The following is a 57,671-nucleotide window of genomic DNA, read 5'->3' on the forward strand; positions in this document are numbered from 1 at the left end:
GCTCAAACATGACATAATCTATATATGGAATTGAATCGAGTTATGAACTCGATTCTTATCAATATATAGTGAGGTGATGCGGAGTGAACATGCTCCAGCTTTATGAAGATGTCTGTGTTCTCCCAGATCAAGATCTCGTACAAGAGAACGCCAACGTCGACGGGAAATCACCACTTGGCAAACTGGCACGATTATCCTCGGAAGTATCGAAACAGCTGTCGACAATGTACTTGTTGTCAGAGCGGACACGTCAGGCCGTCGCAGACAACTTTTTGTACATCCATGACGCCGACTATTACGTGACGGGATCGACGACGTGTTGTCAAATCCCGCTCGGCGAGTTGCTGACGAACGGATTTCATACCGGACACGGAACGATTCGACCACCCCAGGACATCCGTTCGGCGATGGCACTCGCTTCGATCATTCTTCAAGCGAATCAGAATATGCAACACGGGGGTCAAGCGTTCCCGATGTTCGATGTCGATTTAGCGCCATACGTCGAAAAGACGTATGAACGTCAACTCGAGCGGCTCAAGAAGCTTCCGGTCGAATGGTCGACCGAGCAACTTCTCGAAGTCGCTGAGACCGAGACAATCACAGCGACGTATCAAGCGTGTGAGGCGTTCATTCATAACGCTAATTCGATGCATTCGCGAGGAGGCGGCCAAGTGCCATTCGTCTCCATCAACTACGGGACCGACACGAGCCGTTGGGGTCGAATTTTCATCCGCGAGTTATTGCATGCGACCGAACGAGGGCTCGGTAACGGGGAGACGCCGATTTTCCCGATTCAAATCTTTAAAGTAAAAGAGGGTGTCAACTTTCATGAAACCGACCCGAACGTCGACTTGTTCCGACTCGCCTGTCGCGTGACGGGCAAGCGTCTATTCCCGAACTTCTCCTTCGTCGATGCCCCGTTCAACTTGCAATATTATGATGGGAGTCATGACTCAGAAGTGGCTTATATGGGGTGTCGGACACGAGTGATGGGGAATCGTCACGGCGCCGAGACGTCGATCGGACGAGGCAATTTATCGTTCTCGACCTTGAACTTGGTCAAGATGGCGCTCGTCGCTTCGGACATCCATACATTTTATGAGACGCTCGACGCCTACGTCGACGTCGCCATCGATCAATTGCTCGAACGGTACGACTATCAAGCGAAGCGTCATGCCGACGAATTCCGCTTCCTTTACGCTCAACACGTCTGGAGGGGCAGCGAGAGACTCCAACCGGAAGAAGAGCTACGGGATGTACTGAAGCAAGGGACGTTGTCCGTCGGTTTCATCGGTCTCGCCGAAGCGCTACGCGTGCTCACAGGCGGCACGCATGCCGATTCACGGGAAGCGGAACGTCTCGGACTCGATATCGTCACTCATTTACGTGATCAGATGAGACAGGCGGCAGAGCAGCACGATTTAAATTTTTCGCTCTTGGCCACGCCGGCCGAAGGATTGTCTGGGAAGTTCGTATTGAAGGACCAGCAGGCGTTCGGGATGATCGAGGGTGTCACCGACCGCGCCTTTTATACGAACTCGTTTCATGTGCCGGTATACCAGTCAGTGTCGATTCGTGACAAGATTCGGTTGGAGGCACCGTACCATGCGCTCTGTGACGCGGGTCATATCACTTATGTCGAAGTCGACGGGTCGCTCGCCCATAACCCGGAAGCGGTCGAAGCGATCGTCCGGCTCATGCGAACCGAAAACGTCGGCTACGGATCGATTAATCATCCCGTCGACCGGTGCGGTAACTGCGGACTCGAGGGAACGATCGATGCCGCGTGCCCGACGTGTGGCGAGGAAGAGCAGATTGAACGGATTCGTCGCATCACCGGCTATCTGGTCGGCACGATGGACCGATGGAATTCGGCGAAACGAGATGAAGAACGAGCGAGGGTGAAGCATCATGCGCGTCCTATCCGTACTTGACGAATCGGTTGTCGACGGTCCAGGCATTCGCACGGTCATCTTTACGGCGGGATGCCCTCATCGCTGTCTTGGATGTCACAATCCGGAATCATGGAACCCGCGAGGTGGGGAAGACGTACCAGTCGAGGACCTGCTCACTCGAATCGAACAATCCGGTTGGGACGGTGTCACCGTCTCGGGCGGAGAGCCGTTCCTGCAACCGGAAGCACTAGCCCGGCTCGTCGACGGGTGCAAGGCACTTCAGAAAAATGTGTGGGTGTATACAGGCTATACGTTCGAACAGTTACAAGCGATGGACGATGAACATGTTACCAGTGTGCTCGATCGTGCCGATGTCCTCGTCGACGGTCGTTTCGAACAGCCGCTCATGGACCGGTCGCTCCGATTTCGGGGGTCGAGCAATCAGCGAATTATTTTCTTGAACAAAGTGTAATCGGGACCGTCGCGTCCCGATTTTTTGTATACTAGCAAAAAAGGGGGAATTTTGATGAAATGGTGTAGTTTTCAAGTTGAAGGAGAGCAAAGGGTCGGTGTCGTGGCAGGGGAGTTTGTTTATGACGTCAGTGACCAATTACATACGACTTCGTTGTTAGAGGTCATCGCGCGGGAGTTTGAACCGGATGTTGATTTGGACGTCGCACCTCGGATCCCATTGACCGACGTCACGCTCGTCGCGCCATACCGACCACTCAAAAACGTGATCTGTATCGGCAAGAACTATGAAGAGCATGTGAAAGAGATGGATACGGCGGGAGCCGGCAAACTCGTCATCTTCACGAAAGCTCCGACTTCGGTCGTTGGACCAGGGGCTGTCGTCGAACGTCATTCTGAACTGACCGACCAACTCGATTACGAAGGCGAGCTCGCCGTCATTATTGGGAAATCAGGACGGGACATCGACGACGTCGACGCCCATATTTTCGGCTATACGATTTTGAACGATATCACGGCCCGGGACGTTCAAAAACAGCACGTCCAATTTTTCCGCGGTAAATCGTTCGACACGTTTTGTCCGCTCGGACCGTATATCGTCACACCGGATGAGCTCTCGTTTCCACTTGTGATTCAAACGGTCGTGAACGGTGAGACACGCCAAAACGGGTCGACAGCGGACATGATTCGTCCAATTGAAGAGTTGATTCGGACGTTGTCGAAAGGGATGACGCTAGAAGCTGGTGATATCATCGCCACCGGTACGCCGGCGGGGGTCGGCCATGGGATTAAACCGCCCGTCTATCTCCAATCTGGGGATACAATCGAAGTGAGCATCACGGGACTCGGGACGTTAAAAAACGTTATCGTCTGACCCAATTGACGCAAATTGTGAAGAATCTTGTAATCGATGTCTCATTTCCGCACAACGATGAGTATGCCTCTTATACTAAGGGTATAATAAAAGAGGAAACATCATATAGGAGATGATTACACATGGAACGCAACGATCGTCCAACAGAATCAAATGAACCAAATCGCCGCGAGGATTGGCTCGACACCGAGCTTGGCTCGTCCGAACAACGACACGAGCCGTCGCGCGCAACACAACCGGCCCGGCCTTCATTCGTCGGTCGGATGTTCCCTGGGTTTGTCGGTGGGGTAATCGGTGCTGTCTTGACTGGGGCCATCGTCTTCCCGTTCATCGATCAAGTCCCAACGAACGTGTCTGATACGAACGTGACGTCGGAAGGGTCACCGGTCCAGACGACATCGACGACGGCGGACAGCTCGGTCATCGATGCGGTCGCGACCGCACAACCTGCCGTCGTGACGGTAAACAATTTTGCTTCGAACGGATTATCGAATGAATCGGTCGAAGCTGGTGTCGGCTCGGGTGTCATCTATAAGAAAGACGGTGACGCGGCTTACATCGTCACGAACCATCACGTCGTCAACGGTGCTGACCGTTTGACCGTGACATTCAATGACGGATCGACAGCGGACGCCAAGTTGATGGGCAGTGACGCCACGTACGACTTGGCGGTGCTCGAAGTCGATGCGGACAAAGTCTCATCCGTCATCACGATCGGGAAGTCGAGTGAACTGAAGCCTGGACAGACTGTCATCGCCATCGGCAATCCGCTCGGCCAGTTTGAGAACTCGGTCACGCGCGGCGTCGTCTCGTCGACGTCCCGTCTCGTTCCGGTCGATACGGATGAGAACGGACAAGCCGATTTCAATGCCGAGGTCATCCAGACGGATGCTGCCATCAACCCAGGTAACTCCGGTGGCGCCTTGATTAACGAATCGGGCCAATTGGTCGGAATCAACTCGATGAAAATTGCGACCGATTCGGTGGAAGGGGTCGGCTTCTCGATTCCAGTCGATATCGCCTTGCCGCTCATCAACCAAATCGAACAGACGGGCGAAGTGAACCATCCATCGCTCGGCGTGTCGCTCCGTGACGTGTCCGAGTTTCCACCCGGGTACTTGACCGAGCAAATCAATCTGCCGGAGTCGGTGACGGCCGGTACGATTATCGTCGAAGTGCAGACGAATAGCTCTTCCGCTCGGGCCGGACTCGAAGCGCGTGACGTCATCGTGAAAATCAACGATCAAGCCGTCTCGTCGTTCATCGACCTTCGGAGTGAACTGATTCGCGATACGGACGGAACGGTCACAATCGAATACGTTCGTGACGGCAAGACCGAGACGGTCGATGTCGAGATTCAAAATGCGAATGGGGATGCATTGTAAAGATGGGCACACAGCCCATCTTTTTTGTTATGCTTAGAAAAAAGGAGGGGTTCCATTGATTCGCACACTGTATGGGATTTTATTTTTAGGGGCCGGCATCATGCACTTCGTCCAAGAACGGGCGTTCATGTCAATTATCCCGAAATCATGGCCGTTCAAACGGTTCATGGTCCAAGCGAGCGGTGTCATCGAAGTCGTCTACGGCGCGCTGTTGCTCACGAACAAAGGGACACGATTCGTGAAGAGCACCTTACCCGCATTTTTGATCGCCGTCTTTCCGGCCAATATCAATATGGCGCTCAAGCCATCGAAACTCGGCAAGATGCCGCTCCCGAAATGGGTGACGTGGGCCCGATTGCCGTTGCAATGGGTATTGATTAAAGGGGTCAAAAAAATATAAGTACATAATATGGGGGATCGATTATGACGACGAACGTATTGAACTGGTTTGAGCATTTTCATGCCCATCCCGAAGTGAGCTGGAAAGAAATCGAGACGACGAAGACGATTGCCGACATCTTGACGTCATGGCAAGTCCGTCACGAGACGTTTGCCGACGTCACCGGCGTCATCGCCGAGATTGGTGAAGGAGATGATGTCATCGCTGTCCGGGCCGATATCGACGCCCTTTGGCAACAAGTCGACGGAACGTTCCAAGCCAACCACTCTTGCGGCCACGATGCGAATATCAGCATGGTGCTCGGCGCACTCGATGAGTTGCGGCATGGGCACTTGCCGAAACGGGTCCGCTTTATTTTCCAACCGGCGGAAGAACAAGGAAACGGGTCGCTCGCGATGATTCGACACGGGGCGTTACAAGGCGTCAGTCAGCTGTACGGCATCCACTTGCGTCCGCTCGAAGAACTGAAACGCGGTCAATATGCGGCTGCGATTCAACACGGGGCCGCGTTCTTCTTGAAAGGCAGCATCCGCGGGGACGACGCCCACGGCGCGCGGCCGCATCAAGGCCAGAACGCGTTAGACGTCATCTTCACGATTCAACAGATGCTCAAAAGCATCTACTTGTCGCCGTTCGAGCCGCATTCGATTAAATTGACAGGTGTCCAGGCCGGGAGTGAGAATTTGAATATCATTCCGGGCAACGCGACGTTCTCGATTGACGTCCGGGCCCAACAGAACAAGGAACTGCTCGAGTTGCGCGACCGGGTCGAGACGATGTTGCACCAGATTGCAATCTTGCATGGAGTGACGATCGACTGGGAATGGCAAGATTTCACCCCAGGCGCCTTGATTGGCGAGCGTTCGAGCCGTCATGCGGCCGAAGCGATTAGTCAGCGGTTCGGGGCCGATGCACTCGTCGACCGCATCATCACGTCAGGTAGCGACGATTTTCATTTCTACACGGTCGAACAGCCAGGACTCGATGCGACGATGATTGGCATCGGCGCCAACTTGACACCAGGGCTCCATCATCCACAGATGACGTTCGATCGCGACGTCCTTCCTGAAGCGGCCGCGCTACTAGCCGATACGTTGCGACGGGCCGTCCACGCGACATGAACGACAAAATGAACGAGGCGAATTCGCTTCCGTTCATTTTTTTATTGCCATCTTTTAATGTAAGCGTTATCATCATCTTATTAGCGACAATATAACGACAATTCAGAATCTTTCGCTATCGGGGAGGAAGACACATGGAACAACAGGGGAACAAGGTAGACATGAAGCTTCGCTGGGCAGTATTGCCGCTACTTGTCATGATCGGGGTCATGCTCGTAGCCATCGTCCAATTAAAACAAGGCCCACACATCCCGCTCATCATCGGGACTGCGGTGGCGGCACTCGTCGCCTGGCGACACGGTTATAAGTGGAAAGAAATTGAAGAGATGATGTACAAAGGGATTCGACTCGCTTTGCCGGCGGTCGTCATCATCATTTTGGTCGGCTTGACGATTGGGGCGTGGATTGGGGGAGGCGTCGTCGCGACGATGATTTATTATGGGTTGACGATTATCTCACCGGCCTATTTCCTCGTGACGATTTGTATCATCTGTGCGGTCGTCGCGCTCTCCATCGGCAGTTCATGGTCGACGATGGGGACGATCGGCGTCGCCGGGATGGGCATCGGGCTAAGTATGGGGATACCAGCACCGATGGTCGCCGGAGCCGTCATTTCTGGCGCTTATTTTGGGGACAAGATGTCGCCGCTGTCGGATACGACGAATTTGGCGGCCGGTTTGACGCATACGGACCTATTCGTCCATATCCGTCACATGCTCTATACGACTATCCCGGGCCTTATCATTGCGCTTGGCGCGTATTGGTGGCTCGGCCGCCGCTTCAGCGAGACGACGACGGATTCGTCGGAAATCGTCCAGACGCTTGATATTTTAAAAGAGAGCTTTGTCATCTCACCGTGGTTGCTCATGATTCCACTCGCCGTCATCGCGCTCGTCGCGAAAAAAGTGCCGGCCATTCCAGCACTCGTCGTCGGCATCGCCCTTGGCTTTTTGGCGCAAGTCATCGTCCAGGGTGGCTCGCTCTCAGATAGTGTCGGCGCGCTCCAAAGTGGATATGTGATTGATACCGGCAATGAGTTGGTCGATAACTTGTTCAGTCGGGGTGGTCTCGATGCGATGATGTATACCGTCTCGATGACGATTGTCGCGATGACGTTTGGGGGCATCTTGGAATACTCGGGCATGCTTCAGTCCATCATGAATCAAATCGTCAAACTGGCGAAGACGGCAGGTTCAATGGTCGCTTCGACGATTTTAGCGGCGTTCGCGACGAACGCATCATGTTCCGAACAATACATCTCAATCGTCGTGCCGTCACGCATGTTCGCCAGTGCCTACGAGAAGATGGGACTTCATTCGAAGAACTTGTCGCGAGCGCTTGAAGATGGCGGCACGCTCACGTCGGTCTTCATCCCGTGGAATACGTGCGGCGTGTTCATTCTCGGGACACTCGGCGTCGGGGCGTTCGAGTACGCGCCATACGCCATTCTAAACTTTGTCGTTCCGGTCATTTCAATCATCTATGCGTTCACAGGTTTCACGATTGAACGGATTGCTGTGTTAAGGGCAGAACCATCGATCGACCAACAAGCGGCGCAATGAAAAAATTCCCGGCCTCATGAGGTCGGGAAATTGAATTTATAGACGGCGCGGGGCCGGCCTTGGCTATAACTCATCTCTTCGCCGATCACATCGACGATGCCGGCGCCATGAAGTTTTTTGATGAGCCGTTCCGTCGTTCGTCGGGTCACGTCGAGGTAGTCGGTCAACTCTTTTGCCGTGAACTCGTGCTTTCGTTTGGCGAATTGTAAAATCTTCCCGATATTGACGGGGCTGACTCCGGCTTGTTTGATGAAGTCGAAGGCAAGTTGTTCCGTCACGCGATACGGGATGTGCGCGTCACGGGTCGGGAACGATAATCGTTTGGAATCATCGACGATGCGGATGCGCTCTTTACTTGCGGCAGACAAGGCGATTTGAGCATGCTCGTCCGCCTGTTGATAGTCCGTTCCATACCCGATTCCAATACGGTACGTCCCGTTCGGTGCGAGCGTATCTTCTTCGAACGCGTTCATCACCTCACCTTTGGTCGTCAATACCGTGATGTGATGGTCCTCCGCGGACTCAAGATGTCCACCCAGATAGCGGACCGAGGCGAGGTGGTCACGCAACGTCGTATCGATCGTGTCGTAGCGGATGATGGCGAACTGGGCGGCATCGGCCAACTGTTGCCGAACTTGTTGAATCAACCGATCGAGATGGTGCCTGACGGTCGTTGTCGGCTCAATCATCAGTTGACTGTTGTATCCGGCACGAACGAGTTCATGATGCACGCGCTCGATGCTCGTGATGGCCAGCTTCGCTTGTCCGGCTTGATGGCTGGCGTGAAAAGCGATGACGTCCTCGAATGCGAGTTCGGGATGGATACGCATCACAACGGGGGCGACCCGTTCGTTCGGGAATGACTCAAGAATGGACGTTAGCCGTTCCGGTTCGACCAAATCGAGGGATACTTGATTGAGCGACACCGAGTGGGTGAGCGTCGCATAGAGAAGCGTCGTCAAGAGGACAGTCTCGTCTTGGACGACGTGATGTGCCGCCACGTTGGTAAAATAAGGGGTCGCATAGGCGAACGGGAACGAGCCGGAAAAAAAGACGCCGTCGAACGAGCCGAGCGTTTGAGCGATGGTCGCCGCTTCGTGCGGATGCTCATACGGATGATAGGCGAACCGGACGTCCTCTGGTGAACCGAGCGAACGAATCGTCTCCACGAATTCGTGTGATCCGACGATGGCGATATGGATGGACATCAAAACTCCTCCTTGCAATTTAACGACTATTTAACGACAATATAGCTAATGACACGTAAGAAGTAAAGGAGAATGGATATGAGAATAGAGAAAATCGAACTGTTTGCGATTCGTTTACCGTTAAAAGTGCCGTTCATCGTCAGTTACTATCGTTATGACGACATGCCGTCAGTGATTGTAAAATTGACAACCGAATGTGGTCACGTCGGCTATGGAGAGGCCGTCGCCGATGAACACGTCACGGGCGAATCGCTCGATAGTACAATCAGTGTGATTCGACATGTGCTCGGACCGCTTTTAATCGGCGAAAACCCGATGCAGATGGAACGGATTCACGACGTGATGGACCGGGCCATCCGTGACGTGCCGGCGGCGAAGGCGGCGCTCGATATCGCCTGTCATGACGTCGTCGGGAAAAAGCTTGGGCTTCCGGTGTATGATCTGCTCGGTGGCCGTTATCACGACGCCTTTCCGGTCACGCACGTCCTCAGTATCGGCGAGCCGGAGGCGATGGCGGCCGAGGCTCGCGAACAGATCGAACAAGGGTACACGGCCGTCAAGATGAAAGTTGGCGTCGACGTCGCATCGGACGTACGCCGTGTCGAGGCGGTCCGGCGTGCCGTCGGTCCAAACGTGCCGATTCGGGTCGACGTCAATCAGGGCTGGGTGAATGCCGCTAAGACACTCCAAGCGATGCAGCAGCTTGAGCCATTCCACATCGATTGGGTCGAACAGCCGGTCAAGGCTGACGACTTTGAAGGAATGGTCGAAGTGAAAGGGAAAATCTCGGTGCCACTCATGATTGATGAAGGCGTGCGCGGCATGACGGAGATGCGTCGGTTGACGATGATGCAGGCCGCCCACAAAGTGAACATCAAACTGATGAAGTGTGGCGGCATCTACCCGGCGAAAAAACTCTTGCATATGGCCGAAATGTCGGGCATCGAGTGTCAAATCGGGTCGATGGTCGAGTCGTCGGTCGCCTCGAGTGCAGGCTTCCATGTCGCTTTCTCGAGCAAAATCGTCCAATCGGTCGAGTTGACAGGTCCGCTTCGTTTCGCCGAAGACATCGGCAACTTGATGTACGACTTGCCGTTCATCCGCCTGTCCGATGAGCCAGGTCTCGGTGTCGACGTCGATGAGGCCGTCTTGTCACGGCTGACGACGGCGACGTATGTCATCGGAGGGGTCGACCATGTGGCGCAGTGATTATAACGGCCTCGACATCGAGGTCAACTATTTGACGATGACAGAGCTCGCACAAGTCGAGGCGGTGCAACAGGCCGTCATGGCCACATTGACGGAAGGAAGCCAGTACCAGTCCCTCACGACTGAGGAGTTCGTAAAGCTGTTGACCGACCGCACATTGATTGGGGCGTATCACGAAGGGACGTTGATTGCGTTCCGAGCCCTGCTCATCCCGCCGCTCGACGAAGAGCATCTAGGATACGACATCGGTTATCCGCTTGATGCGCTCGACCGCATCTTGTATCAAGAAGTGACGAACGTCCATCCGGACTACCGCGGCTACGGTCTGCAACAACATCTCGGTAGGCTCCTCATGAAAGAGCTTGAACATGGCAGTCGGTTCGACCTCGTCTGTGCGACCGTGGCGCCTTTCAATATCCCGAGCCTGAAGGACAAGTTCGCCCTCGGCCTTCGCATCGGTGCCCTCAAACCGAAATATGGCGGAAAGCTGCGCTACATTTTTATGAAGGAACTGCACAGCGACTGGCGCCCGACTGGTGACACGACGTGGCTCGATATGGGCGAGACGGAGCAACAAGTCGCCTTATTGAAGGCAGGCTGGTTCGGGACGATGATGACACGAGACGGGGAGAGCTGGCTCGTCAAATATGAACGATGAAAAATGGCCTGTTCGCGACGATCAGGCCATGTTGCTTATTCGAGGATGAACAATACGTCCTCGGCTAACTTCTCATATGTCCGGTCGCTCGGATGGAACTGGTCGGTCGCAAGGTCACGGCCAACGTCCGAGACGTAAGCGAACGGATCGATCACATCGATGCGTTGCGCGTTGCCGAACGTGGCCGCGGAGGCGTTCCAGTCGAGAATCAATTGATTGAACGCCTCACCGTTCTCGTTCTCTTGGAACGGGTTATAGAGCGCGATATAGACGATTTGCGCCGTATCGTTCAATCCGCGAACTTGTTCGAAGATATCATTCAAGTTCGTCTTCGCATCGGTCACGACTTGCTCGATATCGACCGATTCGAAATTGTCGACGTTCTCGCCGCGGTTGAACAAGTCGTTGCCGCCGATCGTGAGCGTGATATAGCGGGCGTTCTCAATCGTGCGTCTTACTTCAGGTTGTTCGAGCTGCGCCAATAAGTCTTCCGTCCGGGCGCCGGAGACGGCCAGATTCTGCGTACGGATATCATTCTCTTCGAGCGCTTCACCGACCGGTTGGACGTAGCCCGCACCTGATGTAGAGCCGACCCCGCGTGTCAATGAATCTCCGAGTGCGACGTAAACATCACCGACCGGTTCGGGTCTCGTATCTTCGCTGACCGAGAGTGTCCGTTCCGGCGGATTGACGATATCTTGGTAACCGATCCATAAACCGTATAGGGCGATGCCCGTCAAGAAGACAGAACCGATTAAAAACGTATACCATTTCCCATTTTTCATGTGATGACCTCACTTTCTATAGAACTATCATATCAAATAAGTGTGAACCTGCCCTATGTGAATGTTCGAATAGGACAGATGCGATCGAGTCCGATAGAATGTAGGAGAGGTGAGATGATGCAACCAACATTGAAGATAGACCATTTGACAAAAGTAATCGGTAAAAAAACAATCATCGATGACATCTCGTTCGATGTGTTCCCCGGTGAAGTGTTCGGCTTCTTAGGACCGAACGGGGCCGGTAAAACGACGACGATTCGGATGATTGTCGGATTGATTAAGCCGACGAACGGGACCGTCTCGATTTGTGGGTTCAGCGTCGAACGTCAATTCGTTCAGGCGATGAATCAAATCGGCGCCATCGTTGAGAATCCGGAACTGTACAAGTTCATGAGCGGGCGTGAGAACTTGAACGCCTTCGCGCGGATGTTGCCCGGTGTCGATGAGGCCCGGATTCAAGAAGTGATCGATCTCGTCGATTTGACGGCACGAATCGATGATAAAGTGAAGACCTACTCGCTCGGGATGCGGCAACGGCTCGGCATCGCTCAGGCCATGTTGAACAATCCCCGTGTCTTGATTCTCGATGAACCGACGAACGGGCTCGACCCGATGGGGATTCGTGACCTTCGACTCTTCATCCGCCGTCTCGTTGAAGAGACAGGATTGAGCGTCCTCGTCTCGAGCCACATCTTGGCCGAGATTGAACTGCTCGCGGACCGTGTCGCCATCATGTCGCGCGGGAAAATCGTGAAAGTCGGCACGGTCGAGGAGCTGATTCATGAGTTGGCGTCGACGGTCGATGTCCACGTGGCCGACAGTTTTGAAGTCTTGCCGATCATCCGCGGATTCGAGTCGATTGATCACGCCGACGTTGTCGATGAACGGACGATTCGGGTCTCGATGAATCTGGAAGATACGGCCCGATTGAATCGCTACTTGCTCGATCGAGGCGTCGACGTGTTCGGTCTCGAACGACGCGTCCAGACGCTAGAAGAATTGTTTATCTCATTGACCGGGGGTGACCATATTGTCTAATCCGTCAATCCTTGGCCTCATTCGGAACGAAGTCTTAAAGATTCATAAGAAACGTCGGCTTCTCGTCGTGTCGACCATTCTCATCGTGCTCGTCTCGATGTTCACGTATGCCAACTACCGGCAGATCGAAAAACAACGGGAAGAACAAGGAACGATCGACTGGCGTGTCGATTTACAGCAAGAGATCGTTGATACGCAAAACCGGCTCGCCTCGGCGAACGTTCAGGATGAGTTCCGTCAAATTTTGGAATTCCAGGTCCAACAGAATCAATATTACTTAGATAATGATATTAACCCGAACTATCCTGGGGCGCCGACGTTCATGCGTGTCTTCTTCTCGCAAGGGACGACGCTCGTGCTCCCACTCTTCATCATCGTCCTGATGGCCGATATCGTCAGCGGTGAGCATAATGATGGCACAATCAAGACGCTGTTGTCCCGTCCGGTAAGGCGCTTTAAGATTTTGCTTGCTAAATGGATGACGACGCTGCTGTATACGTCGATTCTTATCTTCATCACGGCACTCGTCAGTTATGTCATCTCTGGCATCGTGCTCGGTTGGGACGGATGGACCGCGCCGATTTTGACTGGGTTCCAAGCCTCGGCGACCGGGACGTTCTCGACCGACTTCGTCCATACGCTGCCGATGTGGCAATATTTGCTCATGTCAGTCGGCCTATCCTGGTTCGTCGTCGCGGCCGTCGGGACAATCGCACTCATGATCTCAGTCATCGTCAAAAATACGGCGACTGGGATTGGGATCATGATGGCCGTCCTGATTTCAGGACCGCTCCTCACGTCGCTCGGGTCGAATTGGGACAGCTCGAAATATTTGGTGAACGTCAACTTCGGTCTTCATACCTATCTCGAGGGGCAAGCCCCACCGATCGAGGGGATGACATTACCGTTCTCGCTCATCGTCATATTCGTTTGGTCGCTAGCGGCTCTCGCGTATGCGTTCTACCATTTCACACAAAAAGATGTCTATTGATGACTGGCGTCACCTTCAACGGTGACGCTTTTTTTGTTACGGCTGATACGACTAGAGAAAATGATGGGTTAGTCCAAATGTCTTAATAATTTGAATTGTCAAAATAATTAAAAAGTTGGATACATTAAATGTGGGAAACTATGTAAAGTAGGAGACACCACATAAGGAGGGAAACACACATGAAAAAAGTTTTATCTACATCACTCATCGCAGGCGTCTTGCTCGTGCCGCAACTAGTCGGCGCGGCGGAGCTCAAGTCGGGCACGTTGACGAAACCATCGAACGAGGCTCCGACGACAATCGTCAAAGAGTATGCGAAAGCGAAAGGTGAGTTCAAAACGCTTGAATCGAAACGTGACAAAGTCGGACAAGTCGTCAAATTACAACAGACGGTTGACGGTGTACCGGTCTTCGGCGGAATCGTCGTCGGTGTCGTCAATAACGACGGTCAATTGAAAACGGTCGTCGATGACACGAAACAACTTAAAGGATTACATAAGTCGATCAAACTGAACGAACAAAAAGCGGTCGCTCGTTATAAAGAGCTTGTCGGCCACAAAGGCGCATATGAGCTCGAGCCAGCAGCTGAACTCGTCGTCTATCCGAACGGGGAAGAAGCAGTCTACGCGTATGAAGTGACCGGGACAATCCTTGAAGCGGATGAGCCGTCACGTTGGACGTACTTCATCGATGCGGCAAGTGGAAAAGTATTGAATAAATACAACCAATTGGCGCACGCCAAACCGGCGAATGGTGTCACAGGTACGACGTTTACGGGAACAGGAATCGACGTCCTTGGTCAGAGCCAAACGTTCAAGACGACGAAGAGCGGTTCATACTACTATCTCCAAGACTCGACACGCGGTAAAGGCATCTATACGTATGACGCGAAAAACCGGACGACGCTTCCAGGATCACTTTGGGCCGATGTCGATAACGTCTTGAACACGACGTATGACCGGGCAGCGGTCAGCGCCCATGTCAATGCGACGAAGACATATGACTTCTTCAAGAATACTTATGGACGCAACAGTTACGATAACAACGGCGCGGCCCTTAACTCAACGGTCCACTATAGCCGCAGTTACAACAACGCGTTCTGGGATGGCAGCAAGATGGTGTACGGTGACGGTGACGGCCAAACGTTCACGTACCTCTCTGGCGCACTTGACGTAGTCGCTCACGAATTATCACACGCGGTCACAGAATATACGGCCGGTTTAATTTATCAGAACGAATCGGGCGCCATCAACGAGGCGGTATCCGATATCTTCGGTACGGTCGCGGAGTATAGCGTCGGCTCAAACTTCGACTGGTTGGTCGGGGAAGACATCTATACGCCGGGTATCGCCGGGGACGGTCTCCGTTCGATGTCGAACCCAGCGGCTAATGGTGACCCGGACCACTACTCGGTCCGCTACACAGGGACGCAAGATAACGGTGGCGTCCACATCAACTCAGGTATCGTCAACAAGGCGGCCTACTTGTTCGCGAGCGGTGGCTCACACTACGGCGTATCGGTTCAAGGCATCGGCGTCAAGCAAATGGGCGATGTATACTACCGTGCACTCACCGTCTACTTGACACCGACATCGAACTTCTCGAGCCTACGTCAAGCAGTCGTACAGTCAGCTAAAGACTTGTACGGTTCAACGAGTACACAAGCGGTCGCGGCGGCGAAATCGTTCGACGCGGTCGGAATCTACTAAGGCGAGTCCATTCATGCATCCTTTCCGTTTCGGCGGAAAGGATTTTTTATAGCTATTTTTTGAAAGAATCGGGTAAATACGGATTGTACGTAAATTTTGTCGCAATCAAGGAGGGGCTATGGATATTCAAACGTTTCGCATTGACCATAAAAACGGGATTCGTCTCGACGATTACCCGACTACGATCAAGGACAGACCATCGGATGACACGTTGCAAAACGAGCTGATTCCGGAGAGCGTCGAAAGATTGAAAGAGTTGCATTGGAAACTATATGCCGAAGCCAAAAAAGGTGTCGTCGTCGTCTTACAGGCGCTCGATGCGGGCGGTAAAGATGAGGCGATCAGTTACATCTTCTCGAACTTGAACGCGCAAGGGTTGAAGACGAACGCGTTCCAAAAACCATCGGATACGGAAAAGAAACATGACTACCTCTGGCGGATGCATGACCTCATGCCGGAGCGAGGCCAAGTCGGTATTTTGAACCGCTCCCATTATGAGGAAGTGATCGCCCCGCGCGTCCATGATTTGCTCGGAGAAGAGGTCATTCCGGATGAGGAGGATAAAGAATCGGTATGGAAAGTCCGCTATCGCCAAATCAATGACTTTGAACAATATTTAGATGAGAACGGGTTTAAGGTCATCAAATTTTTCTTTAACGTCTCAAAAGAAGTCCAACGCGATCGTTTGCTCGAACGTCTGAAAGATCCGAGTAAAAACTGGGAATTCTCGTTCAGCGACGTCGAAGAACGCAAGCATTGGGACGATTACCAAGATATCTTTGAGGATATGTTATCGAACACGGCGTCAAAACATGCACCTTGGTTTGTGCTCCCGGCAGATGATGACTGGTACGCCCGTTATATCGTCTCGACGATTATGATAGACGTTCTAGAGGACATCGATCCCCAGTTTCCGACATTCTCGGAAGACGAACAGGAACGAATCGATGAAGCGATTCAAACGCTCGAAAACGAGTGACGTTTGTCGAGTCCGTGAACGTCCATTTCTCCACTTGCACTGAAAGCGAATTCAAGTTACAGTGGACGTAGATAAAATTAGACGTCAGACATCTGTATGAAGGAGCAATGAGTGTGGGGAATATAAGTTTATTATTTGGAGGCGTGGCACTGTTCATCAACAGCCTCGTTTTGTTTGGAAAAGTGGACGTTAAGAGTGCGGGTGTGTTTAGTCTGTTCACAGGCCTGTTGCAGACGTTCATCGCGACGTGGCTCGTCATCGGGGCGAGTTCGGCGGAGATGTTTGGATATGCGAGCATCTACTTGTTCGCGTTCACGTATTTGTACGTCGGTGTGACGTTCCTGTTCGATTTGGACGGTCGGGGCGTCGGATGGTTCTCGCTCTTCGTATCGATTTCGGCCGTCTTCTATGCGGTGATCGCATTCACGACGGGCGATGTGATGGGAGTAGTCACGTGGTTGTTCTGGTCGCTCTTGTGGGGACTGTTCTTCATGGGGATGGGCCTAGGGCGGCAGATTGACGGATTGACGGCCCGGGTCGCATTCGTGCTCGCCTGGTTGACCTTGATTATTCCGGCACTGTTCGGTCTCGCGAATTTGATGACGCCGCTCTATGGCGTTATGTGGTGGGCCGCGAGCGGCACCGCGATCCTTTATTTTGGATTGACGATGTGGCGTCAGCGCCGTTTAGTAGAAGTGACACAATGAACGATGCTCCTTTGGGAGCGTCGTTTTTTTGCGCATTCATTTGTGTCTAAAATGTGAAAAGTGGGAATGAGATACGTAAAGGAGGCGACCTCGGATGAGTGACGGCTTAATTTTACTGATGGGACTATTATTATGCGGATGGATGCTGTTTGCGGTCGTGTTTGATGATACAATTAAAAGAAGAATTTAACGGGCCGTTTCATTTAAGGGACGGTCTTTCGTTTGAGGAGTGACAAGGATGGAAAAGACACCAGTCATCGTCCTCGTCGGACCGACGGCTGTCGGAAAGACGAAGACAGGGATTGAGCTCGCCAAAGCGTTCAACGGTGAAATCGTATCGGGCGACTCGGTCCAAGTGTACCGCGGGATGGATATCGGTTCGGCAAAAGTGACGGTCGAGGAGGCGGAAGGGGTTCCGCATCATTTGATTGATATATGCGACCCGGACGAGGCGATGAGCGTCGCCACTTTCCAAAAGTTGGCCCGGGCGGCGATCGATGATATTTATGCGCGCGGAAAATTGCCGATTCTGGTCGGCGGGACAGGTCTCTACATCCGTGCGATTCTCTATGACTATGAGTTCACAGAACGACCGGTCAATCACGAATTGCGAGAAGCGCTCGAGTTAGAAGCTGAGACGGATGGACCTGAGGCGCTGCATGCGCGTCTGCAATCGCTCGATCCAAAACGGGCCGAGAGCATTCATCCGAATAACGTCCGCCGCGTCATCCGGGCCCTTGAAGTCGCGCTCCAAGGCGACGCCCAGGCGATGGACAGTCTCCCGTCAGAACATTACGCCTATAAACTGTTCATCTTGCATGCAGACCGAGACGTGCTCTACTCGCGCATCAACCATCGTGTCGACTTGATGCTCGAAGCGGGCCTCATCGAGGAAGTCGAGCGCTTGCTCGCGGCTGGTTACCGGGACACGCAAGCGATGCGCGCCATCGGTTACAAGGAAGTCGTTCCGTATCTTGATGGATTGATGACCCGAGAGCAGATGAGCGAGACGCTCAAACAGCACACGCGCAAGTTCGCAAAACGTCAATTGACATGGTTCCGTCATCAATTTAATGGGATTTGGGTCGATATGGGACGAAAATCATTTGAACTATCGTATCAAAATATTTATGATGAAGTTGAGGAGTTTTTTCGAAAATTCCGATTATTTCAAAGAGACATAGACTAGGGGGAATGCAACATGAAGGCTAGCTATAACATTCAAGACCATTTTTTGAATCAATTACGTAAAGAAATGGTGCCGACGACCGTGTTTTTAGTCAGCGGGTTTCAAATTCGGGGAGTCATTAAATCGTTTGACAACTTCACGGTCATCGTCGAATCGGAAGGGCGCCAACAGTTGATTTATAAACATGCGATTTCAACGTTCTCACCAGCACGGAACGTCACATTGTTCGAACCGGAAGCGGTTGAAGTGACAGAAGGCTAATGAACGGCATAAAAAAAGAAGCGGCCCGGGGACCGCTCTTTTTTTATGCCGTTTTTACGTTCGAATCGAAATCGATGGCTTCGAGCACACGATGGACGGCACAACCGCCGAGGAGTGAGTCGAGTTGGTCACAGAGCTGGCTCGGTGCCGAGCGGTATAAGTGTGTATACGTTCGTTTCCATGACCGTTCGGCCGACTGGATGCGAACGAGTAGGTCGGCATGACCAAGTTCTTTCAGCTTCTCGATATTCATCCGGTTCGTCCGGGCGAATGCCGATAAGACGACGGCCTTGGCGAGCGGTGTTTGAATCGGATAGCCGGCAACGACGAGGATGGCCATCGCGCCTTTCATCTCATGCTCGATGACCGAGTCGACGAGCTGGTCCGGCGTATATGGGTTGCCGGCATGTCCTGAGACCGCCGCGACGAGTTCGTGATGTGAGACCGGGCAAGTCGATGCCTGTAAAATGCTGGCGATTGTTGAATGCGTAGTGGCGTAACGTGTCGCTTCCCCTGTTGCGATCAATCGTTCGTACGTATCTACCAATGAAATCATGTGAGTTCCCCCTTTATCTAGCTATCTTTATCGTATCAATTCTAGTAAGCGCTTTCAATATAATTTAGGAAACTTCATGACCTATAACGAAAGTATGTTCGCCTCGAAGTGGAAAACACGATACAATGGGCAAAGAGAAGAAGGAGGGGATTGTATATGAATTATTACCAACAGATTGATCCGATCACGGGGAGCGGCTTCGACCGGACGCGGTTCCAACTCCCGACCGTCGAAAAAGCGTCGACGCGATTGACTGACCTTACGGACGGGACACCGGTCCAGACGAAAGCGCTCGTCAGTACAGTCGAAGTGAGAGAAGGCAAATCGGGTGCCAAATGGCTGCAACTGAATTTGACGACATCGAGCGGACTCATCCGTGCCAAGCAATGGTTGCGTGGCAACGAAGAGCAGCTGTTACCGATTTACGAGTCTGGTGTGATCGAGCTTGAAGGGAAAATCGATGTCTATCCGAAACCGGACGGCGCCACGTCAATCACAATCGACCGGGCCAAACCGATTGCCCGGGACGAGGCCGTCTCATTGTTGCCAGGTCTTCCTGGAGACGAGACGATGGATCAATACGCCGACGAGCTGTTCGCGATTCTGTCGACGCTCTCGCCTGACTATCAAGCAATCGCGATGTCGCTACTCGACCGCTATTGGGACGATTTCGTTCTCGCACCGGCTGCACTGTATCATCATCATAACTATGTCGGCGGCCTCTTGAAGCACACGGTCTGTATGCTTCGACTCGGTTATCGCATCCAAGAACAGGACGACCATTTGGCGATGGCGTTTCGGGTCATCAAAGAAGCCGAGCAGTTGCACAAAGTAGACGTATGGAATACGATGAACGGTGTAAAAGTTGAACAGGCGTTCCGGGGCACGTTCGAGTCGCTCTATGCGGCCTGCGAGGCCATCGCAGAATTGAAGGAGCCGCTCCGTTGGGACGAACTCGCGCTCGGGATTTTATTCCATGATATCGGCAAGTTGTTCGAGTACAGTCACTTGCTGTCGTCCCCGAAACGGTTCGAGCAACTGTTCTCGGTTAACGGTACGAGTGAGACGACCGGCATCTCGATCAATCCGATGGGAAGCTTGATCGGACATATGCCGTACGGCGGACTGTTGTTCGAGAAGAGTCAACAGGCCGCAAGCGTCACGTTGTCGCTCGACGCCCATCATCGGATTTGGCATATGATTTTATCCCACCACGGCAAGCGCGAGTGGGGCTCGAGCGTGTTACCGGTCACGACAGAAGCGTGGATGCTTCATTTGATTGACTTGCTGGATGCGCGCTATGAGAAATGGGCGCGGGTTCACGAAAATTTATGAGGTGAGGTGCAGTACATGATTCCCGTGCAATTGGTGACCGGTTTTTTAGGCGCCGGAAAAACGACCTATATGAATCGCTTGCTAGAAGCGACGGACGAGCGGCTGCTCGTCATCGTCAACGAGCTCGGGTCGGTGAATATCGACGAACAGTTGATCGTCAAGATGGACCAAGAGCAGATCGAGCTGTCGAACGGTTGCATCTGTTGCTCGATTCAAAGCGATTTAAGCAAGACGTTCTATCAGCTCGCATCGAAAAACACGTTCGACCGCATCGTCATCGAGACGACCGGTGTGGCCGACCCGGCGCCGATTATTCAGACGATTTATTATGACGACTACTTGCGCACGCGCTTCAAGTTGACGGCGATTTTGACGGTCGTCGATGCCAGTCAATTGGACCGTGAGCTATTTATTGAAGGAATTCATCAAATCGCCTATGCGGACGTTATTTTATTGAATAAAGTCGACCTCGTCGATGCGGATGCGCTCGAACAGGCGCATGAGCGGATTAATGCGCTGAATCCGACCGTTCGAGTCATCGAGACGGTTCAGACGGTCGGTGACTATGACTTGACGGAGAATACGTTCCAGCTCTCACGAATCGACGAACAGCTCCTCGGGCAACTGACGGCCGGGCACTCCTCGGTCTCATCACTTCGGGCCATCACGCTCACGACGGACGTGCCGCTCAAACGGGAACGCGTCACTCAATACGTCCGAGAAGTGCTCATGCACTATGAAGATGATGTCTATCGCTTGAAGGCGATTGTTCGTTTAGACGGAGAAACATCAAAATTCGTCGTCCAAGCGACGAACCAACTGATGGGGGCGACGTTCGCGAACGAACCGAGCGACGACTCGCGTTCCGTCTTCGTCTGGATTGGAAAAAATCTTGACCGGGACGCGCTCACGCGCGGATTACAAGCTTGTGAGGTGAATGCATGATGAAATTGATGTTGGTCGATGGGTTTAACCTCTTGTCGCGATATTATTTTGCCACAGAGCGTCGTCGGGCTCTCGACCCCGATGTGACGTTGAAGGGACTGCTTCGAAAAGTTGACGGGTGGACGAACGACTTCACGCATATCGCTTTCTTTTGGGACGGCCCACGCGAGACGACGCATCGTTACGCCCTGTTTCCGGACTATAAAGCGACTCGCACCGGCTTGCCGGAACCGTTGTTCTACGATTACGTCAAGTTGCGGGCAGCGTTGACCGAGCGCGGGATTTTTCAGTCTGAGCTCGCCGGGTACGAGGCCGATGACTTGATTGGGGCCGTCGCGACCGCATTCCCGGGCGAATCGTATATGTATTCGTCAGACCGCGATTTGCATCAGTTGCTTTCCCCAAACGTGTTTCAAATCGTTCCGAAAAAAGGGGAAGAGATGATCATGAATCGGGAAGTGTTCGTTGCGACGTACGGCGTCCGACCAGAGCAGTTCGTCGATGTGAAGGCGCTCCAAGGTGACGCCTCAGATAATATTCCCGGTGTCCGCGGTATCGGACCGAAAACAGCGACCATCCTCGTCCAGTCGTATGACACGGTCGAAACGCTATACGACATCGTGAGACAAGAAGCGCTTCAAGAGGCGCATCAGAAATTTGCGAAGAAACTGGATGGGCAAGAAGAAGTGGCACTGCTCTCGAAACGTCTATCGCTCATCGATATTCATGCACCGATTGAGACCGATTGGGAGGCGTATCGCTTTGGTTCACATTTATTTTGATGCGGCGACGAACCAAGAGGCTGGTGAGAACGGTCTTGGCGTCTGGATCAAGAAGACCGACGGCACGGTGTCCACGTATATCGCCCAAAGCGTTGGGTTGACGAGCGTTCAGGCGGAGCTCGCCGCGCTCGCGTTCGCCCTCGAACAAGCGCACGAAATGACGGGCGAATCGACGTTCATGTTCTATTCAGACGCCGAGACGGTCGTACGGGCGCTCGAACAGCGCTTCCTCAAAGACCAATCGATGCGTCCGTTGTTCGTCAAGGCGCTGACGCTTTATGACGAATTGCCGAATAAATTCATCAAATGGATTCCGCGAGCGGAGAACCGGGCCCATGACGTGGCGAAACGGGCATTGATGACAGGCTAAAAGTCGGGCGTGGGCCCGACTTTTTGTCAATTGCGGGGGAATGATTTCTTTTTTGCAAAAGTTTCGCTAAAATGAAAGCGTAGTCAAAAAAAGAGGGGGAATTTTCATGGAATATCGGATCGAACGGGACACGATGGGGGAAATCAACGTTCCGGCTTCAGCCAAATGGGGAGCCCAAACACAGCGCAGTCTAGAGAACTTTAAAATCGGGACGGAAAAAATGCCGCTAGAGGTCGTGCATGCCTTCGCGATTTTAAAGAAAGGTGCCGCACTCGCCAACGCCGAGCTCGGTGTGTTGGAGCAAGCTAAAGCCGACGTCATCGCCGAAGTCGCCGATGAGATCGTCGCTGGGCAACATGACGCCGAGTTTCCACTCGTCGTCTGGCAGACGGGTTCAGGGACACAGTCGAACATGAACGTCAACGAAGTCATCGCCCACTTGGCGAACGATAAGTTGAAGGATCGCGGCCAAACGCTTACGATTCATCCGAACGATGACGTCAACAAATCACAGAGCTCGAACGACACGTATCCGACGGCGATGCATATTGCGGCCATCCTAGCGGTCGAGGACCATGTGTTGCCGTCAATCGAGGCGCTCCACGCGACGCTCGCGAAGAAAGCCGAGGCATTCATGGACATCGTCAAGATTGGTCGGACGCACTTGCAAGACGCGACGCCGGTCACGCTCGGTCAAGAGATTAGCGGTTGGGTCCGTATGCTTGAGCTGTCGAAACAGATGATTGAGCGCACGCTCGAACCGTTGACAGAGCTCGCCCTCGGTGGGACGGCAGTCGGGACGGGCATCAACGCCCATCCACAGTTCGGCGAAGTCGTGGCTGAGAAAATCTCGCAAGAGACCGGAAAACCGTTCATCACGGCCGTCAACAAGTTCCATGCGCTCACGAGCCACGATCAGCTCGTGTTCACACATGGTGCCTTGAAAGCACTCGCCATGGACGCGATGAAGATCGCCAATGACGTCCGTTGGCTCGCTTCTGGTCCGCGTGCCGGTATCGGCGAGATTTTGATTCCGGAAAACGAACCGGGTAGCTCGATCATGCCAGGTAAAGTCAACCCGACGCAGAGCGAGGCGTTGACGATGGTCGCGGCTCAAGTGCTCGGTAATGATGCGACAATCGGATTCGGGGCGAGCCAAGGAAACTTTGAGTTGAACGTGTTTAAGCCTGTCATCATGTACAACTTCCTCCAGACGTGCCGCCTGTTGACGGACAGTCTACATTCGTTCGACGTGCATTGCGCGGTCGGCATCGAACCAGATTTGGACGTCATCGCACACAACGTGGAACGGTCGCTCATGCTCGTGACGGCACTCAACCCACATATCGGGTACGAGAACGCAGCCAAAATCGCGAAGCTCGCCCATAAAAATGGGACGTCGTTGAAGGAAGCCGCGCTTGAGACCGGACTATTGACGGAAGAGCAGTTCGATCAATGGATTCGTCCGGAAGAGATGACATCTCCTAACCTAAAAGTTGGTAAATAAGGGAAGGGCGGTCCATGACCGCTCTTTAATTATTGTCTATTAGGTCGTAAGCACTAACTTTCTGTAAAACAATAGGAAAAAAATAAGTAAATAGTTGTATTTTCGTGGATGAAGTCGCATAATCATAGTCAGAAGCGAATATCGGGAGAACGAAACTGGGGGGTCGGGAATGAAGCAGCAACTCACAGATCGTATACATAAGATTTTGGCGCAAATCACGAGCGCGAGACAGATTCAAACAACAGACATCGAGTTTTTATTGGATTGGATGAAACAAGAAGTGAAACAGCGACGGTTCATGCACTTGCTTGAAATCTTCAGTCGTGTCGAATCTGACGTGCGTGAGTTGCCGGCCGTCCTGACGCAAGCAGAAGCGATGGCGTTGATTGCCCCGGTGAAACGATATATCCATACGATCCTCGGCATCGAGCAAGAAGACGAGGACCTCGTCTTGATTTTGTCGAACAACTTTGCGACGTTCAGCCGTTATAAGCCGCGGGTGGAAAAGCTCGGGGCGCGTCCTGTCTTTTTACAGACGTTAGAAGAAGCCGTCGAATACGATTATGAAGATGTGCCGAAGGCGATCATCATGGACGTCGAACTGTGGGCACGCTTCCCGGAGCGGGCAATCCAATCGTTCGTCAGCAAGATGAAGAAGCTGTACGTCCCGCTCATTGTGATCGGAACGAATGAACATTATCGACTCGCCGCCTACTCGTATGGGTTCGATGATTATTGGGAAGAATGGATCCCGATGGAAGAGCGGCTCGTGCGGCTCGGACATCATATCGAGAAGGCACGGCTCGTCTCGAATGCGCTGCTCGTCGACGAATTGACAGGCGCCTTCAACCGTAAATACTTGAAAGCGACGTTCAGTCGCTTCATGTCCCGTCTAGAGCGGTCCGGTGAAAGCTTCACCCTCGCGCTGCTCGACATCGACCATTTCAAGCAGTTGAACGATACGTTTGGTCATGCGTATGGGGACGAGGTGCTGCATCGCGTCGCCGAGGAGGTTCGTTTGGCGATTCGCTCGAGTGACGAGTTGATTCGTTACGGCGGGGAAGAGTTCCTCATCATCTTGAACGTGTCCGAGCGCCACGTCGTCGATGCGGTGCTCGAACGGGTCCGCAGCCGAATCGAAGAGATGACGTTTACATACGAGCATCACGTGACGGTGTCCATCGGCTATACGCGCGTCTGTCAGACCGGGATGACACTCGGGGAGTGGTGCGCTTACGCCGACGAGGCGCTCTACAAGGCGAAGCGTGACGGTCGCAATCGAATCATCCGTTATTCGACGGCGGTCCGGGAAGAAAAACGGCTCGCTTACGTGACGATGAGCCCGGAGAAGTACATCATGCTCGCCGAACAGTTGCCGAAACAGCATCGACGATACGAGGTCATCTATCGTCCTTACGACCGTTACGCCTGTAACGATCATATGGAGATGTTCATTTTAGACGAATCGAGTACGACGGAGACGAGAGGGACGCTCTCGGCCGTCAAAGAGCAGCGTGGCAAGTACAGTCATGTGTTAGCGTTGTCGAAACGGACGGCACTCGAGCTCGGTACGCTATACGACGACTTGGCCGAACAGGACCATCATGATGTCATCACTGAAAAAATCGAGCAATGGCTCGAAAAATTGCCCGACTAAAAAGGGACGTCGACTCAGTCGATGTCCCTTTTGTCATATTGACGGAAAGTGAAGCTATAGGCATGCCGCTCGTCGACCGGATGGAACTGTTCGTCCGTCACGGTGAGCCCGTCCGGCAGCGGTGGATAATACGTGTCCGCCTCGAACGTGCCGTCGACCTCAGTAACATAGAACCGGTCCGTCATCGAGAGTGTTTGCTCATAAAGCGTCGCGCCGCCGATGATGTAAAGGTCTGTCGTCTCGGTGTTGAGCGACTCGAGGTCGTGCCAGACATCGACACCTTCAGCTGAAAACGATCGGTCTGACGTGACGACGATATTGCGGCGGTTCGGTAACGGACGACCGATCGATTCGAACGTTTTACGACCCATGACGACCGTTTGGCCCGTCGTGATAGCTTTGAACTGCTTCAAGTCATCGGGCAGGCGCCACAACAAGGCGTTATCTTTCCCGATTTCCCGATTGCTTCCGATGGCGACGACGTGGACGATCATACGCTGACCGCTCCTTTGATATGCGGATGCGGGTCATAGCCGACGATTTCGAAGTCCTCGAAACGGAAGTCCTCGATCGACGTCACATCTCGCAAGATTTTCAATGTCGGGAGCGGGCGTGGCTCACGTGTCAATTGAAGGTTCACTTGTTCGAGGTGGTTATGGTAAATGTGGGCGTCGCCGAGCGTATGGACAAAGTCGCCGACCTCAAGGCCGGTCACATGGGCGACCATGTGCGTGAGCAAAGCGTATGACGCGATGTTGAATGGTACGCCGAGGAACGTGTCAGCGCTACGTTGATAGAGCTGGCATGATAGTTTGCCGTCCGCGACGTAAAATTGAAACAACAGATGGCACGGCGGGAGCGCCATGTCCTCGAGTTGCCCTGGATTCCATGCCGAGACGACGAGGCGGCGCGAATCAGGGTTCGTCTTAATCTGCTCGATCACTTGCGCGAGCTGGTCGACACTCGTGCCGTCTGGTTTCGGGAACGAGCGCCACTGCGCCCCGTAGACAGGGCCGAGATTGCCGTCCTCGTCTGCCCACTCGTTCCAAATGCGGACACCGTTATCTTGAAGATACTTGACGTTCGTATTGCCGGTGATGAACCAGAGCAGTTCATGGATGATTGAGCGGGTATGTAGTTTTTTCGTCGTGACCAGGGGGAATCCGTCCTGAAGATTGAACCGCATCTGGTAGCCGAACACGCTCGTCGTCCCGGTCCCGGTCCGGTCCTCTTTAACGACACCGTGCTCAAGGATATGGGTGCATAAATCATGGTATTGTTTCATAGTAGAAATACCTCCTTCGTTCATTCTTCTTTACCCTATCAAAAAATAGTAAGATTTCATATAAAATATCAGTAAATGACACAATATATAGTAGAACTACGTCACAGATAAGTGTATTTCAATTTTTTATACGCTGATGTTTCACAATTTGAAGATGTGACAATAGTAGATTAAACCGTGCAAAAATCCTTTGTCGTGACAGCTCATTGTTTTGTTCAGTCTTGTGAGGAGGAACATGATGAAAGCAGTGATTTGTACCGCATATGGACCACCGGACGTGTTGCAGCTTCAAGAAGTCGAAAAACCGGTGCCAAAATCGGATGAGTTATTGATTCAAGTCCACACCACAGCCGTCCATTCAGGTGACCGGCGGTTGCGGTCACTCGATGTACCGGCTCTAGGCAAGCTGCCGATGCGAATCGTCGGCTGTTTCAAGGCACCCCGCCAACCGATTCTCGGTGTCGTCTTGGCAGGCGAGGTCGTCGAGACGGGTAGTCGTGTCGAGCAGTTCAAGGTCGGCGACCGCGTCTATGCACTGACCGGGATGCGGTTCGGCGGCTACGCTGAATATGCGTGTGTCAAAGCGAGTAAATGTGTCGAACGCATGCCGAACAACGCTAGTTTTGTCGAAGCAGCCAGCTTGCCGTTCGGCGGGACGACGACTCTTCATTTTTTGCGTAAAGTGAACATCGAACAAGCGAAGACCGTATTAATTTACGGGGCTTCCGGGGCAGTCGGTTCGATGGCCGTTCAAATCGCGAAATATTACGGGGCTCACGTAACGGCAGTCTGTCGAGAGCGAAACTTCGAACTTGTCAGAAGTCTCGGCGCGGACGTGGTGGTTGACTACACCATAGACGGCTACGATGAGAAACTGACCACATACGACGCTGTGTTCGATGCGGCTGGGAACATCGATAAGCGGATGGCCCGGAAACATGTCGCCGCACACGGGAAATTCAGTTCTGTCGCTGGGCAAGGACCTGCCAGTGAACGGAAAGAGGATTTGGCTTTCTTAAACGAGCTGTTTGAAGCCGGCCGGTTAAAAGCTGTCATCGATTCGGTTTATCCGCTCGAGGACATCGTCGCGGCGCACCGTTACGTTGATGCCGGAGGAAAGGCTGGAAATGTGATCGTGACCGTGACACAAACAAATTGATTCAATCGAGAGCGAGACGCGCACTTGGTGGACAGTCCCTGTTTTCGCCACGTGGCTTATGGGGTATACTTGTGAAAGACAAATAAAGGGAGGGATTCGATGCAATTAGAAGGTAAGTATGTCCTGCAAATCGTCAGCGACGACTTTGAAGATTTAGAATTATGGTATCCGGTCCATCGGTTGCGCGAGGAAGGCGCAAACGTCATCCTGGCCGGCGAGAAGGCGGATCACGCCTATATCGGCAAGTACGGCGTCCCGGCAAAATCGGACATCGCGTTCGATGATGTCGACATCTCATCATACGACGCTATCCTCGTCCCAGGTGGCTGGTCCCCAGACTTGTTGCGCCGATTTGATTCGGTGAAAGGGTTCGTCCGTTATATGCATGACGAGAAGCGGCCGATCGGTCAAATCTGTCACGCGGGCTGGGTGTTGATTTCAGCCAAAATTCTCGATGGTGTCAACGTCACGAGCACACCGGGCATTAAAGATGATATGGAAAACGCCGGTGCGATTTGGCATGATGAGCCGGTCGTCGTTGATGGCCATATCGTCTCGAGCCGCCGTCCACCTGACCTGCCTGACTATATGCGGGAATTCATCAAAGTCATGGCCAAACACTGAAAATAGAATAAAGGGGTTAACGACAGTTGAGACTTAAATCGAATCCAGTTCTCCGTAAATCGATGGAGACAACAGCTTATAGCACCACGCCGATGACGAAAGCCGGCACGTGGTCGAAAGTGTTCACACTACTCTTGCTCGTCACGGCAGCCGCCGGGACGACGTGGATGCTCGTACCGACAATCGGAGAAGCATTGCTGTTCCCGCTCATGATTGGTTCGCTCATTCTCGGCTTAATTTTGGCGCTCGTCATCACGTTCAAACCGAGAACAGCACCCGTTGTCGCACCATTGTATGGCATCGTTGAAGGTGTGTTCGTCGGATTGATTTCCTATTTCTTTGAAGCGATGCTCCCGGGCATCGTCGGCCGTGCCGTCTTGACGACGTTCATCGTCGCGTTCGCGATGTGGTTCGTCTACTCGACGGGTCTCGTCAAAGTGACGCAAAAGTTCCGTGCCGGAGTCACAGCCGCGATCTTTACGGTCATGTTGCTCTATCTCGTCCAAATCGGGATGAGTTTCTTCGGTTCAGGACTCCCGTTCATGACGGGCTCGTCACCGCTCGCCATCGGCGTGCAATTTGTGATCGTCATCATCGCCTCACTCGCGCTCGTCCTCGATTTCGACTATATTGCTCGTCAAGTCGAGAGCCGGGCTCCGAAAGAGCTCGAATGGGTCGCAGCGTTCGGTTTGATTGTGACGCTCATCTGGCTCTATATTGAAATTCTTGATTTACTGTATCGCCTCGCCATGCGCGACTGATCATCGGCCTTCGGGCCGGTGATTTTTTATGAAAGGATGTGAAGCCGACATCGAACCGATGAAGGCGCAGCTGTTATGAAAAAAGTGATTGTAATTGGATCAGGAATCGTCGGCATCTCGACCGCTTACCATTTAGCCGGGAAAGCCGACGTCACCGTCATCGACCGGAAAGAGAAAGGCCGTGCCACCGACGCCGCGGCAGGCATCGTCTGCCCATGGATTGCCCAGCGTCGCAATAAGGCATGGTACGCGCTCGCCAAAGGCGGCGCTCACTACTATGCGACGGTCGTCGAGGACTTGAAACAAGAAGGCGAGACGGAGACCGGCTACAAACGTGTCGGGACGCTCGCCTTGCATGAAGACAAGAAATTGAACGAGATGCAAGAACGGACGGCGCTACGCCGGGAAGAAGCACCAGAAATCGGGGAGTTGACCCGGATGACAGCGGAAGAAGCGAGAGCGCTATTTCCACCGCTCTCGGACGAATATGACGCCCTCCTTGTCGAAGGCGGGGCTCGTGTGGATGGAGAGAAATTGCGAGCGGCCCTCGAACGGGTCGCCGTGAAGCGTGGCGTGACCTTGGTCGACGGTTCGGCCGTCCTCGTCGAAACGGACGGCTATCATGTCGAGTGCGACGGTGTCCGCTTTGAGGCGGATGAGATTGTGCTCGCCTGTGGGGCGTGGTTGCCCGATTTGATGGAGCCGATCGGCTATACGGCCCGTGTCGCCGGGGAGAAAGCGCAAATCGTGCACGTGCAGCTGCCGGACACGGATGCGTCTGATTGGCCGGTCGTCATGCCACCACGGCGTCGTTATTTGCTCGGGTTTGAAGAAGGGCGAATCGTCATCGGTTCGACGCATGAGCGTGACAAGGCGTTCGACGCACGGCCGACGGCAATCGGAATTCATGAAGTGCTCTCGAAAGGGCTGGAATCGGCCCCTGGACTCGCTGAGGCCGAACTGATTGAGACGCGGGTCGGCTTTCGCCCGGTCACCCCGAACTCGATTCCGATTCTCGGACGCGTTCCGGGAGCGGAGCAGTTGCTCGTCGCGAACGGTCTCGGCTCGTCCGGTTTGACGGTCGGTCCGTTCATCGGGAAAGTGCTCGCCGACCTCGTTATGACCGGGGACTGCGAGCTTGACCTGTCACTCTATCCAATCGAGGAATCCGTGTTCCGAACGAACGATAAATAATAATGAAATATAAAAAGTCGCCTACCCCCTTACTATATACATAAGAAGGGGAAGGCGACTTTTTAGTTATGTTTCCGGATGATGCCGTGAAGGAAAAATCGGAAATAATCTTGCATCGAATCGGTCATCGGTGACGTCGACAGGCTCGGGTCGGATAAAATCGCCTGCTGCACGAGTTGGACGTACCGTATATACGAATCGGTCGACAGCTCCGGGTCGATGGCCCCGCTCGTCTTTCCATATTCAATCAATTGCCGGAATGCGGCGTAGCCTCGACCGGCCAACTGTTGCCACGATGGGTCCGCTTGAATCATTGTCGTGATCGTCTCGTCGAACAGCCCAGCCGTCTCAATTTTACGAGACAAAATCTCGATCAGCAATTGATCGAACGGGACATGGTCAGCGATTTGTGACTCAATCCATCCCATCTGTTCTTCCGTCATCTCGGTCAAGACGGCGATGATTACTTGTTCTTTCGATCCGAAATAATTATAAATCGATACCGGTGAGACCGACGCGGCGCGGGCAAGCTCGCTCACCGTGAAACGGGACTGTTTCACGGCCATCAGTCGAACGGCAGCGTCTAAAATCGCGCGTCGCTTCGTCTCGGTCCGTTTTGTGAATCCATCCATGGGCATCCTCGCTTCTTTTGTAGTTTTGTAACCAATATACCATTTCCATTTCAAAAAATAACGTGATATACTAGTTTTGTAATCATATAAACTATATATTTCAAAACTAAGGAGTGAGGACAGTGATTCAATTGAAAGGATTGACGAAACGGTTTGATTCATCCCACGGCATCTTCGACGTGTCGTTCACCGTCGAACCTGGTACCGTCTTCGGTTTCATCGGGCCGAACGGGGCAGGGAAATCAACGACGATTCGTCACTTGATGGGATTGCTCCACGCCGATTCCGGTATTGCCACCGTTATGGGTCACGACTGTTGGAACGAGAGCGAGACGGTGAAGGCGCTCGTCGGTTATTTACCGGGCGAAATCAATTACCCTCAGGATATGACCGGTGAGGACGTCATCCGTCTTACCCGAAAGCTTCATGCGACAAGTGCTGAGCGCGAACGGACATTGCGTGACGTGTTCGCTTTTGACACATCGCTCAAAGTGCGTAAGATGTCGAAAGGGATGAAACAAAAGCTCGCCATCGTCACGTGTTTCATGAAAGATGTGCCCGTGTATATTCTCGATGAACCGACGAGCGGACTCGATCCGCTCATGCAGGAACGGCTCGTCGATTGGGTGATCTCGGAGAAGGCTGCGGGCAAGGCAGTGTTGATGAGTTCGCACCACTTTCCCGAGATGGAGAAGACATGCGACCGGGCCGCGCTCATCCGCGACGGTCGGATGATTATCGAAGCGGAGATGACCGAGTTGAAACGGCATAGTCAGAAGACGTATCGAATCGAATTGAAGGACGAGGCGACAGCTCAGCGCTTGAGCGAAGAAATTGGTATGCGTGATGGAGTGGTCGTCACTGTCAACTTGTCGACGGTCGAGGAGTTGAACGACTTGATTCACCGGCTCGCTCGTCATGAGGTCCAATCATTGTCGAGCGGCACCGACGAGCTTGAACATCTGTTCATGCAATATTACGGGGAGGCGAACTAAATGGTTCTCATCGCGGCACTGTTTAAACAAAACCGGAGCTGGATTCTTGGCTACTCGCTCGGGACCAGCCTCTATCTCTTCTTTTTGGCGGCGGTGTTCCCGTCCATCCAAGAGACGGGGCTGATTGAAGGTAAACTGGATTCGTTGCCACCTGAACTGCTCGATGTGTTCAAAATCGATCCAAATATGGCGATGGACAACGTCATGAATTTATTGGCCGGCAATTACTATGGGCTCATCTTTTACGTGTTGGCAATCCTGTTCGCGCTCACATTCGCCTCACGGCTCATGGCCAAACCCGTCGACTCAGGCGAGGTCATGCTCTATTTGGCCGCCCCGATCTCACGAGCCGGCTATGTGACGGCCAGTCTGGTCGTACTCTTGTTGGCGTCAACCCTGCTCGTCGGACTGAATGGGCTTAGTCTGATGCTCGCCAACGTGTTGTTCGATTTACAGATTGACCTCGGCTTATTGTGGACACTTCAGTTGAACGCGGGTCTGATGCTGCTCGTGCTCGGAACGCTCGCTTATGTGCTCGCGAGCCTATTCGACGACAGCTCGCGGTCCTACATGGTCACGGGGGGGATATTCGCCCTCTTCTTAATGGCGAACGTGTTCTCGGGATTTAGTGACCAGCTCGACTGGGTGAATGCGCTGTCGATTTTCTCGTTGTTTGACGCCAACGCACAAATCCAAGGGGATTCCGCGCTTCGTTCTTTCTTCTTGTTGGCGGGGATTCTCGTCGTCGGCATGCTCCTATCTTATGGACGCTTCACGCGAAAAGATTTGACGATTTAGTTTTTCGAAATAGAATGACGGGTATGATACAATCAGCTCGAACAGATTGGAAAGGGGAATGACTGTATGCAACTCGCAACGTTACGCAACGGTATCAAAATTCCAATGATCGGCTTTGGGGTATGGCAAGTCGACAACGAGACGGAGGCGCCACAGGCCGTCGCCGAGGCACTCAAAGTCGGATATCGCCATATCGATACGGCAGCCGTCTATAAGAATGAAGAGGGTGTCGCCAAAGGGATTCAAGAATCAGGCGTCACTCGTGAAGATATCTTTTTGACGTCGAAGATTTGGAACGAAGACATTCGCCAACGCCGGACGAAAGAGGCGTTTGATGAATCACTCGCTCGACTCGAGACTGACTATTTAGATCTTTGTCTGCTCCACTGGCCAGTCGACGGGTTCGTCGAGGCATGGAAAGATTTAATTGACCTCTATGAGGCTGGTAAAATCAAGGCGATCGGCGTGTCGAACTTCAAAGAGCATCATCTCGAGACGTTGAAACAGGAAGGTCTCATGACGCCGCTCATCAACCAAATCGAGCTCCATCCGCAACTCCCGCAACCTGATCTCGTCGAATATTGCCAAGACGAGGGCATCCAAGTCGAGGCATGGAGCCCGCTCATGCAAGGGAAGTTTCTCGATATCCCGGCCTTTGCCGAGATCGCTGAGAAACATGGGAAGACACCGGCCCAAGTCGTGCTTCGCTGGCATTTAGACACGGGGAACGTCGCGCTTCCGAAATCGGTCACACCGCACCGGATTCAAGAGAACTTCGATGTGTTCGACTTCGCGCTTGATGCAGACGATTTGGCGAAAATCGATTCCGTGGCGACACATGACCGTCTCGGTCCAGACCCGGACGAGATTGACTTTTAAACAATTGATGCTTTTGTCCATGAACTCAGATGGGCAATCTCGAATGCGGTGACACTGCCGCTTCTTCGAAACGACTCCGGTTAAGGCCGGGGTCGTTTTATTGTGTAATTAGGGATTCTCCCAAGAGCTAGTCCGGATGTGTATGAGCGTTGGCACATGGGTATAGAAAACTATGCTAATAAAGGAGGTGTCAGGTCTTCTTCGGAGGATCGTACTTATGGACTTATCAAAATGGCCATTAATCAACTGGCTGGCATTTTTGGCGACGGTCGTCATCAACTACTTCGCGAGCGGTGAAAATGCTGCTGTGTCGGACCGCATCGACATTTACTTCAAACCGGCCGGCTATGCGTTCTCGATTTGGGGCGTGATTTATATCGCGCTCGCCGTCTGGCTCGTCTTGCAATTGAAGAAAGGGTCGGTCGCGAACCGGCAGGCGAATCGGATGAAAGCGGGCTTTCTCGTCTCGTGCATCTTGAACGGCCTTTGGTTGCTCACGTTCACGAACGAGTGGTTCATCGCCTCGCTCGTCGTCATGGTCGCATTTCTCGCGACACTTGCCTGGCTCTATTACATCGCCTTCCGGACGTCGACAAGTTGGCTCGATCGGTTCCCGTTCTCGATTTATATCGGTTGGGTTTCTGTCGCGACAATCGTCAACGTGTTCGTCGTCATGAATCGGGAGCGGGTCACGACCGTCCTCGGGCTCGACGAACTTGCTTGGACATCGCTCATGCTCATGGTCGGGGTCGTCCTGGCGCTCGTCTTCATGTGGTGGCATCGTGACTTCATCTATCCGCTCGTCTTCGTCTGGGCGTACATCGCCATCTTTGCACGAATCGAGGAAGCGACGCTTTATGTCGTCCTCGTCAGTGCCTTAATTTTGCTCACACTCGGTTATGTCGGCTTAATCATTTGGAAGAAGCCGCGGGCATTTTTACACCATTCCCGCAAGACGGTCGAATAAGTGAATGTAAAGAGAAGTGATAGTCTATCAGGCTATCGCTTTTTTGTGCGAATATTTAAGTTCTTTTGAACCTATATACTAATATATTTGATGGATAATTATTCTTTATAGATTATAAGTGGTTTTCATAAATAGCTTGATAAAGCTAATGAATCCGCTTTCAATTACGACTTTGACGATTTGTGTTATGCAGAATAGTATACAACCCACTTGATTTATCAGAATATTTAGAATAAAATAAAATTTACGAAACAAGATCGAGAGAGAGGGGTTGATTCGATGAAGCGAACAGGCTTGTACGATTCACGATTCGAAAAAGACGCATGTGGCATTGGGCTATATGTCAACCTAAATGGAGAGAAAAAACATGACATCGTCAGTAAATCGCTGTCGATGCTCTGTAAGCTAGAACACCGAGGCGGGCAAGGCGTCATCGATGCCGGTGACGGCGCGGGCATCATGACCGAGCTGCCGCACGAACTGTTCCTTGAGACGATGAATATGCCGACGCCAGGTCGCTATGCCGTCGGAATGGTCTTTTTCCAACCGGATGAGTCGAGACTGCAGGATAAGCAACGTCAGATGGAAGCGATTGCCGACGAATTTGATTTCGCGACCATCGCCTGGCGCGAAGTCCCGGTCAATCCAAATGCGATCGGTGAGCATGCCCGCGTGACACAGCCGACCATCTACCAATGGTTCGTCTCGTGCCCGTTCGCGGACTATGACTCAAACGAGCGGACACTCTATCAGCTCCGGCGGACGATTGAAAAGACCGAAGCGTTGAACCTGTACATGCCGAGCTTGTCGACGAAGACGATCGTCTATAAAGGGATGCTCACGCCGGAACAAATCGAGCGCTTTTATCTCGATTTACAGGCGCCCTCCTTCAAGAGCACGTTCGGCATCGTCCATTCCCGCTTCTCGACGAACACGTTCCCATCATGGGAGCGGGCGCATCCTAACCGCATGATCGTCCATAACGGGGAAATCAATACACTCCGCGGAAACATCGATGCGATGCGGGCTCGTGAAGGCGTGACCTCGACCGATTTGTTCGAGGATGTCAATCAGCTGTTCCCGGTCCTTCAAGAGACGGGAAGCGACTCGTCGATGCTCGACAACGCTTTCGAGTTCTTCACACGCACCGGACGTTCCATCGCCCATACGGCGATGATGCTCATCCCTGAGCCATTCGCGGAAGTAAAAATAGACCCGTTCAAAAAAGACTTCTATCAATATCATTCGTCGATCATGGAGCCTTGGGATGGGCCGACCGGTGTTGTCTTCACGGACGGCCGTCAAATCGGGGCCATCTTGGATCGAAACGGACTACGACCGATGCGCTATATTGAGACACTAGATGGCGAGCTCATTTTGTCGTCAGAGAGCGGCGTCATCCCGGTACAAGCCGAGAACGTGAAGTCGAAGCAACGACTCCGTCCTGGGCAGCTGTTATTAATCGACTTGGAGTCGAAACGACTCATCCCGGACGCGGAAATCAAACAGACGATCGCACGGGCCGAGCCGTACGGTAAATGGTTGAAGCAGATGACCGAGCTCAGCGATGGACCGGTCGACGAGCCGTTCGTCGCCGACCTGCATCGGAAGCAACGTGCGTTCGGATACACGAAAGAGGACATTGAACAATATCTCGTCCCGCTCATCCTCGAGAAAAAGGATCCAATCGGGTCGATGGGACATGACCAACCGGTCGCGGTGTTGTCTGAGCGGCCACGCTCTTTGTTCCATTACTTCAAACAGCACTTCGCCCAAGTCACGAACCCGCCGATCGATGCATTGCGTGAGAAAATCGTCACGGCGACATTCACATGGCTCGGGCCACAAGCGAACCCGGTCCATACCGGCCGTGGTCATGCCCGTCGCGTCTGGCTCAAGCACCCGTTCCTCGATGCGGTCGCACTCGAAAAAGTGAACGAGACGTTGCGCGTCGAACGGGTCGATACGTCATATACACACGATTTGGAGGCTTCGTTAGAGGCGTTGTTCGGGCGAGTCGAGGCGCTCATCCGCGACGGTGCCGACGTCATCGTCTTGTCGGACCGAAACATGAATGAAGATATGCTCGCGATGCCAGCGCTCCTCGTATTGAGCGCCGTCCACCAGCACTTGATTCGCGTCGATCTACGGGCATCCTGCAGTCTCGTCTCTGAGAGCGGTGAAGTTCGCGAGGTCCATCAAGCGGCCGCCTTAATCGGTTACGGCGCCGACGCCGTCTATCCGTATCTCGCCTATGCGACAATCGCCGAGGCGGTCGAAGCCGGTCAACTTTCGTACTCGTTCGATGAGGCGGTCCGCCGCTATCAGACGGCCTCAGTCGACGGCATCGTGAAAATCATGTCGAAGATGGGCATCTCGACCGTACAAAGTTACCGCGGTGCCCAAATCTTCGAGGCGGTCGGCATCGACCGCGCCTTGATTGAACGCCATTTCCGTGGGACGACGTCACAGTTGTCCGGTGTCGGTTTCACCGAACTTGAAGACGAGTCGCGCCGGCAGCACGAATCCGCCTATAAGCGCGAGAGACCACTCGAGGCCGGGACCGACTTCCAGTGGCGCGCCGATGGGGAAGAGCACGCCTTCAATCCGAAGACGATTCACCTCTTACAACGAGCCTGCCGCGAGAACGAGCGCCGGTATTATGACGCCTACGTCAAGCTCCATGAGTCATCAGGTCAATTCTTGCGCCAATTGTTCGCATTTAAACAACAGGATGCAATTCCGCTCGACGAGGTCGAGTCGGTCGCATCGATCGTCAGTCGCTTCAAGACGGGAGCGATGTCGTTCGGATCTTTGTCAAAAGAGGCCCATGAAACACTCGCCATCGCCATGAACCGAATCGGCGGCAAGAGTAACTCAGGGGAAGGCGGGGAAGACCGGAAGCGGTTCACCCCTGACGAGGACGGCAGTGAACGCGTCAGTCGCATCAAGCAAGTCGCGAGTGGACGTTTCGGCGTGACGGCCGAATACTTGTATCACGCCGATGAGATTCAAATCAAGATGGCGCAAGGGGCGAAACCGGGTGAGGGCGGACAATTGCCCGGGAACAAAGTATATCCATGGGTCGCCGAAGTGCGCGGCTCCGTCCCAGGTGTCGGTCTCATCTCGCCGCCACCACACCACGACATCTATTCGATTGAAGATTTAGCGCAACTCATCTTCGACTTGAAGCATGTCAATCCGAACGCGAAAATCAGCGTCAAACTCGTCTCGAAGTCAGGCGTCGGGACAATTGCAGCCGGTGTCGCCAAGGCAAACGCCGATACGATCGTCATCAGCGGTTATGACGGTGGAACCGGGGCGTCGCCGCGGACGTCAATCAAGCATACGGGACTCCCGTGGGAGCTCGGTCTGCTCGAGACGCACCAGACGCTCGCGTTGAACGGGCTTCGGGGCCGCGTCACGCTCGAGACTGACGGCAAACTCATGACCGGACGCGATATAGTCCTCGCCGCCATTTTCGGTGCCGAGGAATACGCATTCGCGACGGCACCGCTCGTCGTGCTCGGTTGCATCATGATGCGGGCGTGTCACCTCGATACGTGTCCTGTCGGTGTCGCGACCCAAGATCCGGCGTTGCGTGCGAAGTTCATGGGGAAACCCGAACATGTCGTCAACTTGATGACGTTTCTCGCCGAGGAAGTAAGGGAGATTTTAGCCTCGCTCGGAGCGACCTCGCTTCGTGACGTCATCGGTCGGACCGATTTATTGGAGGAGAGTGCCTGGAAACAAGCTCATCCGAAAGCGAAAACACTCGATTTGACGCCGATGTTGTCGATTCCGACGGCTTTGCCGGAGAAAGAGGAGTTGGCCCATCCGGCCTATCAGTCGTATGATCACCGCAAATTGATTCCAGCCGTCTCGCGTTCTATCAAATCGCTCCAACCGACGTTCTTCGTCGGACGTGTCCGCAATACGGACCGCGCCGTCGGAACGATGCTCGGTCATGAAGTGACGAAAGTGCATGGCAACGTCGGACTCGCCGAGGACACGATTTCACTCCGACTCAGCGGCTCGGCCGGACAAAGCCTTGGTGCCTTCTTGCCGAACGGGATCACCATCTCGGTTATCGGCGACGCCAACGACTATGTCGGGAAAGGCTTGAGCGGTGGAAAGCTTGCCGTCATCGCCGAGAAACATGCCCCGTTCGAAGAGAGTGAACAAGTCATCGCTGGGAACGTCTGTCTCTACGGGGCGACGTCCGGGATGGCGTTCTTCAACGGTCACGTCGGAGAACGGTTTGCCGTCCGTAACTCGGGTGCCGTCGCCGTGACCGAAGGGGTCGGTGACCATGGCTGTGAATATATGACCGGCGGCACGGTCGTCGTACTCGGGGATGTCGGGCGTAACTTTGGGGCCGGGATGTCGGGCGGGGTCGCCTATCTGTACGGGGACCAAGCGTACGAACAGCTCGTCAATCAAGAGCTCGTCTCGGTCGACCGTGAATTGACCGACGAGGATGCCGAACAGATTTATGCACTGCTCGAGATGCACCAGTTCCATACGGACAGTGTCAAAGCGAGAGCCGTGCTCGAGGCGTTCGAGCAAGAACGTAAACGTTTCGTCAAAATCGTGCCGCGTGACTATGCGAACGTGCTTGACGTCATGCGTCACATCGAGGCGACGCGTCCGGAATTGAGTGACGCCGACCGCGCCCTCGAACTATTCCGTGTCGTGACTGAAGGAGGGGGAGTATGAGACATAAATTTATCGATATCCCACGACAGACATTGCCGGAGCGTTCTGTCGTCGAACGGGTTCATGATTATAAAGAATACGCTTCCCGCATGGAAGACGGACCAATCGTCAAACAAGCCGAGCGCTGCATGGATTGCGGCACCCCGTTCTGTCACGTCGGGGACATGATCGGACAAGAGACGATCGGTTGTCCGATTCACAACTTGATTCCGGAGTGGAACAAGCTTGTCTCGGATCAAGATTGGTATCGGGCCTACGAGCGATTGATGGAGACGAACAACTTCCCAGAGTTCACGGGTCGTGTCTGTCCGGCGCCGTGTGAAGGCTCGTGTACGCTCGGCATCAGTGAGGACCCGGTCGCCATCAAATCGATCGAACGGACGATTATCGACCGGGCGTTCGAGGAAGGCTGGGTCAAACCTCGTCACGTCCAGAAACGGACCGGAAGCCGTGTCGCCATCATCGGTAGCGGGCCGGCCGGGCTCGCAGCGGCCGATCAGTTGAATCAGCTCGGTCATGCGGTCACGATTTATGAGAAAGCGGATGAGGCGGGCGGCCTGTTGTTCTATGGCATCCCGAACATGAAGCTCGAGAAAGATGTCGTCCGGCGTCGTGTACGTCTACTCGAGGCGGAGGGGATCCGCTTCAAGACGGGCGTCAACGTCGGGACCGATGTGACGATCGAGTCACTCCGTCACACGTACGATGCCGTCATTCTCGCGACCGGCGCTCAAAAGCAACGTACGCTCGGCATCGATGGGGATGATGCCAAAGGCGTTGAGCCGGCGATGGATTATTTGACCGAGTCGACGCGTACGCTCGGCGGGAAATCGCTCGACGCCCGATACGACGCGAACGGGAAAGACGTCATCGTCATCGGTGGCGGTGACACGGGCGCGGACTGTGTGGCGACGGCGATCCGTCAAGGCGCCAAGTCGGTGACACAGTTCGGGAAGCACCCGGAGAAAGGCATGTTCCGGGCAGCGGAACGGCCATGGCCGCTCCAGCCGGACACGTTGTCGACCGATTATGCCTATGCGGAAGCAATCGAACACTTCGACCGTGACCCGCGCACGTATTTGATTCGTTCGAACCGGGTCATCAAACAAGGGGATCAGGTCGTCGGGATTGAGACGGAACGGATGGAGAAAATCGTCAAACCGGACGGACAGGCGACATTCTTCGTCGTCGACGGTTCGATCGAGACGTATCCAGCCGATCTCGTGCTTGTCGCCATCGGATTCGAACGACCGGAACATGAACTCCGGAAGGTCGGCATCGAGGCGAACCATAACTATACGTCGAACGTCGAGGGTGTGTTTGTCGCAGGGGATGCGAGACGGGGACAAAGTTTGATCGTTTGGGCGATCCGGGAAGGCCGCGAAGTCGCGGATACCGTCGACGGATACTTGAACACTTGTCAACAACAGCTAAAAACTTCATCATAAAAAGGAGCGACGCGATGTCGCTCCTTTTTTACATGGATATTTAGGAGGAGTTAGCAATGATTATCGAAATCCTCATGTATACCGGGATTTGGTTCTTACTCGTGCTCGTCTTACTCGGCACGATTTACGCGCGGCGCAATCGGAAGTGATTACAGTACCATGGCGGCAATCAAACCGAAGATGATGAGCGGGATATTGTAGTGAAGGAACGTCGGCCACACCGTCTCACGCAAGTGGTCGTGTTGACCGTCGGCGTTCAAGCCGCTCGTCGGGCCGAGTGTCGAGTCACTCGCCGGGCTACCGGCGTCACCGAGCGCACCGGCCGTCCCGATGATGGCGATCGTCGCCTCGACCGAGAAACCGTACTGGATGCAAAGCGGGACGAAGATGGCCGCGATGATTGGAACCGTCGAGAAACTCGAACCGATGCCGAGCGTGATGACGAGTCCGACGAGGAGCATGACGAGTGCGGCGACAAATTGTGAGTCACCCATAATGCCGCTCGCACCACTGACGAGTGGTTCGATGGCACCGGTCGCGCGGATGACGGCGGCGAAACCGCTTGCTGCAATCATGACGAAGCCGATAAAGGCCATCATGCGCATGCCGCTCGTGAAGATGTCATCGGCCTCTGACCAAGGGATGAGGCGAAGTAACGTCAACAAGATGAGTCCTGTGACGGCCGAGGCGATCATCGACTCGGTTTGAAGCTGTACGACGAGCACGACGAGGATGACAACGGCCGTGAGCCAAATCTTGAGCGGGCTCAACGTCCGGACCTCATAGTCGCTTGGTCCGAGTTGAATCGTCTCATACGAACGCGGCTTCCGATAGTGGAAGAAGGCGGTGATGAGACCGACGAGCATACCGAGGGCCGGGATGGCCATGATGCTGACGATGTTGACATCACCGACGGTCATGCCGTTCGTTTCCACGTTCGGCAGCAAAATCTCATTCAAGTAAATGCCGCCGAATCCGACCGGGAGTAACATGTACGGGGTGACGAGACCGAATGTGAGAATCGTCGCCACGAGACGGCGGTCGAGCTTCAACTCGTTAAACAGCACGAGGAGCGGCGGGATGACGATCGGGATGAACGCGATGTGAATCGGTAGCGCATTCTGCGAACTGATTGCTAGTAATAAGAGGAACGATAGCAACAATGCCTTGACCCGGGTCACACTTTTGCCTGTGACGTCGCGGCCTGACATGCTGATTAACTTTTCAGCCAGGACGTCTGGGAGCCCTGTTTTTGATAGACCGACGGCAAATGCGCCGAGCAACGCGTAACTGAGGGCGATCGTCGCACCTCCGCCGAGCCCGTCACTGAAGGCGGTCAACGTCTCATTAAACCCGAGACCTCCGACCAGACCACCGACGACCGCGGCAAGGATGAGCGATAAGACGATGTGAACTCGACTGATCGCAAGAGCGAATAATACGATAACAGCTAATAAGACAGCATTCATCATTTCCAACACCTTTCATTCAAAACTCTTTCTCTTGTTATCACTTTAATATGATAAAGACTTTTGAAATTTAACATACGTGTTTCGGGTTGTCAAATCGATTGTTCAAAAAAAGCGATAACTCCGAAAAGTTATCGCTCGTTCGTCATCCTTCAACGTTATGGTATACCTGGCGCACGTCTTCGAGGTCTTCGAGGACGTCGAGTAGTTTTTCGAACTGTTCTTTCGACTCGTTGTCGAGGGCAATCTCGTTTTGTGGCAGCATCGTCAACTCGGCGACCTCAAACGTCTCGATGCCTGCTGCTTTGAAGGCAGTCTGGACGGCATGGAACGCTTCTGGTTCCGCATAGACGATCACCGTCTCATCTTCTTCGATGACATCACGGACGCCGAGGTCGTGCTCCATCATGAGTTCGAGTACGTCGTCAGCAGACATGCCGTTGACACCGATGACAGCCGTCGCGTCGAACATGTAAGCGACTGACCCGCTGACACCCATGTTGCCGCCGTTTTTACCGAAAGCGGCGCGGACTTCAGACGCCGTCCGGTTGACGTTGTTCGTGAGCGTGTCGACGATGAGCATCGAGCCGTTCGGTCCGAATCCTTCATAGCGGAGCTCATCGAAGTTCTCTTCGTCGCCGCCCTTCGCTTTGTCGATGGCGCGGTCGATGATTGCGCGCGGGACGTTGTACGTCTTCGCTCGTTCGACGACGAACTTGAGTGCTTGGTTTGATTCTGGATCTGGTTCCCCTTGACGGGCGACTACGTAGATTTCACGGCCGAACTTCGCATAGATGCGACTCGTATTGGCGTCTTTTGACGCCTTTTTCTCTTTAATGTTGTTCCATTTACGACCCATTACATGTCATCTCTCTTTCCATTGTTCGATTGATTCATCCTCGATTATATAAGAAGACGTGGATGTTGACGAGCAAAAATCATCCCTCGCTTTTATCCATCTTCTCGACGATCTCCGTCAACGTCTTCAAACTGTCGATTAGGCGGTCCGTCTCTTCCTCGTTCAGAAACGCGAGACGGTCCTCGAACAGGCGACGGAACGAATCCCGACGCTCGCGGAGGACGAGTTCGCCCTTTTCGGTCAGTTGATTCCAGATGACACGACGATCGCGTTCGTCCGGGACGCGGGTGATGTAGCCCTCATCGACGAGCTTCGTGATGAGCGGCGTCACGTTCGGCGGGGCAATCGATAACGTCTCACTGATGTGTCCGTTCGTGACCGCACCTTCATCTTCAATCAACATGAGGAGATGAAAGTGGGAAAAGTTTAAGTTTGGGATTTGCGGAAGGTCGGAACGACGTAATAACTTCCGGCGAATTAATGGGATCAGTTTCACGAACTGATCGGCTGCGTCTTGTCTCGGCATAATCATGTCACTTCCTAATTAGGTTCTTTCTTCATTATACACGACCGAGCGCAGGGTGGACGACCAATCCTCATCCCGTGACATTTTGCACAGCGCATTCGCCTCATCATGGACACAATGGATGTAAGCGTTTACATATCGCATATGCTTTATTTTCATGAAAACGCATTCGATTTTACTGAGCGTCATATGAAAAAGCAAGCCCTATCCTCATTCTCCTAAAAAATATTGTGAAAGAGTTCACATTGTTGTCACGCACAAAATGCGAGAAACATTGTATTCTATGAATGTGAAGGAAAGCACAAACTCTTCTCAAACCAACTGATTGCCCCGTGCTCTCCATCAAGTCAACAGTATAAGCTCTCATTCATGAGGAGGAAACCAACATGGCAGTTAAAGAGAAAGCAGTAGTAGAAACATCAGCAGAACAGATGGTCGATACGCTCGTCACTAGAGCCCACACGGCGCTTGAGACATTGATGACGTTCGACCAAGAGAAAATCGATGCGATCGTTCAAGCGATGGCGTTAGCCGGTCTCGAACAACACGTCGCCCTCGCGAAACATGCATATGAAGAAACAGGTCGCGGTGTGTTTGAAGATAAAATGATCAAAAACATCTTTGCGACAGAATATATTTATAACTCACTCCGTGGCGAGAAGACGGTCGGCGTCATCGAGGACGATGAGCAAAACGGCATCACGTACATCGCTGAACCAGTCGGTGTCGTCGCCGGGGTCACACCGGTCACGAACCCGACATCAACGACGATGTTCAAAGCAATCATCGCCATCAAAACACGTAACCCGATCATCTTCGGTTTCCACCCGTCGGCACAACAGTGTTCAAGTGAAGCGGCACGCATCCTTCGTGACGCAGCCATCGAAGCGGGAGCTCCGGAACACTTGATCCAATGGGTTGAAAAACCGTCACTCGACGCGACGAAAGCGCTCATGAACCACCCAGGAGTCGCCATGGTCCTCGCAACTGGTGGAGCGGCGATGGTCAAATCAGCCTACTCGACTGGTAAACCAGCCCTTGGCGTCGGTCCTGGTAACGTTCCGGCCTACATCGACAAAACAGCAAAAGTAAAACGTGCCATCTCGGACGTCATCTTGTCGAAAACGTTCGATAACGGGATGATCTGTGCATCTGAACAAGCGATTATCGTCGACCAAGAAGTGTACGAAGAAGTGAAAGCCGAAATGACGGCGCTCGGTTGCTACTTCTGCTCACCAGAAGAGAAAGCAAAACTCGAGACACTCGTCATTAAAACAGACTCTTGTGCGGTCAACCCGGAAATCGTCGGGAAGCCTGCAGCCTGGATCGCCGAACGAGCTGGACTCACAGTCCCGGCCGATACAAAAATCTTGATCGCCGAACTCGAGACGGTCGGTGCGACAGAACTGCTCTCACATGAGAAACTCAGCCCGGTGCTCGGTGCTTATAAAGTCCAATCGCGTGAAGAAGGATTTGCCATCGCAGAGAAGATGCTCGAAATCGGTGGTCTCGGACATACGGCAGCGATCCACTCGACTGACGACGACGCCATCCTCGCATTCGGACTCCGGATGAAAGCTTGCCGCATCATCGTCAACTCGCCAACGGCACACGGTGGGATCGGTGACCTCTATAACGAAATGACACCATCACTCACACTCGGTTGTGGGTCGTACGGTAAAAACTCCGTCTCTGAGAACGTGACGGCGAAACATCTACTCAACGTGAAAAAGGTGGCGAGACGTCGCGTGAATATGCAGTGGTTTAAAGTCCCTGAAAAGATTTACTTTGAGAAAAACTCGGTCCAGTACCTTCAATCGCTCACATCGAAAAAACGGGCGATGATCGTCACGGATGAAATGATGGTCAAACTCGGATTTGCCGATAAAGTCGTCAAAAACTTGCCTGCTGGCGTCGAGTACCGCATCTTCGACCAAGTCGAGCCAGACCCGTCAGTTGAGACGGTCATGCGCGGTGCCGAAGCGATGCGTCACTTCCAACCAGATATGATTATCGCACTCGGCGGTGGATCACCAATGGATGCCGCGAAAGGCATGTGGCTCTTCTACGAACGCCCAGAAGAGAAGTTCTCGAACCTTCGCCAAAAATTCATGGATATCCGCAAGCGGACGTACAAATTCCCGACGCTCGGTAACAAGTCGATGTTTGTCGCCATCCCGACAACATCAGGTACGGGTTCTGAAGTGACACCGTTCACGGTCATCACGGATAAGAAACGCAACGTCAAATACCCGATCGCTGACTATGCGATTACACCGGACGTCGCCATCGTCGACCCTGAGTTCGTCATGACGGTCCCAGCTTCAATCACGGCGGATACAGGAATGGACGTATTGACACACGCCATCGAAGCGTACGTTTCGGTCATGGCAAACGACTATACGGATGGACTCGCGCTTCGTTCGATGAAGATGATTTTCGATTACCTCCCGAAAGCGTATGAGAACGGCAGTGACGCCGAAGCACGTCAGAAAGTCCACAACGCATCAACAATGGCTGGTATGGCTTTCGCGAACGCGTTCCTCGGTATCAACCACTCGATCGCACACAAAATCGGTGGCGAGTTCCATGTCCCACACGGACGGACGAACGCGATCCTTATGCCGCACGTCATTCGCTATAACGCGACACGCCCATCGAAACTCGCGGCGTTCCCGAAATATGAGTCATTCATCGCCGACGAGCGTTACGCTGAAATCGCGCGCTACCTCGGACTTCCAGCCAGCACGACGGAAGAAGGCGTCGAGTCGCTCATCCAAGCGATCATCGAGCTCGGTCAGCGCTTGAACATCAAACTCTCGTTCAAAGCCCAAGGCATCAAGAAAGCGGACCTCGACGCGAAAGTCGACAAGATGGCAGTCGACGCGTTCGAAGACCAATGTACGACGGCTAACCCGAAAATGCCGCTCGTTGAAGAATTGAAAGAGATCATGTACGCTGCTTACGAAGGCGTATAAGTCTTGCACCAATCAAACGGTTTCCCTCGTTCGGAGGGAGGCCGTTTTTTTGTGAAAAAGAAATATAAAATTGTCAGATCACTTAATATAATAGGATAATACAACCATTTATTGGTGAGTTTTTTTGATGGAGATACGCAGATGACAATTATGTACAGCTTACTGTCGGCACTATTTACCGTTTTTCTTTATTTCAATCCGCTTTCATCAACAAGTCCATATGAAACGGCTGAATATTTTGCGTCACAAGATCGGGATGCAGATAGTTACGATAGTTTTGAGTTTTTTGACACATTTGGTACAGAGCTAGAAGTGAGTGCGAAGCGTGTCGTTCATTACGTGGAGCGCTCTACTTATTGGACGGACATTTATCTAGGCGACGATTATTTTGAAGGATATTCGAGCATGGCGCTCGAACAGGAGATCAAAGGTGAACTTTTACATATGAACTGGGATGACCCCATCGAACAAGTGGAAGGCAAAGTGATTGTGTTACCGATGACAGACACTTCTCTCGAAAAGTCGCATACGGCCTATACGTCAGATTATTACGGGGTCATCGATAATGATGAAGCGGCCAACCGTTACTTAGGTAAACTCGCTGAAGCAGGGGCAGCCGGTTACGTCATTACACCGCATCCGAATGAACCGGATGAGAGCGGCTTCGTGATTGTTTCCTATACATTACCGATTGGGGGTACCGGAGTCGATGGAGAGGCGGCCAAAGCTTTTCGTGATGGCGAAATGATTGTCATCGAACCGTACTGCGAAGAAATACCGTACATAGAGTATGTTCAACAAGGGGAAGGGGATGAAGAAATTGTCATCATGTCTCGCCTTGACGCTTCGTGGAAAGGGGATCATGTCCTCTCAAGCGTTAGTGGGTCTTCCGTCCTTTATCATTTATTAGAAAAGATGGACGGTGTGAAAACCGATGCCACAATCCGCTACGTTTTTTTAAATGGTAGTGGGTTTGGAGAAGAGGCAAGTGATGACTATCTCGCTCGATTGAAAGAGCGTCAACCATCGGTAAAGACGATTCTGCAGTTAGATGCCATGGGAACGGGCGACGACCCACTTTACATTCGAACGATCGGGATGAAACGCCACTCCTTTTTAGAGACAGAACCGTTCGACGCACTTGATGTGACGATATTAGGCAGTTCAAGTCTGGACAGCTACGGAGAAGCTGACTTACCTCTGGCCGTCCTGAGCGATTCGCGGTTGGCAGTTTATGACTTGCATACTGAATACGATAATCTAGATCGTCTATCCAATGAAGTGATGGAAGAGCAAGTTGAATGGCTGAAGCAGTGGCTGATCACTCAATGAAACGATTTTCCCCGAGACGTTCCTAATAAGAACGTCTTTTCTTTACGGATAAACACTCGTCCTCTCTTAAATACTTCGGTATGATGAAAGGGGAGGCGATACGATGGAACGACAACTGAACGTGACAACGAATTATGGACAACTGGCCGGTACGTGGATGACCCACGGCGAACCCCGTAAGACGGTCGTCCTGCTCAGCGGGAGTGGGCCGAGCGACCGGGACGGCAATTTGGGACCATCCCAATTCGGCACGTATAAAAAACTGGCCGAGGCGCTCTTTAAGATGGGTGTCAACGTCTACCGGTATGACAAACAAGGCATCGGTGAATCGGACGGTGATTTCAATAAAGTCGGGCTGCACGACCTGGTGACAGATGCGATCACCGTCGTCAACGTCATCAAACAGGAGCCGGACGCAGGGGACATGTATGTGCTCGGTCACAGCGAAGGGGCCGTCATCGCCCCGGCGGTCCAGCTAGAGACGAACGCGGCCGGACTGATTCTTCTTGCCGGATTCAACGATTCCTCGAAGAAGATGTTCTTGCTGCAAGCCGACGCACTCGCAACTGAAGTCGGTTCGGTGAAAGGACTCAAGGGCGTGTTCTATCGATTGACCGGCGTCCCGAAGAAGATTCGCCAGCGCCAAGACGATTTGCTTGAACGGTCGTTACGGACGAACGTCGCCGCCTTCAAGTACCGCGGCCAAGTCGTCAACGCCAAATGGATTCGCGAGCATGCATCCTATGACGTCCGGGAGCGGCTCGAACATGTGCGTGTTCCCGTGCTCGCCCTGACCGGCGACCGCGACGTCCAAGTCCCACCGGAGCACGTCCATTCGATTCGGACGAAAGGGGACGTCGACAGCCACATCATCCATGACATGAACCACTTGCTCGTCGAACGGACGAGTCCGCACGCGCTCCTCACGTTGCATAAGGAATATCGGGACGCCATTGAGGCGCCGCTTCATCCCGAACTCATCCGCCGATTGAACGATTGGTTGATGAAACGATAATGAACTGTCAAAAACGGTCACTAAGTGACCGTTTTTTATGTTATAATTGTGACAACGTAAAAAAAGATGAATGTTTTTGAATGTTTATGATTGTTTTTTAAATGAAAACGCTTTATATTAGAGCTACGGAGGGAATATGATGTTAACGAAGCAACGACATCAACTGATTTTGCAACGTCTGTCGGAGCAAAAGATTGTCAAATTGAAAGAATTGGTCGAGTTGACGGCATCGTCGGAGTCGACGATTCGCCGGGATTTGACCGACCTCGAAGCAGAAGGTTATCTCGAACGGGTACACGGCGGCGCAACGCTCGTGGCCCGCTACGAAGAAGAGCCGACGTTCGAGGAGAAACGAGATCAACACGTCGATGAAAAAGTCGCGATCGCACGGAAGGCCGCGACATTCATCGAAGACGGGATGTCCGTCTATCTCGATGCCGGGACGACGACGCAAGCGATGGTTCCTTTTTTAGATGGAAAAGACGTCATCGTCGTGACGAACAGTTTACCGATCGCCAACGACTTGTTCGACCTCGATATCAAGACGTTCGTGATCGGCGGTGAGTTGAAACGGTCGACACAGGCACTCGTCGGCTATAACGCTCGGGAGAGCATGATGAACTATCGGGTCGACCTCGCTTTTCTTGGCATCAATGGCGTCGACCTAGAGGCCGGGTACACGACCCCAGACCCGGAAGAGGCACTCGTCAAAAAAACAGCAATCGAACTGGCTCGCGAGGCGTACATTTTGGCGGACGATTCAAAATTCGGGAAACGTTCGTTCAGTCGGGTGGCTCCGCTCGAAGCGGCTACACTCGTCACATGGAGCGACTCGACAAGCGTCAGTTCAATTCAATCAATTACAAAGGTGGTGAACGCCCAATGATTTACACGTTAACACTGAACCCCTCAATCGATTATTACGTGACGCTCCCTGAAGTCGTCCTCGGTGAAGTCAACCGGATTCAAGAGACGACGCAGCGGGCCGGAGGAAAAGGCATCAACGTCGCGTTCGTCTTACGTGAATATGACGTCGAAACAGTCGCGTTAGGATTCGTCGGCGGCACGACGGGAGACTTCATCAAGAAGGCGCTGACCGACAAAGGCGTCCAAACGGATTTCGTCGAAGTCGATGGTCAGACGCGCATCAACGTCAAAATTCGAGCGCAAGAAGAGACGGAATTGAACGCGAGCGGCCCGGTCATCTCGGACACGGAACTTGAACGGTTGACGCGTCAGTTCGATCACGTTCAACCGGGCGACATCGTTGTCCTCGCCGGAAGCATTCCGGGCAATCTGCCGGATACACTCTACCGCACGCTCGCTGAGACGGTGCGGGCAAACGGTGCCGAGTTCGTCGTCGATACGACGAAGGAAGCGATGCTCGAAGTCCTCTCACTCAAACCGCTCATGATTAAACCGAACCACCATGAACTCGGTGAACTGTTCGATACAGACATCGAGACGTTCGAACAGGCGCTCCCATATGCGGAGCAGTTGGTCAAACGCGGTGCCCAAAACGTCATCGTTTCATTCGCCGGTGACGGTGCGATGCTCGTCAACAGTTCAGGCGCCTATACGGCGAACACACCGAGCGGCAAACTTGTCAACTCGGTCGGCGCAGGCGATTCACTCGTCGCAGGATTCGTCGCCAACATTCTCGACCACGACGCAACCGAAGCGTTCCGCTATGCGGTCACGACCGGCAGCGCGTCTGCATATACGTTCGGGCTGTGCACAAAAGAAGACGTGGACCGCTTGGTCGGCGAAGTCAGCGTCACCCCACTATCTCGATTGGAGGAAACAACATGAATATCACGGACCTTCTTAAAAAGGACACGATTCAACTGAATCTCCGCAGCCGTTCGAAAGCCGAAGTCATCGAAGAACTCGTCGACGTGCTCGACCGCGCTGGCAAACTATCGGACCGTAACGGCTACCGCGACGCCATTCTCGCACGTGAAGCACAAAGTACGACCGGACTCGGTGAAGGGATCGCCATCCCGCACGCGAAGACGAAAGCCGTCAAACAACCGGCCATCGCCTTCGGGCGCTCGGAAGGCATCGATTACGAAGCACTCGACGGCCAAGACAGCCGCTTGTTCTTCATGATCGCCGCCGGAGAGCACGCCAATAACGAACACTTGGAAACACTCTCGAAATTATCTGTCTTCCTTATGGATCCAGCGTTCCAAGAACGTCTCTATGCGGCCACATCAGAAGATGATGTCATCCGGGCCATCGAAGAAAAAGAAGCGGCTGAGGCGGCTCCTGTTGCTTCGAAACCGGTTCAAGCCGATGCACCTTACATCCTTGCTGTCACGGCTTGTCCAACGGGTATCGCGCACACGTACATGGCTGCCGATAGCTTGAAGCAAAAAGCAGAGGCGATGGGAGTTGACATCAAAGTCGAGACGAACGGTTCGACCGGTGTCAAAAACGAATTGACAGCGACCGATATCGCGAAAGCAACTGCCATCATCGTCGCGGCCGATAAAGCCGTCGAGATGGACCGATTCGCCGGAAAACATGTCATCGAAGTCCCGGTCGCCCAAGGCATCCGGAAGCCGGAAGAGTTGATCAACCGGGCCGTCAAACAAGACGCACCGGTGTATCGAGGAACTGGTTCGTCAGGTGGGACGAAAGAACAGCGCACAGGCATCTATAAGCACTTGATGAGCGGTGTATCCGCGATGCTCCCACTCGTCGTCGCTGGTGGTCTCTTGATCGCCATCAGCTTCTTCTGGGGCATCAACTCGGCAAACCCGGATGACCCGTCATTCAATGAATTTGCGGCACAACTCAACACAATCGGTGGGGCAGCCTTTAGCTTCCTCGTCCCGATTCTTGCCGGTTTCATCGCGATGTCAATCGCCGATCGTCCAGGTCTCGCACCAGGTCTTGTCGCTGGTTTATTAGCCAGTCAAGGTGGCGCCGGATTCCTCGGCGGACTCATCGCTGGTTTCCTTGCCGGATATGTCGTCCTCTTCTTGGTTAAAGCACTTTCTAAACTACCGGCCTCGCTTGAAGGAATTAAACCGGTATTACTCTATCCGTTACTTGGGTCATTTATTTCCGGTATGATCATGTTACTCGTTGTCAATAAACCGATCGCAGCCTTCATGACATGGTTGATGGATGTCATGAACAGCCTGAGCGGCGCCAACGCCATCTTGCTCGGTGTTATCGTCGGTGGAATGATGGCCGTCGATATGGGTGGTCCGATCAACAAAACAGCCTACGTCTTTGGTACAGCTGCACTCACTGCCGGTAACCAAGAAATCATGGCAGCTGTCATGGCCGGTGGGATGGTACCACCGCTTCTCGTCGCATTCGCTTCGACTGTGTTCGCCCGTCAAAAGTTCTCGAAACAAGAACGTGAAGCCGGGAAGACAGCGTATATCATGGGTGCCTCGTTCATCACGGAAGCGGCCATCCCTTTTGCAGCGGCCGACCCGATTCGGGTATTGCCGTCAGCGATTCTCGGATCTGCGATTGCAGGTGGATTGTCCGCCTTCTTCGCGATCCAATTGCCAGCGCCACACGGTGGGATCTTCGTCTTCCCACTCCTTGAAGGAGCTGGAAACGTCGTCATGAGCATGGGACTTTACGCCCTCGCGATTCTCGCCGGAGCCTTGATTGGAGCACTCCTCCTCTCGTTCTTGAAAAAACCATTGACGGAGACGCAAGCTACAACAACGCGTAACGTCGCTTGACCAGTACGACCGTAGGATTTCCTACGGTCGTTTTTTGTCAAATGATTGTCAGTCAAATCTGGAAGAAGTCTGATTTCGATTGGGTGATTTGTGGTAAAATACTTGTAAAACTTACGCTAAGGAGGGGGTACGGATGCTCATACGGAAAGCCGAGCCAAAAGACGCTTACGGGATTGCGCGGGTGAGGGTGAACGGATGGCGCACAACCTATCGGGGAATTGTGCCGGCCGACTTTCTCTTGAAGCTCGGTTCGAACGCAATCGAGTGGTCTGAAAAGGTCCGCAGCGCCCTCGCGAAACGAGAAGTCGAAGGGTTTGTCGCCATCGTCGAAGAGGAAATCGTCGGGTTCGTTCTTTACGGGGAAGAACGGACGGGCGAATATCCGGACCATCCGAATGAGATTTATGCGATTTACATTCTAGAGGACCATCAGCGTAACGGGATTGGTTCGCTATTGCTGGAGCAAGCGATTCAAGCGATGTCGAATCACGGGCTCATCATTTGGGCGCTCGAATTGAACCCTTACCGCACGTTCTATGAGCAACGTGACGGGCAAGTCATCGATGCGAAAGAGCGCTTGTTCGGGGAACTTGCCCTCCGTGAAGTCGCCTACGGATGGACGAAAGGGAATCACGACGCGATTGTCGGAGCATAATCGGACACGACTCTACTGTCGTGTCCTTTTTTTAGACTACACACAAAACAAAGGAACAGGCTAGGTGACTATGTGAACATCTATAGCATAACCAAATATCATCCTGAAACGAGAGGAAAAATTGACGAGTGGACGGAAATCACGGACATCCTCCGAGCGTTTGACGGTGTCGTCTTCACGTTGGAGGAATATCTCCGCGTGGAATCGAATTACGTTGAAGCGATTGAGCGAATCATGGGTTATTTAGGAGTGAAGACATTGACTGTCTCCTATCTTGAACGACGTGATTATGCGCATCGCCCCTCTTCGAAAAGCGCGTTCAATGCGCTTTATCCGATCAGGATGAGAGATCTTCGTAAAAAAGTGAGGCCAGGGAAGGCACTGTCACGAGACCAAATCCCGAACATGCTTCGACTCATGTTAAGGAATGCACTTTACGCTGAGTTAGAGTCTAAAGTGAATGAGTCAGACGAAGAGTATAGGTTCAAAGTGTTCTTTGGATACGACTATATGATGGGCGTCCATTCGGTAATAGATTTATCCCCGCTTCGAGACGAATTGTTACGCATGGATATGTATCTTGAGAGTTGATTTGGCGAAGAAATTTAAAAGGAAGTTCCGCACTCCTGACTGTACTGTAGCACGCGCTAAAGGAGTGATCCGATATGAATCGACGCATCGATACAGCCGTGGCATGGATTGAGGCAACTCCAGAACGGATCTATCAAGCATTTCTCAACTCTGATGAGCTCGTCGAGTGGCTTCCGCCGAAAGGGATGTCGGCTCGCGCGACCGTGTTCGAGCCATGGGTCGGCGGCACGTATCAGCTCGTCCTCACGTATGAAGAAGCCGATCTCGTCTCCGGCAAAACGACGGACCGGACCGATGTGTCGAACGGACGCTTTTTGGATCTCGTCCCCGGTCTCAAGATTGTGCAGATGGGTACATTCGAGTCAGCAGACCCGGCTTTTGCTGGTGAGATGATTCAGACGTGGTATTTGGAGGCGCTCGATGGAGGGACGTGCGTCACAATCGTTTGTGAAAACGTACCGCCGGGCATCCAGAAACAAGATCATGATGCCGGACTTCGCTCCACGCTCGACAATCTGGCCCGCTATTTGACCAACGATTGAGACCGTTTGTTCGCTTCTTGCGAACAGACGGTCTTTTTGTGTATGAAAAGGGTTTCAGTAACGAAAAATAGAAAAAGGTGATGTTTTTTTGTCTAGGGTGTCAACATCCTCTTCCCACTGTCCGATACAAAGGTTAACATAACGAGTTTTCTCGGGAATGGGAGATGTTTTATGAGACGAAAGCACGACCGTACGATCACCATTAAACAAAAATTGATTACGATGTCGTTGGTGCTATTATTGATCCCTTCTTTATTGATTGGATTTGTCGCCTACAATCAGGCGAAACAAAAGATCACCGAACAAATCATGCAGTCGGCCCACGCGGGAGTGGAGCGGATGAATGATGAAATCACCAACTTGATTGAACCAATCCAACGCGATGTTGCGTTCTTTGCCGGACGAATTGATTCGTCCCTCTATGAGTCGGGGGCAGAGAACCTTGACCTGGAAGAGAAGTTTCTTGAGTATTTGGAGACGCATCCGAACGTGACGAATATTTACTACGCCTCGACGGGAGGGGAGATGACGATTTATCCGGCGCAAGAGTTACCGGATGATTACGACCCGCGGACTCGTCCATGGTATGAGGCGGCCGAAGCGGCCGGTGGGAACGTCGTGGTGACGGACCCGTACGTCGATGCGGCCTCGAACAAGATGATGGTCACGCTGTCTCAGACAGGGACGGACGGTCGCGGGGTCATCGCGGTTGACGTCGAGGTCGACGATATCGCAGCCGTCGCGGTGAGCATTCAAATCGGGAAAGAAGGCTACGTGACGATTCTTGATGCGTTGCAACAGTTCGTCACCCATCCGACGATGGCAGCCGGAGAGAAGGCAGAAGGCGAGTGGATTGAACCGCTCTATTCGGGAGAAGCGGGCCGCTTTGCTTATGAGTTGGAGAATGAAGGCAAACAGATAGACTTTATGACAAACGAGTTGACGGGGTGGAAGATTGCCGGGACGTTGTATGATGAGGAAATCACGGATGAGACGTCTGGAATCTTATGGACGACAGTCGGGGTGATCGGATTGATGCTCGTCTTGGCAGCTGGCCTGCTCTACGTCATCTTACGTTCGATTTTACGTCCATTGAATCGTTTGACCGTCGGAGCTGAACGAATTCAAGCCGGAGATTTGACCGAAGACATCGTCGTCGAATCGAATGACGAAGTCGGGCGTGTCGCCGCGAGTTTCAATGAGATGACGCGTTCTCTGCGCGCTATCATTCAAAGTCTTGATCAATCGATCGGACAAGTCGCCGCCTCGTCGCAGGAATTGATGGCCAACTCGGCTCAGAACACGGCCTCCTCGGAACAAATCGCTGGAGCGGTCCAACAGATGGCCGCCGGTGCGGAGGATTCGAAACGTCAACTTGATGATAACGCCGTCTCGCTCCAAGCGATCACGGGCGGCATCATGCGCATCGCCGAGAGCTCGACGGATGTGTCCGAGCTGTCGCGCGAGACCGCGCTCGAAGCTGAGGAGGGGACGACTGCCGTCACGGAGAACGTGGTCCAGATGCAAGCGATCGACTCGTCGGTCGAGACGTTCGGCAGAGTCATCCACTCGCTCGCCGATCGGTCGAACGAGATTGGCAATATCGTCGATGTCATCAACGGCATCGCGACCCAGACGAACTTGCTCGCCTTGAACGCCGCGATTGAAGCGGCACGGGCCGGCGAGAACGGGAAAGGCTTCGCCGTCGTTGCGAGCGAGGTCAGAAAGCTTGCCGAACAGTCACAACAGTCGACGAAACAGATTTCCGAGTTGATTGATAATATCAAACAAGAGACGGAACGTTCGGTCCAGTTGATGAAAGAAGTGTCGGCCCATACGAAAGCTGGGCTCGAGACGACGGAGAACACGGCCAAGCGTTTCCAGAAAATCATGACGCAAACGCAAGCGATGACGCCGCGCATCGAGGACGTGACGGCGACGGTTGAAGAGATCGCGGCGAACGTAGAGGAAGTATCGGCCGCGGCGACACAAATTGCCCATATCGCCGACGAGAACTCGGTCGCCTCGAAACAAGTGGCGGCGACGACCGAGGACCAACTCGGTTCGATGGAAGAAATCGCACAGTCCGCGAAGGCACTCGCGGATATGGCGGAAGAGTTGCAGGAGCTTGTCTCACGCTTCAATGTATAGAAAAGAGGATGCTGCGGCATCCTCTTTTTGGTGGCATCAGTTAGTTAACGTTTACTCGATACTTGATTCCGGCCGCGGTTCTTGGCAATATACAGTGCCTCATCGGCATCTTGAAGCGCCTGTTCGACCGTCTTCCCATCTTCAAGGGCGCTGACGCCGAACGAACAAGTGACGCGCGGGACGGGACCGAACGGCTCGGCGTTAATCTTTTGTCGGAGTTTATCGGCGAGTTGCACACCGTCGGCGAGTGTCGACTGGGGCGCGACGATTAAAAACTCTTCACCGCCCCAACGTCCGATAGAGTCCGACTTGCGGATGTTGCGCCTGAGCAATTGGGCGATCGAGCGCAAGACGAGGTCACCGGTCGGGTGCCCGAACGTGTCGTTGACGAGTTTGAAATAGTCGATGTCGAGCATGATGACGGCGGCGGGTGCCCGTTTGTCGACCGTCTCTTGGGCCGTCGTCGAGAGGACGTCTCCGACTTTCTTCCGGTTATACAGCTCTGTCAACGGGTCGAGCGACGACAAGTGCTCCATCCGCTCTTCATAGCGACGTTGTTCCGTCGCGTCTTCTAAAATACCGACACCGCCGTCGAGTTTTCCATCTGCTGAAAAACTCGGGGACATCGTCGTCCGGATGAAGCGAGGTTGCCGCTCCGGCGCCTTATACCAGCCAGCCATGCGAATTGTCTCCCCGTTTAAGACGTTCCGGATGGCGCCCAAGAAGTCGAACGAGGAAGAGCTACATCGCTCGAATATTAGATTCGAGGTTGGAAGTATCCC

52 protein-coding genes (1 of these 52 running past the window's edge) are annotated in these 57,671 nt (G+C 53.1%); 42 read left to right on the plus strand and 10 right to left on the minus strand.

Annotation, left to right across the window (positions count from 1 at the left end; translation table 11 throughout):
* Positions 1 to 89 precede the first annotated feature (89 nt).
* The 7 genes from KNP67_RS03315 (at position 90) to nhaC (ending at position 7,708) form a co-directional block, all read left to right on the plus strand.
* Positions 90 to 1,934 carry an anaerobic ribonucleoside triphosphate reductase gene (locus KNP67_RS03315; RefSeq protein ID WP_214755879.1) on the plus strand — a complete coding sequence of 615 codons (1,845 nt, stop codon included), beginning with the start codon at positions 90 to 92 and terminating at the stop codon, positions 1,932 to 1,934.
* The gene (nrdG, locus tag KNP67_RS03320) at positions 1,912 to 2,367 is read left to right on the plus strand and encodes an anaerobic ribonucleoside-triphosphate reductase activating protein (RefSeq protein ID WP_214755880.1); all 456 of its coding nucleotides are present in this window, start codon (positions 1,912 to 1,914) and stop codon (positions 2,365 to 2,367) included. Before KNP67_RS03315 ends, nrdG begins: the two co-directional genes overlap by 23 nt.
* Before the next feature lie 54 nt (positions 2,368 to 2,421).
* The gene (locus KNP67_RS03325) at positions 2,422 to 3,240 is read left to right on the plus strand and encodes a fumarylacetoacetate hydrolase family protein (RefSeq protein WP_214755881.1); all 819 of its coding nucleotides are present in this window, start codon (positions 2,422 to 2,424) and stop codon (positions 3,238 to 3,240) included.
* 122 nt (positions 3,241 to 3,362) lie between these two features.
* Positions 3,363 to 4,625 carry a S1C family serine protease gene (locus KNP67_RS03330; RefSeq protein WP_214755882.1) on the plus strand — a complete coding sequence of 421 codons (1,263 nt, stop codon included), beginning with the start codon at positions 3,363 to 3,365 and terminating at the stop codon, positions 4,623 to 4,625.
* A gap of 55 nt (positions 4,626 to 4,680) precedes the next feature.
* Positions 4,681 to 5,025 carry a DoxX family protein gene (locus tag KNP67_RS03335; RefSeq protein ID WP_214755883.1) on the plus strand — a complete coding sequence of 115 codons (345 nt, stop codon included), beginning with the start codon at positions 4,681 to 4,683 and terminating at the stop codon, positions 5,023 to 5,025.
* 23 nt (positions 5,026 to 5,048) lie between these two features.
* Positions 5,049 to 6,146 (plus strand): amidohydrolase, encoded by a 1,098-nt coding sequence (locus KNP67_RS03340; protein WP_214755884.1) that lies wholly within the window; start codon positions 5,049 to 5,051, stop codon positions 6,144 to 6,146.
* A 161-nt stretch (positions 6,147 to 6,307) separates the two neighbouring features.
* Positions 6,308 to 7,708: a Na+/H+ antiporter NhaC gene (gene nhaC / locus KNP67_RS03345; protein ID WP_214755949.1), complete on the plus strand. Its 1,401-nt coding sequence runs from the start codon at positions 6,308 to 6,310 to the stop codon at positions 7,706 to 7,708.
* Positions 7,709 to 7,722: 14 nt separating this feature from the next.
* Here the strand turns inward: nhaC and KNP67_RS03350 are convergent, their stop codons facing one another.
* Complete coding sequence (locus tag KNP67_RS03350; protein ID WP_214755885.1) at positions 7,723 to 8,916, minus strand: HTH domain-containing protein; 1,194 nt, start codon at positions 8,914 to 8,916, stop codon at positions 7,723 to 7,725.
* A gap of 78 nt (positions 8,917 to 8,994) precedes the next feature.
* Between KNP67_RS03350 and KNP67_RS03355 the strand changes: the two genes are divergently transcribed.
* Positions 8,995 to 10,125: a mandelate racemase/muconate lactonizing enzyme family protein gene (locus tag KNP67_RS03355; protein ID WP_214755886.1), complete on the plus strand. Its 1,131-nt coding sequence runs from the start codon at positions 8,995 to 8,997 to the stop codon at positions 10,123 to 10,125.
* Positions 10,112 to 10,783 (plus strand): hypothetical protein, encoded by a 672-nt coding sequence (locus KNP67_RS03360; RefSeq protein ID WP_214755887.1) that lies wholly within the window; start codon positions 10,112 to 10,114, stop codon positions 10,781 to 10,783. Before KNP67_RS03355 ends, KNP67_RS03360 begins: the two co-directional genes overlap by 14 nt.
* Before the next feature lie 35 nt (positions 10,784 to 10,818).
* Here the strand turns inward: KNP67_RS03360 and KNP67_RS03365 are convergent, their stop codons facing one another.
* Positions 10,819 to 11,568 carry a GDSL-type esterase/lipase family protein gene (locus tag KNP67_RS03365; protein ID WP_021067296.1) on the minus strand — a complete coding sequence of 250 codons (750 nt, stop codon included), beginning with the start codon at positions 11,566 to 11,568 and terminating at the stop codon, positions 10,819 to 10,821.
* A 117-nt stretch (positions 11,569 to 11,685) separates the two neighbouring features.
* Here KNP67_RS03365 and KNP67_RS03370 point away from each other — a divergent pair, with 117 nt between their 5' ends.
* The 7 genes from KNP67_RS03370 to hfq all read left to right on the plus strand — a co-directional run bounded on the left by KNP67_RS03370 (position 11,686) and on the right by hfq (position 18,442).
* Positions 11,686 to 12,606, plus strand: a complete 921-nt coding sequence (locus tag KNP67_RS03370; protein ID WP_031200222.1) for an ABC transporter ATP-binding protein — start codon at positions 11,686 to 11,688, stop codon at positions 12,604 to 12,606.
* Entirely contained in the window at positions 12,599 to 13,597 is a 999-nt protein-coding gene (locus KNP67_RS03375; RefSeq protein WP_021067298.1) for an ABC transporter permease, read from the plus strand. Before KNP67_RS03370 ends, KNP67_RS03375 begins: the two co-directional genes overlap by 8 nt.
* A gap of 179 nt (positions 13,598 to 13,776) precedes the next feature.
* Positions 13,777 to 15,306, plus strand: a complete 1,530-nt coding sequence (locus KNP67_RS03380) for a M4 family metallopeptidase (RefSeq protein ID WP_214755888.1) — start codon at positions 13,777 to 13,779, stop codon at positions 15,304 to 15,306.
* Positions 15,307 to 15,424: 118 nt separating this feature from the next.
* The gene (locus KNP67_RS03385; RefSeq protein WP_214755889.1) at positions 15,425 to 16,285 is read left to right on the plus strand and encodes a PPK2 family polyphosphate kinase; all 861 of its coding nucleotides are present in this window, start codon (positions 15,425 to 15,427) and stop codon (positions 16,283 to 16,285) included.
* A 113-nt stretch (positions 16,286 to 16,398) separates the two neighbouring features.
* Entirely contained in the window at positions 16,399 to 16,992 is a 594-nt protein-coding gene (locus KNP67_RS03390; protein ID WP_214755890.1) for an AmiS/UreI family transporter, read from the plus strand.
* A 238-nt stretch (positions 16,993 to 17,230) separates the two neighbouring features.
* Positions 17,231 to 18,181 carry a tRNA (adenosine(37)-N6)-dimethylallyltransferase MiaA gene (gene miaA / locus KNP67_RS03395; RefSeq protein ID WP_058763507.1) on the plus strand — a complete coding sequence of 317 codons (951 nt, stop codon included), beginning with the start codon at positions 17,231 to 17,233 and terminating at the stop codon, positions 18,179 to 18,181.
* A gap of 12 nt (positions 18,182 to 18,193) precedes the next feature.
* Positions 18,194 to 18,442: an RNA chaperone Hfq gene (gene hfq / locus KNP67_RS03400; RefSeq protein WP_021067304.1), complete on the plus strand. Its 249-nt coding sequence runs from the start codon at positions 18,194 to 18,196 to the stop codon at positions 18,440 to 18,442.
* Positions 18,443 to 18,485: 43 nt separating this feature from the next.
* On the opposite strand, the gene KNP67_RS03405 is transcribed toward hfq, so the two are convergent.
* Positions 18,486 to 18,998, minus strand: coding sequence for a hypothetical protein (locus KNP67_RS03405; RefSeq protein ID WP_214755891.1), 513 nt, complete (start codon positions 18,996 to 18,998; stop codon positions 18,486 to 18,488).
* A gap of 156 nt (positions 18,999 to 19,154) precedes the next feature.
* Between KNP67_RS03405 and KNP67_RS03410 the strand changes: the two genes are divergently transcribed.
* The 6 genes from KNP67_RS03410 (at position 19,155) to KNP67_RS03435 (ending at position 25,594) form a co-directional block, all read left to right on the plus strand.
* Complete coding sequence (locus KNP67_RS03410; protein ID WP_214755892.1) at positions 19,155 to 20,333, plus strand: DNA-binding protein; 1,179 nt, start codon at positions 19,155 to 19,157, stop codon at positions 20,331 to 20,333.
* Positions 20,334 to 20,348: 15 nt separating this feature from the next.
* Positions 20,349 to 21,278, plus strand: coding sequence for a CobW family GTP-binding protein (locus KNP67_RS03415; RefSeq protein WP_214755893.1), 930 nt, complete (start codon positions 20,349 to 20,351; stop codon positions 21,276 to 21,278).
* Positions 21,275 to 22,060: a 5'-3' exonuclease gene (locus KNP67_RS03420; protein WP_251130767.1), complete on the plus strand. Its 786-nt coding sequence runs from the start codon at positions 21,275 to 21,277 to the stop codon at positions 22,058 to 22,060. The genes KNP67_RS03415 and KNP67_RS03420 overlap by 4 nt, the downstream gene beginning before the upstream one ends.
* Positions 22,041 to 22,430 carry a reverse transcriptase-like protein gene (locus KNP67_RS03425; protein ID WP_214755894.1) on the plus strand — a complete coding sequence of 130 codons (390 nt, stop codon included), beginning with the start codon at positions 22,041 to 22,043 and terminating at the stop codon, positions 22,428 to 22,430. Before KNP67_RS03420 ends, KNP67_RS03425 begins: the two co-directional genes overlap by 20 nt.
* A gap of 106 nt (positions 22,431 to 22,536) precedes the next feature.
* On the plus strand, positions 22,537 to 23,937 hold the full coding sequence (fumC, locus tag KNP67_RS03430; RefSeq protein WP_214755895.1) for a class II fumarate hydratase: 1,401 nt from the start codon (positions 22,537 to 22,539) through the stop codon (positions 23,935 to 23,937).
* Between the two features lie 169 nt (positions 23,938 to 24,106).
* A complete protein-coding gene (locus KNP67_RS03435; protein WP_214755896.1) occupies positions 24,107 to 25,594 on the plus strand; it encodes a GGDEF domain-containing protein in 1,488 nt (495 codons plus the stop codon).
* 14 nt (positions 25,595 to 25,608) lie between these two features.
* On the opposite strand, the gene KNP67_RS03440 is transcribed toward KNP67_RS03435, so the two are convergent.
* Both KNP67_RS03440 and KNP67_RS03445 read right to left on the minus strand, forming a co-directional pair.
* A complete protein-coding gene (locus KNP67_RS03440) occupies positions 25,609 to 26,088 on the minus strand; it encodes a dihydrofolate reductase (protein WP_029595585.1) in 480 nt (159 codons plus the stop codon).
* The gene (locus tag KNP67_RS03445; protein ID WP_214755897.1) at positions 26,085 to 26,879 is read right to left on the minus strand and encodes a thymidylate synthase; all 795 of its coding nucleotides are present in this window, start codon (positions 26,877 to 26,879) and stop codon (positions 26,085 to 26,087) included. Before KNP67_RS03445 ends, KNP67_RS03440 begins: the two co-directional genes overlap by 4 nt.
* A gap of 238 nt (positions 26,880 to 27,117) precedes the next feature.
* Between KNP67_RS03445 and KNP67_RS03450 the strand changes: the two genes are divergently transcribed.
* The 4 genes from KNP67_RS03450 to KNP67_RS03465 all read left to right on the plus strand — a co-directional run bounded on the left by KNP67_RS03450 (position 27,118) and on the right by KNP67_RS03465 (position 30,617).
* Complete coding sequence (locus KNP67_RS03450; RefSeq protein WP_214755898.1) at positions 27,118 to 28,038, plus strand: NAD(P)-dependent alcohol dehydrogenase; 921 nt, start codon at positions 27,118 to 27,120, stop codon at positions 28,036 to 28,038.
* A gap of 99 nt (positions 28,039 to 28,137) precedes the next feature.
* Entirely contained in the window at positions 28,138 to 28,662 is a 525-nt protein-coding gene (locus tag KNP67_RS03455; protein WP_214755899.1) for a type 1 glutamine amidotransferase domain-containing protein, read from the plus strand.
* A gap of 26 nt (positions 28,663 to 28,688) precedes the next feature.
* The gene (locus KNP67_RS03460) at positions 28,689 to 29,423 is read left to right on the plus strand and encodes a Bax inhibitor-1/YccA family protein (protein WP_031200225.1); all 735 of its coding nucleotides are present in this window, start codon (positions 28,689 to 28,691) and stop codon (positions 29,421 to 29,423) included.
* A gap of 75 nt (positions 29,424 to 29,498) precedes the next feature.
* Positions 29,499 to 30,617 carry an NAD(P)/FAD-dependent oxidoreductase gene (locus KNP67_RS03465; protein WP_214755900.1) on the plus strand — a complete coding sequence of 373 codons (1,119 nt, stop codon included), beginning with the start codon at positions 29,499 to 29,501 and terminating at the stop codon, positions 30,615 to 30,617.
* Positions 30,618 to 30,679: 62 nt separating this feature from the next.
* Here KNP67_RS03465 and KNP67_RS03470 read toward each other — a convergent pair whose 3' ends face one another.
* Positions 30,680 to 31,249, minus strand: coding sequence for a TetR/AcrR family transcriptional regulator (locus KNP67_RS03470; RefSeq protein WP_214755901.1), 570 nt, complete (start codon positions 31,247 to 31,249; stop codon positions 30,680 to 30,682).
* A gap of 122 nt (positions 31,250 to 31,371) precedes the next feature.
* Between KNP67_RS03470 and KNP67_RS03475 the strand changes: the two genes are divergently transcribed.
* The 6 genes from KNP67_RS03475 (at position 31,372) to KNP67_RS03500 (ending at position 41,055) form a co-directional block, all read left to right on the plus strand.
* Positions 31,372 to 32,244, plus strand: coding sequence for an ABC transporter ATP-binding protein (locus KNP67_RS03475; RefSeq protein ID WP_214755902.1), 873 nt, complete (start codon positions 31,372 to 31,374; stop codon positions 32,242 to 32,244).
* The gene (locus KNP67_RS03480) at positions 32,245 to 33,042 is read left to right on the plus strand and encodes an ABC transporter permease subunit (protein WP_214755903.1); all 798 of its coding nucleotides are present in this window, start codon (positions 32,245 to 32,247) and stop codon (positions 33,040 to 33,042) included.
* A 66-nt stretch (positions 33,043 to 33,108) separates the two neighbouring features.
* Complete coding sequence (locus KNP67_RS03485; protein WP_214713686.1) at positions 33,109 to 33,921, plus strand: aldo/keto reductase; 813 nt, start codon at positions 33,109 to 33,111, stop codon at positions 33,919 to 33,921.
* Between the two features lie 217 nt (positions 33,922 to 34,138).
* A complete protein-coding gene (locus tag KNP67_RS03490) occupies positions 34,139 to 34,888 on the plus strand; it encodes a TspO/MBR family protein (protein WP_058763540.1) in 750 nt (249 codons plus the stop codon).
* 279 nt (positions 34,889 to 35,167) lie between these two features.
* Positions 35,168 to 39,607 (plus strand): glutamate synthase large subunit, encoded by a 4,440-nt coding sequence (gltB, locus tag KNP67_RS03495; RefSeq protein WP_214755904.1) that lies wholly within the window; start codon positions 35,168 to 35,170, stop codon positions 39,605 to 39,607.
* On the plus strand, positions 39,604 to 41,055 hold the full coding sequence (locus tag KNP67_RS03500) for a glutamate synthase subunit beta (RefSeq protein ID WP_214755905.1): 1,452 nt from the start codon (positions 39,604 to 39,606) through the stop codon (positions 41,053 to 41,055). The genes gltB and KNP67_RS03500 overlap by 4 nt, the downstream gene beginning before the upstream one ends.
* 149 nt (positions 41,056 to 41,204) lie before the next feature.
* Here the strand turns inward: KNP67_RS03500 and KNP67_RS03505 are convergent, their stop codons facing one another.
* From KNP67_RS03505 to KNP67_RS03515, 3 genes are all read right to left on the minus strand, one after another.
* Entirely contained in the window at positions 41,205 to 42,524 is a 1,320-nt protein-coding gene (locus KNP67_RS03505) for a Na+/H+ antiporter family protein (RefSeq protein ID WP_214755906.1), read from the minus strand.
* A gap of 145 nt (positions 42,525 to 42,669) precedes the next feature.
* Complete coding sequence (locus KNP67_RS03510; protein WP_214755907.1) at positions 42,670 to 43,383, minus strand: YebC/PmpR family DNA-binding transcriptional regulator; 714 nt, start codon at positions 43,381 to 43,383, stop codon at positions 42,670 to 42,672.
* Positions 43,384 to 43,462: 79 nt separating this feature from the next.
* Positions 43,463 to 43,909, minus strand: coding sequence for a MarR family winged helix-turn-helix transcriptional regulator (locus tag KNP67_RS03515; protein WP_021067328.1), 447 nt, complete (start codon positions 43,907 to 43,909; stop codon positions 43,463 to 43,465).
* A 386-nt stretch (positions 43,910 to 44,295) separates the two neighbouring features.
* Between KNP67_RS03515 and adhE the strand changes: the two genes are divergently transcribed.
* From adhE to KNP67_RS03565, 10 genes are all read left to right on the plus strand, one after another.
* A complete protein-coding gene (gene adhE / locus KNP67_RS03520; protein WP_058763544.1) occupies positions 44,296 to 46,887 on the plus strand; it encodes a bifunctional acetaldehyde-CoA/alcohol dehydrogenase in 2,592 nt (863 codons plus the stop codon).
* Positions 46,888 to 47,028: 141 nt separating this feature from the next.
* A complete protein-coding gene (locus tag KNP67_RS03525; protein WP_214755908.1) occupies positions 47,029 to 48,219 on the plus strand; it encodes a zinc-binding metallopeptidase family protein in 1,191 nt (396 codons plus the stop codon).
* Positions 48,220 to 48,322: 103 nt separating this feature from the next.
* Positions 48,323 to 49,234 carry an alpha/beta hydrolase gene (locus KNP67_RS03530; RefSeq protein ID WP_214755909.1) on the plus strand — a complete coding sequence of 304 codons (912 nt, stop codon included), beginning with the start codon at positions 48,323 to 48,325 and terminating at the stop codon, positions 49,232 to 49,234.
* Between the two features lie 139 nt (positions 49,235 to 49,373).
* Complete coding sequence (locus KNP67_RS03535; RefSeq protein WP_029595570.1) at positions 49,374 to 50,120, plus strand: DeoR/GlpR family DNA-binding transcription regulator; 747 nt, start codon at positions 49,374 to 49,376, stop codon at positions 50,118 to 50,120.
* Entirely contained in the window at positions 50,117 to 51,046 is a 930-nt protein-coding gene (pfkB, locus tag KNP67_RS03540; RefSeq protein WP_214755910.1) for a 1-phosphofructokinase, read from the plus strand. The genes KNP67_RS03535 and pfkB overlap by 4 nt, the downstream gene beginning before the upstream one ends.
* Positions 51,043 to 52,950 (plus strand): PTS fructose transporter subunit IIABC, encoded by a 1,908-nt coding sequence (locus tag KNP67_RS03545; RefSeq protein WP_214755911.1) that lies wholly within the window; start codon positions 51,043 to 51,045, stop codon positions 52,948 to 52,950. Before pfkB ends, KNP67_RS03545 begins: the two co-directional genes overlap by 4 nt.
* A 133-nt stretch (positions 52,951 to 53,083) precedes the next feature.
* On the plus strand, positions 53,084 to 53,605 hold the full coding sequence (locus KNP67_RS03550) for a GNAT family N-acetyltransferase (protein ID WP_138859476.1): 522 nt from the start codon (positions 53,084 to 53,086) through the stop codon (positions 53,603 to 53,605).
* A gap of 198 nt (positions 53,606 to 53,803) precedes the next feature.
* Positions 53,804 to 54,196 carry a hypothetical protein gene (locus KNP67_RS03555; protein ID WP_214755912.1) on the plus strand — a complete coding sequence of 131 codons (393 nt, stop codon included), beginning with the start codon at positions 53,804 to 53,806 and terminating at the stop codon, positions 54,194 to 54,196.
* Positions 54,197 to 54,270: 74 nt separating this feature from the next.
* Entirely contained in the window at positions 54,271 to 54,738 is a 468-nt protein-coding gene (locus KNP67_RS03560; protein WP_214755913.1) for an SRPBCC domain-containing protein, read from the plus strand.
* A gap of 171 nt (positions 54,739 to 54,909) precedes the next feature.
* Entirely contained in the window at positions 54,910 to 56,889 is a 1,980-nt protein-coding gene (locus KNP67_RS03565; RefSeq protein ID WP_214755914.1) for a methyl-accepting chemotaxis protein, read from the plus strand.
* 44 nt (positions 56,890 to 56,933) lie between these two features.
* Here KNP67_RS03565 and KNP67_RS03570 read toward each other — a convergent pair whose 3' ends face one another.
* Positions 56,934 to 57,671: the 3' portion of a GGDEF domain-containing protein gene (locus KNP67_RS03570; RefSeq protein ID WP_214755915.1), read on the minus strand. Its footprint extends 168 nt past the window's final position; 738 of the gene's 906 nt are visible here — the last part of the coding sequence; the start codon falls outside the window, past its right edge; its stop codon occupies positions 56,934 to 56,936.

This window comes from Exiguobacterium sp. s157 (genome assembly GCF_018618205.1).
Taxonomy (GTDB): domain Bacteria; phylum Bacillota; class Bacilli; order Exiguobacteriales; family Exiguobacteriaceae; genus Exiguobacterium; species Exiguobacterium chiriqhucha.

Coding starts and splice junctions, on each gene's coding strand:
- gltB (WP_214755904.1), top strand. CDS start 35,168: ATGAAGCGAACAGGCTTGTACGATTCACGATTCGAAAAAGACGCATGT.
- KNP67_RS03380 (WP_214755888.1), top strand. CDS start 13,777: ATGAAAAAAGTTTTATCTACATCACTCATCGCAGGCGTCTTGCTCGTG.
- KNP67_RS03500 (WP_214755905.1), top strand. CDS start 39,604: ATGAGACATAAATTTATCGATATCCCACGACAGACATTGCCGGAGCGT.
- KNP67_RS03350 (WP_214755885.1), bottom strand. CDS start 8,916: ATGTCCATCCATATCGCCATCGTCGGATCACACGAATTCGTGGAGACG.
- KNP67_RS03525 (WP_214755908.1), top strand. CDS start 47,029: ATGACAATTATGTACAGCTTACTGTCGGCACTATTTACCGTTTTTCTT.
- KNP67_RS03330 (WP_214755882.1), top strand. CDS start 3,363: ATGGAACGCAACGATCGTCCAACAGAATCAAATGAACCAAATCGCCGC.
- nhaC (WP_214755949.1), top strand. CDS start 6,308: ATGAAGCTTCGCTGGGCAGTATTGCCGCTACTTGTCATGATCGGGGTC.
- KNP67_RS03435 (WP_214755896.1), top strand. CDS start 24,107: ATGAAGCAGCAACTCACAGATCGTATACATAAGATTTTGGCGCAAATC.
- KNP67_RS03365 (WP_021067296.1), bottom strand. CDS start 11,568: ATGAAAAATGGGAAATGGTATACGTTTTTAATCGGTTCTGTCTTCTTG.
- KNP67_RS03340 (WP_214755884.1), top strand. CDS start 5,049: ATGACGACGAACGTATTGAACTGGTTTGAGCATTTTCATGCCCATCCC.
- KNP67_RS03560 (WP_214755913.1), top strand. CDS start 54,271: ATGAATCGACGCATCGATACAGCCGTGGCATGGATTGAGGCAACTCCA.
- KNP67_RS03325 (WP_214755881.1), top strand. CDS start 2,422: ATGAAATGGTGTAGTTTTCAAGTTGAAGGAGAGCAAAGGGTCGGTGTC.
- KNP67_RS03550 (WP_138859476.1), top strand. CDS start 53,084: ATGCTCATACGGAAAGCCGAGCCAAAAGACGCTTACGGGATTGCGCGG.
- KNP67_RS03565 (WP_214755914.1), top strand. CDS start 54,910: ATGAGACGAAAGCACGACCGTACGATCACCATTAAACAAAAATTGATT.
- fumC (WP_214755895.1), top strand. CDS start 22,537: ATGGAATATCGGATCGAACGGGACACGATGGGGGAAATCAACGTTCCG.
- hfq (WP_021067304.1), top strand. CDS start 18,194: ATGAAGGCTAGCTATAACATTCAAGACCATTTTTTGAATCAATTACGT.
- nrdG (WP_214755880.1), top strand. CDS start 1,912: ATGCGCGTCCTATCCGTACTTGACGAATCGGTTGTCGACGGTCCAGGC.
- KNP67_RS03440 (WP_029595585.1), bottom strand. CDS start 26,088: ATGATCGTCCACGTCGTCGCCATCGGAAGCAATCGGGAAATCGGGAAA.
- KNP67_RS03490 (WP_058763540.1), top strand. CDS start 34,139: ATGGACTTATCAAAATGGCCATTAATCAACTGGCTGGCATTTTTGGCG.
- KNP67_RS03465 (WP_214755900.1), top strand. CDS start 29,499: ATGAAAAAAGTGATTGTAATTGGATCAGGAATCGTCGGCATCTCGACC.
- KNP67_RS03515 (WP_021067328.1), bottom strand. CDS start 43,909: ATGCCGAGACAAGACGCAGCCGATCAGTTCGTGAAACTGATCCCATTA.
- miaA (WP_058763507.1), top strand. CDS start 17,231: ATGGAAAAGACACCAGTCATCGTCCTCGTCGGACCGACGGCTGTCGGA.
- KNP67_RS03470 (WP_214755901.1), bottom strand. CDS start 31,249: ATGGATGGATTCACAAAACGGACCGAGACGAAGCGACGCGCGATTTTA.
- KNP67_RS03405 (WP_214755891.1), bottom strand. CDS start 18,998: ATGATTTCATTGGTAGATACGTACGAACGATTGATCGCAACAGGGGAA.
- KNP67_RS03505 (WP_214755906.1), bottom strand. CDS start 42,524: ATGAATGCTGTCTTATTAGCTGTTATCGTATTATTCGCTCTTGCGATC.
- KNP67_RS03485 (WP_214713686.1), top strand. CDS start 33,109: ATGCAACTCGCAACGTTACGCAACGGTATCAAAATTCCAATGATCGGC.
- KNP67_RS03360 (WP_214755887.1), top strand. CDS start 10,112: ATGTGGCGCAGTGATTATAACGGCCTCGACATCGAGGTCAACTATTTG.
- KNP67_RS03480 (WP_214755903.1), top strand. CDS start 32,245: ATGGTTCTCATCGCGGCACTGTTTAAACAAAACCGGAGCTGGATTCTT.
- KNP67_RS03450 (WP_214755898.1), top strand. CDS start 27,118: ATGAAAGCAGTGATTTGTACCGCATATGGACCACCGGACGTGTTGCAG.
- KNP67_RS03535 (WP_029595570.1), top strand. CDS start 49,374: ATGTTAACGAAGCAACGACATCAACTGATTTTGCAACGTCTGTCGGAG.
- KNP67_RS03415 (WP_214755893.1), top strand. CDS start 20,349: ATGATTCCCGTGCAATTGGTGACCGGTTTTTTAGGCGCCGGAAAAACG.
- adhE (WP_058763544.1), top strand. CDS start 44,296: ATGGCAGTTAAAGAGAAAGCAGTAGTAGAAACATCAGCAGAACAGATG.
- KNP67_RS03445 (WP_214755897.1), bottom strand. CDS start 26,879: ATGAAACAATACCATGATTTATGCACCCATATCCTTGAGCACGGTGTC.
- KNP67_RS03410 (WP_214755892.1), top strand. CDS start 19,155: ATGAATTATTACCAACAGATTGATCCGATCACGGGGAGCGGCTTCGAC.
- KNP67_RS03420 (WP_251130767.1), top strand. CDS start 21,275: ATGATGAAATTGATGTTGGTCGATGGGTTTAACCTCTTGTCGCGATAT.
- KNP67_RS03530 (WP_214755909.1), top strand. CDS start 48,323: ATGGAACGACAACTGAACGTGACAACGAATTATGGACAACTGGCCGGT.
- KNP67_RS03510 (WP_214755907.1), bottom strand. CDS start 43,383: ATGGGTCGTAAATGGAACAACATTAAAGAGAAAAAGGCGTCAAAAGAC.
- KNP67_RS03455 (WP_214755899.1), top strand. CDS start 28,138: ATGCAATTAGAAGGTAAGTATGTCCTGCAAATCGTCAGCGACGACTTT.
- KNP67_RS03370 (WP_031200222.1), top strand. CDS start 11,686: ATGCAACCAACATTGAAGATAGACCATTTGACAAAAGTAATCGGTAAA.
- KNP67_RS03545 (WP_214755911.1), top strand. CDS start 51,043: ATGAATATCACGGACCTTCTTAAAAAGGACACGATTCAACTGAATCTC.
- pfkB (WP_214755910.1), top strand. CDS start 50,117: ATGATTTACACGTTAACACTGAACCCCTCAATCGATTATTACGTGACG.
- KNP67_RS03355 (WP_214755886.1), top strand. CDS start 8,995: ATGAGAATAGAGAAAATCGAACTGTTTGCGATTCGTTTACCGTTAAAA.
- KNP67_RS03315 (WP_214755879.1), top strand. CDS start 90: ATGCTCCAGCTTTATGAAGATGTCTGTGTTCTCCCAGATCAAGATCTC.
- KNP67_RS03385 (WP_214755889.1), top strand. CDS start 15,425: ATGGATATTCAAACGTTTCGCATTGACCATAAAAACGGGATTCGTCTC.